48 protein-coding genes and 1 riboswitch (2 of these 49 running past the window's edge) are annotated in these 57,671 nt (G+C 41.0%); of the genes, 24 read left to right on the top strand and 24 right to left on the bottom strand.

What is annotated here, in order from left to right; all coding sequences use genetic code 11:
* Window positions 1-994, bottom strand: the 5' portion of a protein-coding gene (locus H5186_RS08410; RefSeq protein WP_182794334.1) for a D-tagatose-bisphosphate aldolase, class II, non-catalytic subunit. The gene continues 290 nt to the left of window position 1, outside the view; the window shows 994 of its 1,284 coding nt (coding positions 1-994); the start codon lies at window positions 992-994; its stop codon lies off the left edge, out of view.
* A 42-nt stretch (window positions 995-1,036) separates the two neighbouring features.
* Entirely contained in the window at window positions 1,037-1,807 is a 771-nt protein-coding gene (gene agaR / locus H5186_RS08415) for a transcriptional repressor AgaR (protein WP_145240083.1), read from the bottom strand.
* Window positions 1,808-2,070: 263 nt separating this feature from the next.
* Here agaR and H5186_RS08420 point away from each other — a divergent pair, with 263 nt between their 5' ends.
* The 3 genes from H5186_RS08420 (at window position 2,071) to H5186_RS08430 (ending at window position 7,761) form a co-directional block, all read left to right on the top strand.
* Entirely contained in the window at window positions 2,071-3,444 is a 1,374-nt protein-coding gene (locus tag H5186_RS08420) for a Gfo/Idh/MocA family protein (RefSeq protein WP_149982229.1), read from the top strand.
* Between the two features lie 96 nt (window positions 3,445-3,540).
* A complete protein-coding gene (locus H5186_RS08425; RefSeq protein ID WP_182794335.1) occupies window positions 3,541-6,363 on the top strand; it encodes a TonB-dependent receptor in 2,823 nt (940 codons plus the stop codon).
* A gap of 105 nt (window positions 6,364-6,468) precedes the next feature.
* Window positions 6,469-7,761, top strand: a complete 1,293-nt coding sequence (locus H5186_RS08430) for a DUF3472 domain-containing protein (RefSeq protein WP_182794336.1) — start codon at window positions 6,469-6,471, stop codon at window positions 7,759-7,761.
* On the opposite strand, the gene H5186_RS08435 is transcribed toward H5186_RS08430, so the two are convergent.
* The 7 genes from H5186_RS08435 to H5186_RS08465 all read right to left on the bottom strand — a co-directional run bounded on the left by H5186_RS08435 (window position 7,758) and on the right by H5186_RS08465 (window position 16,395).
* Window positions 7,758-8,480: a response regulator gene (locus H5186_RS08435; protein WP_149982231.1), complete on the bottom strand. Its 723-nt coding sequence runs from the start codon at window positions 8,478-8,480 to the stop codon at window positions 7,758-7,760. The genes H5186_RS08430 and H5186_RS08435 overlap by 4 nt on opposite strands.
* Window positions 8,481-8,572: 92 nt before the next feature.
* Window positions 8,573-10,195 (bottom strand): sensor histidine kinase, encoded by a 1,623-nt coding sequence (locus H5186_RS08440; RefSeq protein WP_182717509.1) that lies wholly within the window; start codon window positions 10,193-10,195, stop codon window positions 8,573-8,575.
* Between the two features lie 12 nt (window positions 10,196-10,207).
* On the bottom strand, window positions 10,208-11,749 hold the full coding sequence (locus H5186_RS08445; protein ID WP_145240095.1) for a tripartite tricarboxylate transporter permease: 1,542 nt from the start codon (window positions 11,747-11,749) through the stop codon (window positions 10,208-10,210).
* A 3-nt stretch (window positions 11,750-11,752) separates the two neighbouring features.
* Window positions 11,753-12,220, bottom strand: a complete 468-nt coding sequence (locus H5186_RS08450; protein ID WP_145240097.1) for a tripartite tricarboxylate transporter TctB family protein — start codon at window positions 12,218-12,220, stop codon at window positions 11,753-11,755.
* Between the two features lie 11 nt (window positions 12,221-12,231).
* Window positions 12,232-13,215, bottom strand: a complete 984-nt coding sequence (locus H5186_RS08455) for a tripartite tricarboxylate transporter substrate binding protein (RefSeq protein WP_145240099.1) — start codon at window positions 13,213-13,215, stop codon at window positions 12,232-12,234.
* Between the two features lie 12 nt (window positions 13,216-13,227).
* On the bottom strand, window positions 13,228-14,469 hold the full coding sequence (locus tag H5186_RS08460) for an OprO/OprP family phosphate-selective porin (RefSeq protein ID WP_145240101.1): 1,242 nt from the start codon (window positions 14,467-14,469) through the stop codon (window positions 13,228-13,230).
* Between the two features lie 279 nt (window positions 14,470-14,748).
* Window positions 14,749-16,395: a methyl-accepting chemotaxis protein gene (locus H5186_RS08465; protein ID WP_182717510.1), complete on the bottom strand. Its 1,647-nt coding sequence runs from the start codon at window positions 16,393-16,395 to the stop codon at window positions 14,749-14,751.
* Window positions 16,396-16,698: 303 nt separating this feature from the next.
* On the opposite strand from H5186_RS08465, the gene H5186_RS08470 reads away from it, so the two are divergent.
* Window positions 16,699-17,283, top strand: coding sequence for an ATP-binding protein (locus H5186_RS08470; protein ID WP_182783464.1), 585 nt, complete (start codon window positions 16,699-16,701; stop codon window positions 17,281-17,283).
* Between the two features lie 88 nt (window positions 17,284-17,371).
* On the top strand, window positions 17,372-20,320 hold the full coding sequence (locus H5186_RS08475) for a DUF3857 domain-containing transglutaminase family protein (RefSeq protein WP_182794337.1): 2,949 nt from the start codon (window positions 17,372-17,374) through the stop codon (window positions 20,318-20,320).
* A gap of 419 nt (window positions 20,321-20,739) precedes the next feature.
* On the opposite strand, the gene ylqF is transcribed toward H5186_RS08475, so the two are convergent.
* Window positions 20,740-21,684 carry a ribosome biogenesis GTPase YlqF gene (ylqF, locus tag H5186_RS08480; protein ID WP_182717516.1) on the bottom strand — a complete coding sequence of 315 codons (945 nt, stop codon included), beginning with the start codon at window positions 21,682-21,684 and terminating at the stop codon, window positions 20,740-20,742.
* Window positions 21,685-21,774: 90 nt separating this feature from the next.
* On the opposite strand from ylqF, the gene H5186_RS08485 reads away from it, so the two are divergent.
* Window positions 21,775-22,311: a YaeQ family protein gene (locus H5186_RS08485; protein WP_145240254.1), complete on the top strand. Its 537-nt coding sequence runs from the start codon at window positions 21,775-21,777 to the stop codon at window positions 22,309-22,311.
* A 28-nt stretch (window positions 22,312-22,339) separates the two neighbouring features.
* Window positions 22,340-22,936: an alpha/beta hydrolase gene (locus H5186_RS08490; protein ID WP_145240252.1), complete on the top strand. Its 597-nt coding sequence runs from the start codon at window positions 22,340-22,342 to the stop codon at window positions 22,934-22,936.
* On the opposite strand, the gene H5186_RS08495 is transcribed toward H5186_RS08490, so the two are convergent.
* Complete coding sequence (locus H5186_RS08495) at window positions 22,933-23,142, bottom strand: hypothetical protein (RefSeq protein ID WP_149982248.1); 210 nt, start codon at window positions 23,140-23,142, stop codon at window positions 22,933-22,935. The two genes, H5186_RS08490 and H5186_RS08495, sit on opposite strands and share 4 nt — an antisense overlap.
* Window positions 23,143-23,491: 349 nt before the next feature.
* Here H5186_RS08495 and H5186_RS08500 point away from each other — a divergent pair, with 349 nt between their 5' ends.
* Window positions 23,492-23,965 (top strand): Dps family protein, encoded by a 474-nt coding sequence (locus H5186_RS08500; RefSeq protein WP_145240248.1) that lies wholly within the window; start codon window positions 23,492-23,494, stop codon window positions 23,963-23,965.
* Here the strand turns inward: H5186_RS08500 and H5186_RS08505 are convergent, their stop codons facing one another.
* From H5186_RS08505 to H5186_RS08525, 5 genes are all read right to left on the bottom strand, one after another.
* On the bottom strand, window positions 23,966-24,364 hold the full coding sequence (locus tag H5186_RS08505) for a hypothetical protein (RefSeq protein ID WP_182761806.1): 399 nt from the start codon (window positions 24,362-24,364) through the stop codon (window positions 23,966-23,968).
* Between the two features lie 48 nt (window positions 24,365-24,412).
* The gene (locus tag H5186_RS08510; protein WP_182794338.1) at window positions 24,413-26,488 is read right to left on the bottom strand and encodes a S9 family peptidase; all 2,076 of its coding nucleotides are present in this window, start codon (window positions 26,486-26,488) and stop codon (window positions 24,413-24,415) included.
* Between the two features lie 102 nt (window positions 26,489-26,590).
* Entirely contained in the window at window positions 26,591-27,157 is a 567-nt protein-coding gene (locus tag H5186_RS08515) for a chitin-binding protein (protein ID WP_149982251.1), read from the bottom strand.
* A 119-nt stretch (window positions 27,158-27,276) separates the two neighbouring features.
* Window positions 27,277-27,369, bottom strand: a riboswitch (cyclic di-GMP riboswitch).
* 135 nt (window positions 27,370-27,504) lie between these two features.
* Window positions 27,505-30,675, bottom strand: a complete 3,171-nt coding sequence (locus H5186_RS08520; protein ID WP_149982252.1) for an efflux RND transporter permease subunit — start codon at window positions 30,673-30,675, stop codon at window positions 27,505-27,507.
* Between the two features lie 15 nt (window positions 30,676-30,690).
* A complete protein-coding gene (locus H5186_RS08525) occupies window positions 30,691-31,869 on the bottom strand; it encodes an efflux RND transporter periplasmic adaptor subunit (RefSeq protein ID WP_149982253.1) in 1,179 nt (392 codons plus the stop codon).
* A gap of 333 nt (window positions 31,870-32,202) precedes the next feature.
* Between H5186_RS08525 and H5186_RS08530 the strand changes: the two genes are divergently transcribed.
* Window positions 32,203-32,451, top strand: coding sequence for a hypothetical protein (locus H5186_RS08530; protein WP_182794339.1), 249 nt, complete (start codon window positions 32,203-32,205; stop codon window positions 32,449-32,451).
* A 59-nt stretch (window positions 32,452-32,510) separates the two neighbouring features.
* Here the strand turns inward: H5186_RS08530 and H5186_RS08535 are convergent, their stop codons facing one another.
* The 4 genes from H5186_RS08535 to H5186_RS08550 form a co-directional block, all read right to left on the bottom strand.
* Window positions 32,511-33,299: a PhzF family phenazine biosynthesis protein gene (locus tag H5186_RS08535; protein ID WP_182794340.1), complete on the bottom strand. Its 789-nt coding sequence runs from the start codon at window positions 33,297-33,299 to the stop codon at window positions 32,511-32,513.
* Between the two features lie 18 nt (window positions 33,300-33,317).
* Window positions 33,318-33,803: a pilin gene (locus tag H5186_RS08540; RefSeq protein ID WP_182717523.1), complete on the bottom strand. Its 486-nt coding sequence runs from the start codon at window positions 33,801-33,803 to the stop codon at window positions 33,318-33,320.
* Window positions 33,800-34,627 (bottom strand): hypothetical protein, encoded by an 828-nt coding sequence (locus H5186_RS08545; RefSeq protein WP_182717524.1) that lies wholly within the window; start codon window positions 34,625-34,627, stop codon window positions 33,800-33,802. Before H5186_RS08545 ends, H5186_RS08540 begins: the two co-directional genes overlap by 4 nt.
* 81 nt (window positions 34,628-34,708) lie before the next feature.
* Entirely contained in the window at window positions 34,709-35,323 is a 615-nt protein-coding gene (locus H5186_RS08550) for a PQ-loop repeat-containing protein (protein ID WP_149982258.1), read from the bottom strand.
* A 300-nt stretch (window positions 35,324-35,623) separates the two neighbouring features.
* Here H5186_RS08550 and H5186_RS08555 point away from each other — a divergent pair, with 300 nt between their 5' ends.
* Entirely contained in the window at window positions 35,624-36,763 is a 1,140-nt protein-coding gene (locus tag H5186_RS08555; protein WP_182739464.1) for a PepSY domain-containing protein, read from the top strand.
* A gap of 44 nt (window positions 36,764-36,807) precedes the next feature.
* Here the strand turns inward: H5186_RS08555 and H5186_RS08560 are convergent, their stop codons facing one another.
* From H5186_RS08560 to H5186_RS08575, 4 genes are all read right to left on the bottom strand, one after another.
* Entirely contained in the window at window positions 36,808-39,648 is a 2,841-nt protein-coding gene (locus tag H5186_RS08560) for a PD40 domain-containing protein (RefSeq protein WP_182767429.1), read from the bottom strand.
* Window positions 39,649-39,793: 145 nt separating this feature from the next.
* Window positions 39,794-41,329: a PH domain-containing protein gene (locus H5186_RS08565; protein ID WP_182794341.1), complete on the bottom strand. Its 1,536-nt coding sequence runs from the start codon at window positions 41,327-41,329 to the stop codon at window positions 39,794-39,796.
* Window positions 41,322-41,894 carry a PH domain-containing protein gene (locus H5186_RS08570; RefSeq protein ID WP_182739466.1) on the bottom strand — a complete coding sequence of 191 codons (573 nt, stop codon included), beginning with the start codon at window positions 41,892-41,894 and terminating at the stop codon, window positions 41,322-41,324. Before H5186_RS08570 ends, H5186_RS08565 begins: the two co-directional genes overlap by 8 nt.
* A 68-nt stretch (window positions 41,895-41,962) precedes the next feature.
* A complete protein-coding gene (locus H5186_RS08575; RefSeq protein WP_182739467.1) occupies window positions 41,963-42,814 on the bottom strand; it encodes a D-hexose-6-phosphate mutarotase in 852 nt (283 codons plus the stop codon).
* 335 nt (window positions 42,815-43,149) lie between these two features.
* Between H5186_RS08575 and H5186_RS08580 the strand changes: the two genes are divergently transcribed.
* The 14 genes from H5186_RS08580 to nudB form a co-directional block, all read left to right on the top strand.
* Window positions 43,150-43,644 carry a MarR family winged helix-turn-helix transcriptional regulator gene (locus H5186_RS08580; RefSeq protein ID WP_145240209.1) on the top strand — a complete coding sequence of 165 codons (495 nt, stop codon included), beginning with the start codon at window positions 43,150-43,152 and terminating at the stop codon, window positions 43,642-43,644.
* 118 nt (window positions 43,645-43,762) lie between these two features.
* Entirely contained in the window at window positions 43,763-45,061 is a 1,299-nt protein-coding gene (locus H5186_RS08585; protein ID WP_182767419.1) for a porin, read from the top strand.
* Window positions 45,062-45,359: 298 nt separating this feature from the next.
* A complete protein-coding gene (locus H5186_RS08590; RefSeq protein ID WP_182730689.1) occupies window positions 45,360-45,755 on the top strand; it encodes a YbaN family protein in 396 nt (131 codons plus the stop codon).
* A 76-nt stretch (window positions 45,756-45,831) separates the two neighbouring features.
* A complete protein-coding gene (locus H5186_RS08595) occupies window positions 45,832-46,464 on the top strand; it encodes a PepSY-associated TM helix domain-containing protein (protein ID WP_145240203.1) in 633 nt (210 codons plus the stop codon).
* Entirely contained in the window at window positions 46,464-46,967 is a 504-nt protein-coding gene (locus tag H5186_RS08600) for a DUF2271 domain-containing protein (RefSeq protein ID WP_182794342.1), read from the top strand. Before H5186_RS08595 ends, H5186_RS08600 begins: the two co-directional genes overlap by 1 nt.
* A 36-nt stretch (window positions 46,968-47,003) precedes the next feature.
* The gene (locus H5186_RS08605) at window positions 47,004-47,846 is read left to right on the top strand and encodes a DUF4198 domain-containing protein (protein ID WP_182717530.1); all 843 of its coding nucleotides are present in this window, start codon (window positions 47,004-47,006) and stop codon (window positions 47,844-47,846) included.
* Between the two features lie 329 nt (window positions 47,847-48,175).
* The gene (locus H5186_RS08610) at window positions 48,176-50,575 is read left to right on the top strand and encodes a PKD domain-containing protein (protein WP_182794343.1); all 2,400 of its coding nucleotides are present in this window, start codon (window positions 48,176-48,178) and stop codon (window positions 50,573-50,575) included.
* A 227-nt stretch (window positions 50,576-50,802) separates the two neighbouring features.
* Window positions 50,803-51,693, top strand: a complete 891-nt coding sequence (locus H5186_RS08615; RefSeq protein WP_145240195.1) for a DUF4097 family beta strand repeat-containing protein — start codon at window positions 50,803-50,805, stop codon at window positions 51,691-51,693.
* Window positions 51,694-52,139: 446 nt separating this feature from the next.
* Window positions 52,140-52,991 carry a pirin family protein gene (locus H5186_RS08620; RefSeq protein ID WP_145240193.1) on the top strand — a complete coding sequence of 284 codons (852 nt, stop codon included), beginning with the start codon at window positions 52,140-52,142 and terminating at the stop codon, window positions 52,989-52,991.
* 52 nt (window positions 52,992-53,043) lie between these two features.
* Window positions 53,044-54,897: a monovalent cation:proton antiporter-2 (CPA2) family protein gene (locus H5186_RS08625; protein WP_145240191.1), complete on the top strand. Its 1,854-nt coding sequence runs from the start codon at window positions 53,044-53,046 to the stop codon at window positions 54,895-54,897.
* Window positions 54,890-55,786 (top strand): LysR family transcriptional regulator, encoded by an 897-nt coding sequence (locus tag H5186_RS08630; protein ID WP_149982269.1) that lies wholly within the window; start codon window positions 54,890-54,892, stop codon window positions 55,784-55,786. Before H5186_RS08625 ends, H5186_RS08630 begins: the two co-directional genes overlap by 8 nt.
* A 116-nt stretch (window positions 55,787-55,902) precedes the next feature.
* Complete coding sequence (locus H5186_RS08635) at window positions 55,903-56,592, top strand: pirin family protein (protein ID WP_182767421.1); 690 nt, start codon at window positions 55,903-55,905, stop codon at window positions 56,590-56,592.
* 28 nt (window positions 56,593-56,620) lie between these two features.
* Window positions 56,621-57,349, top strand: a complete 729-nt coding sequence (locus H5186_RS08640; RefSeq protein ID WP_149982271.1) for a sulfite exporter TauE/SafE family protein — start codon at window positions 56,621-56,623, stop codon at window positions 57,347-57,349.
* A 65-nt stretch (window positions 57,350-57,414) separates the two neighbouring features.
* Window positions 57,415-57,671: the 5' portion of a dihydroneopterin triphosphate diphosphatase gene (gene nudB, locus H5186_RS08645; protein ID WP_182717536.1), read on the top strand. Its footprint extends 187 nt past the window's final position; 257 of the gene's 444 nt are visible here — the first part of the coding sequence; its start codon is at window positions 57,415-57,417; its stop codon lies off the right edge, out of view.

The raw sequence follows: 57,671 nt of genomic DNA on the forward strand, positions 1-57,671 counted from the left end.
GCCAATTTTTCGGAAACTGCTGCATATCAGCATCAATAACAGTGCGTATATGTGAACATTGCTCAGTGTCTATTAGCGCATCTTCAATATGGCTTAATGCAAATAATGCCTCACGCAAAGCAAAGGTAAGCTCTGGGCCCACTTTTAAAATCGCAAAATGATCATTTACTAATTGTTGATACGCGATGGGCGTTTGATAATCAGTTGAATGTGCTTCAAAGGCAATGCCATCAACGGCCTTTATATATTGCTTTAACTGTTGCGCTTTAGCGCTATCATAATCAAATACTTGCGTGTTATCGAATTCCACACCTGGCTGTACAACCAAGCCAACCACTCGCTGCCATGCCGATGATAACCCCTGCTGTAAAAATGCATCGTTATGCAATGCCAATGTACTAGCAACATGGTCAGTTTCTGTGACTGCAAGCGTATCTATTTGCTCATCGGCACCACCGGGCGGCGGCACCTCAGTACCAATAACATAAACTAAGTCACTGCGGCCAAAGGTATCTAATGCTGTTTGTTCAGCCACTGCACACAACTGCGCCGCACGTGTTGCAACTGTTTCATCTGCTAAAATTAATTCATCATCGGCGCAGCGCATACTGGTGTCTAAGTGAATTTTTTTGAATCCTGCACCAACATAACTGGCGATCAACTGCTCAGCTTTTTGCATCGCCGATTCAGCGCTTTCATCACACCAACACACAGGGCCTAAATGGTCACCGCCAAGGAGCAGCTTATCAATTGCAAACTCTTGCTTTGTCGCAAGCTGCTCAATAAATGCCATAAAATCAGCAGGTAACATACCCGTATAACCACCAAACTGATTGACCTGATTAGCGGTTGCTTCGATTAATAAATAACTATTATCTTGTTTGGCTTGCAATATGGCAGCTTCTAGCACCAATGGATGAGCGGAACAAACGGCATAAATACCCTGTTTTTCGCCGCGTTTATTCGCTGCGATTAATTGCTGTAATATCGTCATTGCAAGCCTCTTCGTTAGATAATCTTTGTTTAGTTATGAAAGTTAAAGATCGAGAATATGTAACCGCACACCTGCATCTTCGAGCGCGGTTTTTATCTCTGCTGGAATTCCACTGTCTGTAACCAGTACGTTTATTTCACTGGCGGCAATAATTTTATGCACGCCTTTACGATTAAATTTACTAGAATCTGTTACTACTATGATCTCTCGCGATACTTCACACATCACCCGATTTAGCAGAGCTTCAAGCTCAAAGTGCGTTGTAATACCAATATCTTTTTCAAAGCCATCAACACCCAAAATTAACTTATCAAAGTGATATTGTTGTAAGTGCTGTTCAGCTTGGCGGCCATAAAATGACAGTGATTTTTTACGTAGCGTGCCACCAGTCATTAACACTTCAACCGATGGCGCATTAAGTAGTGAGTGCGCCACATTTAAGCCATTGGTCATCACAACTACGCCGTGGTGGCTGGTTAGATTTTTAGCGACTTCTTCAGTTGTTGTCCCTGAGTCTAAAATAATCGATTCACCATCCTTAATTAGACTCGCCGCAAATTTACCTAAGCGCTCTTTAATACCGCGATTTGCATCGTGTTTTTCTTTTAATGATAATTCTTGAGTTAAGCGATTACTGGCAACTGCACCACCACGGGACCGTACCAACAATCCTTTTTCATCCAACTCATTTAAGTCGTTACGGATAGTTACCGTTGAAACACCAAACAACTGAGCCAACTCAGGAACCTGCACCCGCTCTTGTTTGTAGACCAATTGCACAATCTCATGACGCCTTTCGATAGTGTTAAGCATGTCCGCTCTCTTTCATTGTTAACTTTCATTCATTGTACGCAGCTTTCGTTTACTTTCAATTCAATTTTTTTACATTTATCTTTAAACATTAAAAAACGCAATTAAGCCACTGTAAATAAAGACTTTAAAATAAAAAATAAAAACAACACCCTTAAAAATGAAAGCAAACGAAAGATTTTTATCTTGCATTGGCATTTTGTTGTGTGTACAAATAAAAGCCTGCGAAAACAAATTTACAAATAATAAACAATAAGGGCAATGTTATGGGCGATCTCAACCGTAGACGATTTTTACAATCAATGGCCGCAATTGCAGCAACCAGCGCGGCTTTGGGTTGTGCTTCTACCACCAATTCCAAATCAATATTAAGAACCGCACAACAAGGACGTTCAACCCTTGGCTTAACTGTGCCAAAAATGGACGTAGTAAGGGTTGGTTTTATTGGCGTGGGTGAACGTGGTGTTGGTGCTGTTAAGCATTTTTGTCATCTCGATGGCGTTGAAATTAAAGCAATTTGTGATACCCATCAGGCCGTTGTAGACAGGGCCGTGAAGATTGTTGTTGATAAAGGTTTTAAAAAACCAGACACCTATGGCAAAAACGATCACGATTACCGCCGTATGCTAGAGAGACAAGATATTGATATTGTTATTATTTCAACACCATGGCAGTGGCATACGCCGATGGCTGTCGATACCATGGAAAGCGGCAAGCATGCTTTTGTTGAAGTACCAGCAGCAGTGACTGTAGAAGAGGCATGGCAACTAGTAAACACCTCTGAGCGAACTCAGAAAAACTGCATGATGTTGGAAAATGTTTGCTACGGACGCGACGAATTAATGGTTCTTAATATGGTTCGCCAAGGCGTTTTTGGTGAATTGTTGCATGGTGAAGCAGCATATATCCATGAGCTACGCTGGCAAATGAAAGAAATTGACCATAAAACAGGTTCTTGGCGTACACCATGGCATGCAGCGGTTAATGGTAATTTATACCCAACTCATGGCTTAGGCCCTGTTTCACAATACATGAATATCAATCGTGGCGATCGTTTTGACTATATAAGCTCGATGAGCTCGCCATCATTAGGCCGTGCAGCCTACGCTAAAAAAGAATTCCCCGCAGATCATAGCCGCAACAAACTTAACTATATTGCGGGTGATATGAATACCAGCATTATTAAAACGGTTAAAGGTCGCAGCATTATGGTGCAACACGATACCACCACCCCTCGCCCTTATTCTCGTCATAACTTAATTCAAGGCACTAACGGTGTGTTTGCTGGCTTTCCAAATAGGATCGCACTTGAGCAAGGTGGCAGTAAAAGCTATCACGAGTGGGATTACGACATGGCTGATTGGTATAACAAATACGATCATCCGCTCTGGCAAAAAATGGGCGCTGAGGCTGAACGCAACGGCGGCCATGGTGGCATGGACTTCTTGATGTTTTGGCGGATTATTTTTTGCCTACGCAATGGCGAACCACTTGATCAAGATGTGTATGACGCAGCCGCATGGTCAGCTGTTTTCCCGCTATCTGTTGATTCTGTAGCCGATAGAAGTAACAGCAAAGACTTCCCAGATTTCACCCGTGGTCTTTGGCAGCAAGCAAAACCACTTGGCATTATTTCGTAATTAACCTCACGCGTGTTGGAGAAAAATACACTCAACACGCGTGGCAATAACTCAATAAAAAAACAACCATCAACAAGTAAAATACAGGTAACTATTATGAAAGCACAACTAAAACTGTCCACACTGTTTTTGTCTATGAGCGCCATCTTCAGTGGCACCTCGCTGGCAGCTGATGAAGACAAAAAAAAAGAAAAAGAAGTCGAAGTAATTGAAGTTAGAGGTGTTCGCTCGAGTATTAAAGAATCCCTGTATTTAAAACAACAAGCTGTGGGGGTTATGGATGCTATCGTTGCTGAAGATATCGGTAAGTTTCCCGACCAAAACATTGCCGAGGCATTGCAACGGATGACGGGGATTGCAATTACGCGTAACGGCGGCGAGGGCCAAAATGTTACCGTGCGAGGTTTAGGTGGTGACTACAACGTTACCACCGTTAATGGCCGACGCATGGCATCAGAGCATTCTAGCCGTAACTTTAATTTTGATTTAATCGCCCCCGAAATAGTCCAATCCCTCGAAGTATACAAATCCCCACAAAGTAAAACACAAGAAGGCGGCATTGGCTCAGTTATCAATATCAAAACCCGCAAACCTTTGGATTTAGATGGTTTCACTTTATCAGGCAGTGCCAAAGGCATTTATGAAGAACGTACTGGCGACACCAATCCACAAGCTTCGTTTTTAATTAGTGATACCTTTTTTGATAATACCTTTGGAGCGCTGTTTACAGCGGTATATTCTGAACGTACACAGCGTGAAGACTCTTATGAAGGTGAAGGTTTTTATGATCCAGACGAGAATGTTGATGTACGTATCCCAATCGATAGTAACGGCAACGGCAAGCTTGAAGATAATGAGCAATCATACCCATCGATTATTCCAGGCTATGTACGTTATTCAAATTGGCAGGATACGCGTGAGCGACTGGGTGCAAGCTTAGCGCTGCAATGGCGCCCGTCAGATAGTATAGATGTTAACTTTGACAGCATGTACTCACAATACGAAACCAATGGTGAGCAATATCAAATTTCATTTGTAACCTATGATGAATCTTGGACACCGGGGATCCCCGCTATCGGTGAAGTAAAGTTCAATGAAGATGGTAATGCTAATTATGTAGAACTAGTTGATGGCGCAATGGCTGAGCTGTTAAATGTGTCTGTGCCACGTAATACAGATACTTGGCAATGGGGTTTTAATACGGTTTGGTATGCGACAGAGAGCTTAACGGTTGATTTAGATATTTCACAGTCACAAGCTAAAAATGTCAGCAATGGTAACAATCGTTTTATTGTTGCACGTGGTTTTGTTGATGGTATCACTATCGACCAAACCGGTAGTAATATGCTGCCAGATGTGACCATGACCCCAGCACTGAGTGCAGAACAACCTTTTGGTGCGCATTACAGCTACAATTCAGGCACCGATGTGAAAGACCAAATAGAAGAGGTGCGCTTAGCAGCAACCTATATTCCCTCTTTTGAACTAGTGAAAGATATTCAATTTGGCGTTCATTACGGCAAACAAACCAAAGAACGCAGTGTTTATAAATCAAAAAATGCATCAATGTTCAGTAATGGTGGCGCTTATTTTAAAAACTCAGAATACGACAGTTTTGACGACTCAAGTGTTGAAGAGCTAGGCGGCTTAAACCTATTTCGTTTACCAGCAGATGTACTCGTGCCAGCTAACTTTGATAACTTCTTAGATGGTGAGCCTGGTAAACATCCGGATCCATGGGCAAGCTTTAATTACGACAAACTGTATGCTTTTTATGAATCAATTAATCCACAAGCGGCGCAAGATAAAATTGTCGCAAAGAACAGCCCAAAGGATTCATTCGCCCTTACTGAGCAGACCTTAGCGGCTTTTGTTGAAGCAAATCTACAAGGCGATATTGCTAAACTGCCTTTTGCACTAAACATGGGCGTCCGTGTAATACAAACCGATGTCACATCAGATGGTTACATCTTTGATGTTGATAATGTTCGTTACAATATAACCGAAAAAGATGGCGCATTAAGCTATCGCGTTGAGGGTGAAATTGAAGATTATTACACCCGCTCCACCACTGAAGAAAGCTACACCGACGTACTACCGAGCTTAAACTTTAAATTGCATCTACGTGATGACTTACTCTATCGTTTTAGTGCGGCTAAAGTAATCACACGGCCAAACTTAGATTATCTATCGCCTTATAGCTACTTAGATTTTAATAATGCCGAATACCATGCCTCAAACCCGGGTATTAAGCCACTAAGAGCCAATCAAATAGATACGACGATTGAATGGTATTTCTCTGACTATGGTGCACTAACCTTTGCAGCCTACTATAAAGACATCGAATCAGTGATTGCCCGCGGCCGAGTAGGCACTGCGCAAGTGGGTAATTATTTTAAAGATGGAGTGGCTGTAGAAGGCCCAGTTTTTACAAAAATCTCACCTACATCGGAAAAAGGCGCAACAATTTTAGGCTTTGAAACAGCTTATCAGCAGTCTTTTGACGAAATACTTCCAGCACCATTCGATGGCCTGGGTGTACAAATAAACTATACTTTCACAGACAGCAGCTATGACGACGAAGAGCTAAATGATCTGCCATTTGTGGGGATGTCTGAGCACTCGTATAACGCGGTTATTTATTATGAAAAAGGTGATTATCAAACTCGTATTGCTTATAACTGGCGCGACGACTACTTAGTCTATCCTGATGCATGGGGCGGACCAGAGTGGGCGGCAGACTACGGCCAATACGATTTCAGTGCCAGTTACAATATCACTGAGAAAGTGCGAGTTGATTTAAGCGTAACCAACTTAACCAATGAAAGACAGTGGTCATACGTAAAAACAGAAGAACAAATTCGTCGCTTAGCGCGCTATGGTCGCTCGATTAGCCTTGGCTTTTCAGCATCATTTTAAGCTTATACCCAAACCACCTCAAGATGCAAAATTCACATCTTGAGGAGGCTTGGGTATACCCTCTTATATTAGCGCCGTTTGTCGGCGCTTTTTATGGAGCTCACTATGAGAGTTTTACTATTTATTGGTTCATTATTATGGACTTCATTTTCGCCATTTGCAGTGGCAAACCAAACCACGGATTACTTTATTCCCAGTTATGGCAATAGTGCTACTAGCCATAGTATCGCAGCAAATAAAAAACTGATTAGTGATGTGGGGATCACGCACTGGCAAGACTCTGCAATACCAGTTAATCACTACTTTTACCTGCCAACAAAAGCGGCTTTTAATTTAAAGTTGCGCGTAAAAGTTGCAGGCGATCGCAGCCAGCTTAAAGTCGACTTTAATCAACAGAGTCAGTTAATTATGCTCACTAATCAGCAATTTCAAGATATCGATCTTGGCGAGTTTCTGCCAGATCAAATCGGATACCAACAGTTGCAACTTACCGGTATCGCTAAAACAGCTGACACCTTTGCTGATATTCAAGGTCTTATTGTCACGCTAGATAAAGAGTCGGCGGCGCCTTTATATGTAAAAGATGATATTTATTGGGGTCGTCGCGGGCCTTCCGTGCATTTAAACTATCCCATACCTGACACGACTAAAAACTATCAATGGTTCTATTCAGAGCTGAGCGTACCACAAGGGTATGATCATCAAGGCTCGTATTTTATGGCCAATGGTTTTGCTGAGGGTTACTTTGGTATGCAAGTAAACTCTGACACTGAACGCCGAGTATTATTTTCAGTATGGAGTCCTTTTCAGACCGATGATCCAGCTGCTATTCCTGTGGAAATGCGTATTCAGCAATTAGCTAAAGGACATGATGTGTATACCGGTAAGTTTGGTAATGAAGGTTCTGGCGGGCAAAGCTATTTAGTATTCCCTTGGCAAGCAGAACAAACCTACCGCTTTTTATTGAAAGTAAATCCGACTGAAAACCTTGCTAATCATACCGACTACAGCGCATATTTTTATGACCCTATCGCCGCAAAGTGGCTGTTCATTGCTTCATTTAGACGCCCTAGTACAGATACATATGTGGCAAGGCCACACAGCTTCTTAGAAAACTTCATCCCTGATGCAGGGCAATTCGAGCGCAAAGCGTTATACAGTAATCAGTGGCTCAGAGATACTCAAGGCCAATGGCACTCGCTTGATAAAGCACAATTTACTTATGATGCAACGGCTGCCAAGCAATCGAGAATGGATTATCAAGGAGGCACTGAAAACGCAGGTTTTTACTTACGCAACACTGGCTTTTTTACAGGCCCAACTAAATTACACAGTGAATTTGAACGCCCACTTGGTCAAGCGCCTGAGGTAGACTTAAGCGCTTTGCCAGATAACTAAGCCATTTTATAACAGCGCTCTGGCCGACCTATGCTGCCATAGCTTTGGTCGGCACTGACTTGCTCTGCCTCTAGTAAATATTCTAAGTAACGGCGTGCAGTTGAGCGACTTACTCCTACAAGATCGCCCATTTGCTGTGCTGTAAAAGGCGTTTTTTTGTGCTCTTTAAATGCATCAATAATCTTTTTTAAAGTAAGCTGATCAACCCCTTTCGGCAGTCTAACCGGTGCTTTACTTTGTTCGCTTGAGCCAAATAAAGTGTCGACCATAGATTGGGTCACCTCGTTAGCATCAGACAAACACTGCTGGCGTGACTCAAATCGCGCTAACGCCTGATCAAGTCGATTAAGCATCAAAGGTTTAACCAAAAAATCACAGGCCCCTAACTGCATTGCCTTTTCAAGAGTTTCGACTTCTTTGGCGGCAGTCAGTAGCATCACTTCGCTTTTAATTGAGCGCCGACGCAAGTCGGTTAATAACTCAAGGCCATTGCCATCTGGTAGATGGATATCAAGTAAGATCAAATCGGGCTCTATCGCCTGTAATAGCGCGGTAGCAGTACTTAAGTTTGCTGCAATACCAACTACCTGATACTGACCTTGACGCAAGCTTTGTCGCGCAGTTTGGTTCCCCGCAACCCCATTCGGTAAAAGCAGGTATTGAGCAAGAAGTTGTGCAACTTCGAGCTCATCTTCGATGATAACTACTGAATATGTCATTTTTATTACTCATTTTAGCGTTGCAATGTTAGCCCATTTACTTTTATTGTTGTTTGCTTGGCCACTGCTTATTAGCCTAAATTACCTTATGGTTATTTAGGAATATAGACGCTTAATCGCGCGCCTTTTAAATCTGACTCACCAATTTCTAAACTACCACCACACGAATCTAAATTAGTTTTCACTAAATATAAACCAATGCCATGCTCTGCCCCTGCTTTTGAACTGTATTGTGGGGTAAATATCACTTCATGGTCGTTACCCAAGCCAAAACCACTGTCTTCGACATCAAACAATAATGTCTTACTCGTTTCATCAACCGTGACTCGTACATGAGGTTCTCGATCTTTACTGGCTCTGATCGCCGCATCAATGGCGTTATCAATTAAGTTGCCCAAGATTGATACTACTCGCTCTAACATTTCAGTACGTGCGATGGCACCAAGTAAACTTTCTGGGTTTAATTCCAATACTACGTTTAACTCGCGGGCTTTATGGTATTTACCCACCAGCAAACCGGCTAACACAGGATCTTGAATACGTTCTAATAAATGGTGGATCTGTGCTTGTGAACCTTGGCTTTCTTGGCCGATCAATTCGATTGCTTGCTCATTTTTACCCATTTGAATAAGCGCCCCAATTAGATTTAGCTTATTCGAATAATCATGGGTTTGCACCCTTAACAACTCGGCAAATGCTTGTACTTTAGTAAGTTGCTGGCTCAAGTATTCAAGCTCATCAGCTGGGCGCAGAGTGAGTAAAATACCATCCGCCTGCCCTTGCACTTGCAATGAAAAACGCGACAACACCAAACGTTTATCCGCAGCAAACAACTCAAAGCCAACCATTTTACGACGCTGATTTCGTAATAAAAACTCAGCATGCTCTGGCAGTAAATCTTTCAGAGTTAATGACTGATTAATACAGGCGACTGGTTTATCTAAAATTTCGCAAGCACGCTGAGTCAGTTTGCGTACTCGTCCGTCGGGATCAAGTGCAACAACACCGCTACGCATGGTATTTAAAATAGCGTCCTGCTCTGAAAACAACCTCGCTATTTCATCTGGTTGCAAACCAAAGATGGCATTTCTTACTCGCTGACCAATAAAGATAGCGGCAATAATACTCAAAGCAACTAACAACAAACCCCAAATCATAATTTCAACAATCCGCTCACGGATCAACGGCTCAACCGATTGCACTAAAAAACCGACCGAGACCAAACCAATAATATTTTGTTGCTCATCGTATACCGGCACTTTACCGCGAATAGATTCACCTAAGCTGCCCTGCGCCACTGAAATATAACGCTCGCCGTGTAACGCGTCTTGGCTATCACCGCCAACCATTTTTTTACCGAGTTTATTGCTATCTGGATGGACGATTCGATGCGCATTTTTATCACCAATAACAATAAAATCTGCGCCAGTTAGCTGGCGCAGATTTTCTATTTCTTGGTTGATTGCCACCAAGTTACTAGGGTTCTTTAAAGCTTTAACGACATCATCGCTTGATGCAATACTCGTCGCCACAGCGAGTGCTTTGTCACCAATGTGATCATGCAAACTTTGTGCGGTAATTCGATACACCAAACCGCCAAATAACACCGCTTGTAATACACACAGCCCTGTAACCCAAATTATTAACCGCGTTTCTAAACGCTTAGGCTTTTTAACTATGTTTTGCAGCGGATTTTGCGTCTTGGTGTAGCTCATTTTTTACCTCAATTATGCATGCTCTTGCTTCACTTTAAGCGCCGCTTTATCTGCCCGGCGTTGGGTTATAAAGTCTTTTAATGGAAATAACAACACTAATATTGAGATAATAAAAATGCTCAATGTTAGTGGGCGTTCCCATAAGAAGCTTAATGAACCATCCGAGATCATCATTGAACGACGGAAGTTACGCTCAATCATGTCGCCTAAAATAAAGCCTAATAGTAATGGTGCCATTGGGAAAGCCAGTAATCGTAATACCAACGCCACCACAGCAAAGCCAACCATCATAAATAAATCAAAGGTATTAAAGGAAACTAAATACACGCCAATTAAGCTGAAGAACAAAATCATTATCGTTAATACTGATTTTGGCATCGCTAATACTTTTGCAAAATATGGTATCAAAGGAAGATTTAAAATCAGCAATACGATGTTACCAAAGTACATGCTAACGATAACCGCCCAAAATACACTTGGGTTTTCTTGCATCAGCATTGGACCTGGCTGAATACCGTAAGCAATTAAGGCACCTAACATAATGGCAGTCGTACCCGAGCCTGGAATACCTAATGTAAGTAATGGTACAAATGAACCGGTACACGCAGCATTGTTCGCTGACTCCGGTGCTGCCAAGCCTCGTAATGAACCTTTACCAAACTTTTCTTTTAAGCCTTTAGGCGCTAAGTTACGTTCCGTCGCATACGCCATAAAGCTAGCGATAGTGGCACCTGCACCCGGCAATACGCCAACAATAAAACCAAGTATAGACGAGCGGCCAATAACTGGCGCAATGTCTTTGATCTCTTCTTTGGTCAATTTAGTTGAACCGATTTGCGGTGTGTCTGAATCATTAATACTTTTAGTTTCTTTTTTCTCTGGACGCACTACATTAATAAGCGCCTCAGCCAGTGCAAAAGTAGCCATTGCCACTAATAAAAAGCTAATGCCATCAAGTAAGTCAGCTTGGCCTAACGTAAAACGCTCAGTACCAGATGATGGATCAATCCCCACAGTCGCGAGCATTAAGCCAAATACTGTCATCATCATGGCTTTTAAAAATTGCCCTTTATTAGAAAACGCCGCGATCGCTGTTAAACCTAAAAACATCAGTACAACGTAATCTGGAGATTGAAAACTCAGCGATACTTTTGCCAACAAGGGGGCTGCAACCATCAATAAAATTGCGCCTATGGTTCCGCCGATAAAGGAGGAGTAAGCGGCTATCGCCAATGCTTTGCCAGCATGACCTTGTTTAGCCAGCGGATAGCCATCAAAGGAGGACGCAACTGTACCCGCCACCCCTGGGGCATTAATTAAAATAGATGATGTTGAACCGCCAAAAATTGCACCGTAATACACCCCCGCCATCAGAATCATCCCTGAATCGGCACCTATGCTATAAGTAATTGGGATCATTAACGCAATAGCAGTAATTGGCCCAAGCCCCGGAAGCATGCCGATAAAGGTACCAACAAAACAACCCACTATGACATACAATAAATTGTTCCAGTCTAGTACGGTCGACAAGCCCAGCATAATTCCATCAAACATAACTTAACTCCACAGGTTGCCAGGAACCAAATAAATACCGAGCACTTGGGTCATTAAAAACCAAAACACTACAGCAACAGGGATAGAGGCCAATAAGAGAATAGCCTTGCGGCGCTCACCCATAACAAAAAAGCCAACTAATAAAAACGCACTGGTTGAGATTAAAAAGCCAATAGGCTCAAGCGCTGCGCTATATATCACCATCAATATAAGCAACCCGATTGTTCGCAATACATGTGACTTTTCGAGCGCATTATCTTCATCAACGGCTGCAGTTGGTTTAAGTAAAGTAGCCCCGATAGAAAGCAGACAAACGATAATACCAAATGCCGCATATACTTTAGGTAAGGTGGCAGAAGTAACCGTTTCATACTCTTCAAATGGGAGTAACGGAATTTGCCATGCAACAATGGCGTAGAGGGTAAATAGCGCCAAGAATAAACTTGGCCCTAGTAGTTCGCGATTCAACATAAAAGCCTCGATTAACGTGACGTACGAATAAAGCCGAGTTCTTCCATAACAACTTTAAGCTGTGCTTCTTGCTGTTCAAGTGACTTTATAAATTGATCTTTTTCTTGGAATAGGTTTAACCAACCGTTACGTGCACGGACTACTTCCCACTCTGGAGTGGTTTGTAATTTACGTAACTTCTCGGTGTATTCTGCAAGTTTATCAGCCGGTAAATTAGGTGCCGCGAAGAAACCACGCCAATTAACAAACTCCATATCATAACCAAGTGATTTTAAGGTTGGAATTTGTGGATAATCTGGTAGTGCCTCACCAGAGGTCACAGCTAGAATGCGCGCTTGACCGCCATTAGCGACTTCTAACGCTTCGCTAAGTCCGGTAGAAAGTAAGTTAACCTCGCCAGATAACAACCCTGCTTTGGCTTTACCACCCGCGTCATAAGGGATATAACGCAAACGACGTCCGTCAAGGCCTGCCGCTTTAACTGCTTGCGCTGCAACTAAGTGATCCATGCTGCCACGTGCAGAGCCACCAGCTACTTTTACAGAGCCTGAATCTTCTTTCATTGCTGCGATCACATCCTGCCAGGTTTTAAATGGCGAATCGTTACGTACTACAAATGCACCGTAGTCGGCAATCATACTGGCAACGGGAGTTAAATCACGGTAGCTGTAAGGAATTTTACCGGTTAGTGCCCGCAACACGATAGGTGTTGAGTTAACCATTAAGATATCGCCTTTTTTAGTACCAGACTCAATCAGATAAGCGATTGCACGGCCACCGCCGCCGCCCGACATATTTTGAAAAGACGCATTATCTTCAATACCCGCTTTCACTAAACCTTCACCCACACCGCGTGCTGTGGTATCCCAGCCGCCACCAGGACCGCCCGGTACTAAAAAGTGAATGTCAGCCATAGCAAACGGACTGCTTAGTACTAACGATGCCGCAAGTACCGTAGTTTTAAATGATTTAAATGATTTTTTAAGTAAGTTCATCTCAATTTACTCCTAAAATAAATACTGCATGCGCGCACTAAAGCCCATACCTGAGTCTTCATCACCCACTAACGCAGTTGCGCCTGGGCCCTCTACATCGCTGTAGATCAAGTTGCCCATAAATTTGATATCGCTGCTGATATAATAGGATGTGCCTAGGGTATAAGTAGTTACTTCAGTACCTTGTGTGCTACTTGTTGCATCCATTTGTGATACTCGGGCGACAAGCTCCCACGCATCTTTAATGCCTTTAGGTTGTACAAATAATGCTGAACCGGCTTTGTACCTGCGTTGCTCACCACCTAAGAAGTAGCTCGCTGATACATGAAAACCATCATAACGCTCGCCATCAAGCGGGTCGGCGCCATTAACAGCATCGAGTGTGCGGCTTGCGTATTCAGCCTCTAGCGTTAATGCATCAGCTTGATACGCAAACTCAAGACCACTTTGCGACAAACTATCCAATGCCACGGCATTACCACCCACCGCATAATCAACAAGACGTACATTGGCTTCACGTATTTCGCCACGGGCAAAGCGCGCACCTAACTCGTTACCACCCATATCACGGTATGAATGCCACGCACCTAAATGAATCACATCGCCTGGGGCTGCGCTTGACCAAGTAACACGTCCCGTTGCAGCGAGTGTTAGTTGATCATCTTCGTCATGACCCGTAGCACCAAAGGCATCATTTTTATAAACACCAACGGCATAACGAAAACCACTGTCTTTAAAGTATTGAGACGCTGACGCTCCCCAACGGAAGAACGGCGAAAAAGTATTGGCTAGCGTACTACGCTCTATAGTATTGGTATGCTTAGAGCTCGTTAAGCCATTTAAGGTGATGTCTTCACGGATTTTACCCGCTTTAATTTTTAGACCATTATCGAAATTATAACGAACTCGCGCCATCACGATTTCTGCTGTGCCTTCGGCAAACTCAAGCAGTAACTTGTGATCCCAGTTACCATGCTCACTTTCAACATAAGTACGGATACGACGCGCAAAAAAATCACCGCCCGCATCACCGTCATTATTCGCGTTATATGCACCATCAAAATAGTTGTAATCAAGTTGCACTCGACCACCAAATTCCAAATTAAAGCCGCTAGACTTCTTCAGCGCAGCGACTTCTTTTTGTAGTTCGTCTAGTTGCTGCTGTAATTTTTCAGTGTCATTGGCAGCGAATGCTGAGGTACTTGCTAGTGCTGCTGCAATGGCTAAAGCCAATTGTGTGTTACTTGCTTTCATTGGTTGTTCTCTCCACACCTGTTGATGATTTTGTTGTCGTTAGATGAGCGACTACACACTGCTATCTGTCTTCGAGCATAGTGTTAACGTCAGATTAACGAAATGTTTAGAATTTAAGCTGCATTGATCTGCTTAAAATGCATTTAGCGCATAAAAATCACGCACAATATGCACAAAACTACAGTTTAATAACTCGTTGATAGTAATTGATTATTTATTGAGGTTTAGCTAAAAGAGGCATCTTAAGGGGTGATAAATAATTCACCCCCTTGATAATACTTATACTTTAAAGTTGCTTACTAGGTTGTCTAACTGTTGACACTGCTGTGCCAATGCTTGGCATGCACGCTCAGCCTGATCCACTTTGTCTAGCATATTGCCACTTGATGTCGCAATACGTTGCACATTGATATTCACATCTTCACTCACTTGGCTTTGCTGCGTGGCAGCGGTGGCAATTTGCATGTTCATATCGTTAATAATGGTAACTGCGTCATTAATACGCTGCACCGATTGCGCGGCACCGCGAGAGTGCTCAATCGTTTGTTGACCGCTTTTGGTACTGGCTTGCATTGCACCAACCGCTTGATTGGTACCTTGTTGGAGCTTTTCAATCATAGCGTTGATCTCTCCGGTACTATCTTGCGTGCGACTCGCTAATGAACGCACCTCGTCAGCAACGACCGCAAAGCCTCGCCCCTGCTCACCCGCGCGCGCGGCTTCAATGGCCGCATTTAACGCTAACAAGTTTGTTTGATCAGCAATACCACGGATAACATCAAGCACAGTGGCGATATTCATTACATCTTGCTCTAAGGTGTTTATTACGTCGCTCGATGCCGAAATGTCGGTCACCAGTTGATTAATTAACGAAATGGTTTCTTCAATTGTGGCTTTTGCTACATTGGCATCATTATTAGCAGTACTTGTGGCACTGGCCGCATCATTAGCGTTTTGGCTTACGTTATCACTGGTCGTGCTCATTTCATTTACCGCAGCTGCCACTTGCTCACTTTCTATTTGCTGATTACTGGCTTCACTTAATACACTTGCAGTAATAATGCGCAAACTTTCAGTTTCATTGCGCACCTGTTCAGCCGAGCCGACAACCGCCAATACTGTGTTATGAATTTTACTGATAAAGGTATTAAACGAACGCGCAAGCGCACCCATTTCATCGTTTGACTCACTGTTTAACCGTTGCGTGAGATCGCCTTGGCCACTAGCTATGTTTTCTAATGCTAACTGCATTTTCTTTAACGGCGCCAAAATAACGGTAGACAGCAGCCAAGTTGCAGCTATTGATAAAACAAAGCTCAATACAATACCAAACTGCAAAGCAAAGCTAGCAGACTCTTGATTAGCGGTTACTTCAATTAAAGAATTTGTAAGTTTGGCATCTATTTCATCACGCATGCTAGTAACATTTTTGCGAATACGCGCTAACACTGCTTCCATATCTTGTTTATGCTCAGCTAAGTAACTAGCCGCAAGCTGGTGATCACTAAAAAGTGCTTGGTAGTAACGAGACCAAATAGCGACATCGGCTTTGATATTCGTAACCCGCTGTGCATTGATCGCATCAATGTAGCCAGACTTCACCAGCTTTAATGGGCTAGAAAGGCGCGCGTCGATACGGACTATATTATCTCGGTACTCTGCAAGCTGTACTATATAGTTTTGTTTGTCGCCTTGTCCTAGCACCATGCTCAAACCTGCCGTTTTCACCTGAAAGAGATCACGATAGCCGTCTTCAAGATCGTCCAGCACCGTTCGCACCTCTAAACTTATAAAACTGTTAAGTCGAGCTTGCTCTTTAAACGTATACAACACGTAACCCGACAACACCGAAAAAATAACTAAGGCGACGACGACAGGAATAGCAAATTTAACTCGAAAGCTAAGGTTATTTATAAATTGGCTCATTTTTATCACTTATCAGTTTGCGGGCAATGGGAGGATGTGTTTAAAAGAAAAATAGCGCTATGTACCTGAAAAAACAAATAAACTAAATGAACAAAAAGAATTAAAAAAACTAATAGCCACGACCATTCCAAGTATATTTATTAAGCCCTATAAGCCACACTCCCACTTTTAATTTTATTTTCCCAAAGCTGGGAAACTGCTTCTAACAATAAAAAAGCAAACCAAGTAATTTCAATCACTTATAGTTTGGCATGTTATTCGCTTTAGGCTATTCAATTGCCTTAACAACAAATTACCAATGCCATGGATATAGATAGCACTTTAAAACGCAGCACCAAACCGAGTCAGCGTAAAAAACTCATATTTGGTACCTTACTTATTAGCATAGCGCTTATTATTTGGCTGATTTACTCATGGCTAGCACCTACCGCATTGGCGGCTAATCAACTGCAAATAGCCACCGTAACTCAAGCTGATTTTGTAATAAAAATACGTGGCTTTGGCCGTTTAAAATCAAAGTATCAGCGTTATTTAACCAATACCGATAGCGCCATGGTCGAAGCTCAGCACTTCAATGTAGATTTAGGCCAGTTAGAACAAGCACTGATCAACCTAATTAAAAATGCCTTTGAAGCCGGAGGTAGAAGCGCACCTACTCTTAGCTGGCAACAACATAAAGATAAAGTTGTTATTAAGCTGCTCGATAGCGGCACTGGTATTACAAATCCTGAAAACCTATTTGTGCCTTTTTATTCAACAAAAGCGCAAGGCGCAGGGATCGGTTTAGTGATCAGCCGCGAACTCATTCGTAATCAAGGTGGTCAGTTACAATTATTAGCCAATCCTGAAGGTCAAGGTACTCGTGTATTAGTTACCTTACCAAGATAATGCCCTGTATTTTATTGGCTTATAAGCCATAGCTTGGTAATCTAACAACAATAGGGACACTTAAAACCAGCCAAAAAGAAGAACAATAATGAAATGGACTCAATTAACGAGCCTCACACTCAGTGTGTGTTTTTTAGTTATAAGTTTTTATAGCACCAGCCAAGAATACCAAATCCAAGCTGCAGATGATTGGGTGAAACAACAGCCACTGATTAAAACGGAAATCCCAGTCAACCAAATCGTCGATGGTACTTATTACCGATTACTTGATACCCAAATAAAAGTATCTGCTCAACATCCTCAGCAGCGCTACACGCGTACTGTGATGCAGGCGGTGAACCAAACTGGCATCGATTACATTAGCCAACTTAATTTAGACTTTGATCCCAGTTATCAAACCCTCACACTCAATAGTCTTGGCCTTATCCGAGATGGGCAATACATAAATAAACTCGCTAGCGCACAATTTAAGGTCTTACAACGAGAAACCGAATTAGCCAATGGAATTTACAACGGCAGCCTAAGTTTAAATATTATTGTTGATGATATGCGCATTAACGACCAGCTCGATTACAGCTTTACGATTACTGGCCGCAACCCTATTTACCAACATTTTAGCGCGTCTCGCACATTAAACTGGTCGGTACCGGTGGCGCAACAATTTATGCGTGTGTTATGGCAAAAACCCACACCACTTTATATCAATACAATTAACGGCGAGGTTGACATAAAAGACACCCCGCTCGCTGTTGGTCATGACTATCAAATCAGCTTACACAATCAAGCAACAATCACATCTTCAAGCCAAACACCATATTGGTATAACCCGTATAAACAGGTTTTTTTCTCTGAATTAAAATCATGGCAGGAAGTTGCTAACTGGGCAGCCCCTTTATATCAATCCGCAATAGAAGTAACAGATCCTGTAACACTCATTGCCGATGAAATAGCCATGCATAATCCACAAGCCTCCGATCGTATCGCCGCTGCATTAAAATTCAGTCAAGACGAGGTTCGTTATTTAGGCTTGGAGATGGGTACTAACTCCCACCAACCAACGTCGGCATCTGAAACTCTGGCACTTCGTTATGGTGATTGTAAAGACAAAACCGTACTGCTAATTTCATTACTTAAAGCAATGGGGATCAAAGCCTATCCTGCATTAGTGAACACTGACGAAGGTAAACGGTTAATTGAACTACCAGCCTCAGCACAAATATTTGATCATGTCATTGTCACGCTTGAGCATGCAGGTCAACGTTATTGGCTAGATCCAACAATAAACTATCAAACCGGAACTTTAGCGCATTTAGCACAACCAAATTATGGTTATGCATTGATTGTTAAACCTTTTGAGCAACAGCTTACAAAAATGAGTCCCCCTGTCGATGGTATTACAATTAAAACGCATGATAACTACACCATAGCTCTTAAACCTGAACAGCCAACAACATTTCAAACTAGTTACATATATAGCCAGTTTGATGCTGTAAATAGACGCAGTTCATTAGCCCGCAATGGACTCGATAAAATAGCGAAAGATTACCTAGAATATTACCAAGGCTATTTTCAAGGCATAACCATTGATAAGCCGATGACGGTAACTGAGAATACAAATAACGGCGAGCTGTTAAGTGACGAGTTTTACCTTATTAATGATTTTTGGCAACCTGACGACGAAGGACTCAGAGCTGACTTTTATGCCTCAGAGATACAAAATAGCGTTTACGAACCCGATCAAATTAATCGCACAACGCCGCTGTATTTTAAGTACCCAAATAATATTGAAACAACTATTAAAATAAAATTTGAAGAACCAAATTGGCACTTTGATAATAAGCAAAGTGAAATTGATAATGCGTTCTTTAATTTCAAAAAGAATATCCACTTTACGGACAATATATTAACACTCGATTTTTCATTTAGCGCCAAACAAGATCATATTCCAGCTGATCAGATTAAACTGTACCTGAGCGAACGAGGCAAGCTAATCGACAATGCGCAGTTTGGCATTGTTAAATATGTAACTGCAGATACCACTAGCAGTTTTGATTTAAACGATAATTGGATCATTGTAGTATTACTTGCTTACCTGCTCGCACTGATATTTTTTATTGTGGCATGGCGTATCGAGTCAGCAAAGCGCCCAACATTTAGTGATGCGCAGTTTTACCCAGTTACTAATGCAAAGTTTATTCTTTATAGTATTTTTACTTTAGGACTTTTTATTAACTACTGGAGTTATCGCAACTGGAAAGCAATTAAAATACAGCAAAATAGTCATATCATGCCGATTGCTCGCGGGATTTTCGCGATATTTTTTTATTACTCTTTATATTTAGAGCTAGTTGCACACAGCCAAACGCAGCACAATAAAAATAAAATCATGCCAAACGTCTTGGCAATTATTGCGTGGTTACTGGTTATTTTGGCAAGTCTCATGACCCGTATTGACGAAGCAACTACTATAGCTATTTGTATCCTGCCATTTTTATGGCTGCCATTAGTTAATTACATTCAACACCTAAACCAATCATCTGACGCACTTGCATACAATTCTAAATGGCGAGTAAGAAATATAGTTATCGCCATAATCTGGGTACCTATTTTATTTTTAAGCTTACTGGAAGAAGTCTATTTATTACCGAGTACCGCTATCGTAAAAGGCGATAAATTGTGGTCATTTCAAATGCAATTCTTAAAACGCCATCAATTAGTACCTATTGATGAAGATGTTTTATATTTTTACAGCGATGCGTGGGTAGATTTTCGTAACGACGGCAATGGTATAAGCGACAACTACATTTTTAGCTATTGGCAAAATGAACAAGGCCAACTTGAATCAAACTTAAAACACTTTAAGGATGTTACTAGCGTCGAAGTCACTTATGGCAGAACACAACTTGATAATACAGTGATTAAAGTTATCGACAAACAAGGCGAGCACTTTTTACTTATAGTTAATAGCAAAGGAAGCAAAGATAAAGAATTGGTAGAACAAATAAATAACCGCATTGCAAGTAATAAGACGCCATAAGCATTAGCAATGCAAAATAATCTAATATCAGCAAGAAATCGGGCTGTGTAATATTAATGCCAACAAAGTGCTTTATTTGTTGTTTTTATCAGCAAATAAAATAAATGAGAATTATTTGCAAATGGGTGTTGACAGATCATAAGATCTAACTGATAATCAATATCAACAAGACGCAAAGCACAACGACTTGTACGGAATAAACTGATTTGTTTCTCGACCCTGAAACACGTGTGGCGCACGTAAACAGCTAAGGTTACCTGTTACTAACCGCAACGCCCCTTGATGTTGGTGACAGGTAACCGCCCTACTATTTTACTTGCTACATTGCTCATATCGGTGACGGTAGATATGAAACTAAAAAAGCCCTTACGGGCTTTTTTTATGTCTGTAATTTAGTGAGCTAACCAGTGGAAAAACAATTACCGGCGGTTTTTACGTGCTCGTGCTCGACGTTGTTTTTTCTCTTCTTCTTTAGCTGCTTTTTTAGCCTCAGCCGCAGCACGAAGCCCTGCAACCATCACTTCTTCTTCTTCACGCATAGCTGGAGTTTCCATAGTGATACGACCAATTATGCCATCGCGTAGTTCATTAATTAGAATTTCTGACATTTTATAAGTATCAATTTGGTTACCACCACGAATACAACCACGCTTTTTACCCGCCATTTCAACAAATTCCCAATCATTTTCAGGTAATTCATCAATTTTATAACGCGCTTTTAAAAGTTCAGGATACGCCCGCAATAGATATTCAGCGGTGTAACTAGCGACTTCTTCATATTCAAGTGCGGTATCACGTATCGCACCTGTAGCACCTAAACGGTAGCCTGAGTTTTCATTTTCAACTTTTGGCCACAACATACCCGGTGTGTCGTAAAGCATGATGCCGTCTTCTAGCTTAATACGTTGCTGCGCTTTAGTAACCGCCGGTTCGTTGCCTGTTTTCGCAACAATACGACCCGCTAACACATTAATTAACGTAGATTTACCCACGTTAGGAATACCCATGATCATGGCTTTAATTTGCTTATCAGCACCGACTTTGTGTGGTACTAATTTTTTACACAGTTCATTAATACGATGAACTTCAGCCGCTTTATCATTACCAAACGCAATCGCTTTTACGCCATTTTCTTGCTCAAAGTAATCCTTCCACGTTTGCGTCATTTTAGGATCGGCTAAATCAGCTTTATTTAGAATTTTGATGACCGGCTTACCTTCACGCAACGTCGCCACCATCGGGTTTTCACTACTGTAAGGAATGCGCGCATCAAGCACTTCAATGATCACATCCATTTGTGGCATTATTTCTTTAATTTCATTACGGGCTTTATTCATATGCCCAGGGAACCACTGGATAGCCATTTTTAACTCCTACAGATAATTTCGGGCTATTTTAACTGGCTCAGCCCTTAATTGCGCTATACTGACGCAAATTTTTTTAAATAAACTGTTATGGCTCTTAAATCGACGATTATTAAAGCGCAGTTATCGCTAAGCGATATGGACCGCAACGTATACCAAGACTTTAATTTAACCTTGGCACAACACCCTTCAGAAACCGAGCAACGCTTGATGATCCGCTTGCTTGCCTATGCACTTAATGCCTGTGATGGTTTAGAATTTACTAAGGGTTTATCGGCTGATGATGAACCAGAGCTGTGGCATAAAAGCTATAGCGATGAGATCGAGCTGTGGGTTGAGCTTGGTTTACCTGATGAAAAGCGTGTTAAAAAAGCCTGTAATAAAGCTAAAAAAGTGGTGCTATACACTTATGGTGAAAACAACCAAGCAATTTGGTGGCAAAAGCATCAACCTAAATTGTATGAGTTTAAAAATTTAAGCATTTTTAGTTTAGACTTTGCTACAACTCAAGCGCTGGCAGCGCTGGTTGATCGCAATATATCGCTGACTATTACCATTCAAGATGGTGATGTATGGGTGAGCTCTGATTCAGTTAACATTGAAATAAAACCAGTACAATTAATGTAATTGTAGGTTCAATAGATTAAGAGGGTGTATGACTGTTAAACGCGTTGTGGTATTACACGGATTGTATATGTCTGGCTTTGTAATGCGCCCTTTATGCTCGCAGCTCGAAAAGTCTGGGTTGGATATTCTCAACCTCTCTTACAATACATTGTCTCCCGATCGCGCCGCTATTTTTAAACAGATTGATAATTTTATTAATGATAAAAATACGGCCCTTGTTTGTCATTCAATGGGCGGACTAGTGGCGCGCGCATACCTTGCTGCAAATTCAGAGCAAAGCCAAAACGTAACAAAAGTTATTACTTTAGGCACACCGCATAAAGGCAGCCATATAGCCCGCAGAATGCAGCAAAAAGGCTTTGATGTATTTTTAAAAAACAGTGTGGAATTTTTACTGACCGAAAATGGTGATTGGCCATTTAATGCCAAGCTTTATAGTATTGCTGGCGATTTACCGATCGGCCTCATGCCGCTAATTGCCAAAGGTAGTCAATCAGATGGCACGGTATTAATTGATGAAACCAAACTCAAAGGCATGGCAGAACATAAAGTGTTTCATTTAAGTCACACCAGTATGATCTACTCACGCCAAGTGATGAATTATATTGTTGAGTTGCTGGTTTAATCTTCTGCACTAGCAGCCACTTTATAGGCAACAAATGCGATGATTGCTAAGATCAGTGGTGTTGGCGCTGCGATATAACCAAAGGTATCAAAGTTAGCAAAGCTTGCTCCTGCTAAATGGCCGACTAAGCCAACTACAAATGCAATCAACGCTATACCAATAACAACTAATTCCATTTTACTTTCTTTTTGTGTTTTAGCCTGCATGTTATCTCTCCATCAAATTTATCTGTGTTGATTATGCGCCGACTAAAAACGTTAATTTTGACCTAAATCAAATAACCACTCGCCATGTAATAGCTTGCTATAAAAGCTTGTTTTAGATCATCTTATTGTGCTTTTATTAAGCGATTTGCGGTTATTTTGATTTTTAGGGTGGTTTTTTAAAGATTGGAGCCCATCTCTATTGTACGAACAAGTTAATTACTACAGCAGGTTGGCTAATAGGTAAAATCTATTGAGGTTATCGATTTTAACCATTTTACAGATTACTAAAAATGGCTGATACTTGCTTCATTGTTTAGAAAACATCTTATCAGTTTATTAAGGAGAAGTTATGTCACAGGTAAACGCAATTGGTCTTAACAGCGCGAAAAGTGAAGATATCGTCAAGTCACTCAATACCCTGCTAAGTAGTTATCAAATTCAATATATGAATGCCCGCGGTTTTCATTGGAATATTAAAGGTCGCAACTTTTTTGAACTACACATCAAGTTTGAAGAAATTTATAACCTATTACTTTTAAAAGTAGATGAAGTCGCTGAGCGTATTTTAACGCTTGATGGCGCACCACTGCATGCATTTTCTGATTACTTAGAGATCAGCAAAATTAAAGAAGCAAAAAATATCAGTGATGGTGTCGCTGCAGTCGAAAACTTACTCGCTGGTTACAGCACGCTAATTAAAATGCAGCGCGATATTTTAGAGCAAGCAAGTGATGCACAAGATGAAGGTACGGCTTCATTGATGAGTGATTATATAACTGAGCAAGAGAAGCTAGTGTGGATGCTTAAAGCATATTTAAATTAATCATAACCAGGTTTTAATATATAGATGTTCCGGGTGCTTAGCTAAGTAACCTGGAATATCATCGTAAAATTGTATATCCATATCGCTACCCCGCCAAATATGTTCCAGCAAACTTTTCGCTACAGCACTTGCTTGAATATAAACAATACGTTTATAACCGCGCGCTTTAACACCATGAAAGTATTCAGTTGCAACCGCCAAGCTATCTGCGGTCGCTAATTCAAACTCGGCTAAGTTAATCACCGCATATTCAATGGATTGAGGCGGCAACTTTGCTAAATCAGCAAATACATCCTTGGTAAAAGCCTGTATACCTTCTCGATTAAAACATCCAATCACTTTGATATATATTGTTGGTGATTCAATTGAGTATTCCCAGCGCCCATGTACATTAAACATATAAGTGCCTCCAAACATAGTGAAACTCAATTGAATAGAAAATCACACTTAATCAGCCAAACTGATAAAGAAAGCCATCTCTAATGCTTTTTCTTCCAAGCTTTTAAAACGCCCTGATGCTCCGCCGTGACCGGCATCCATATCGGTTTTAAACACCAAAATATTATCGTCAGTTTTATATTCACGCATTTTAGCCACCCACTTCATCGGCTCCCAATATTGCACTTGTGAATCATGCAAACCGGTAGTCACTAAAATATGTGGGTATGCCTGTGCGGTAATATTGTCATATGGTGAATACTGAGCAATCACATCATAATAGGCAGGGTCATTTGGATTACCCCATTCATCGTATTCATTGGTAGTTAGAGGTATTGACTCATCCAGCATGGTGGTTAGCACATCTAAAAATGGCACATGGCAGCCAATTCCTAAATAAAGCGCTGGCGCTTGGTTAACAACCGCTCCCATTAGTAAGCCACCGGCACTACCGCCTGAAGCAAACACTTTATCTTGCGCACCATAACCTTGCTCAACCAATGCTTTGGTTACATCAATAAAGTCGTTAAAGCTATTTTGCTTATGTTGTTTTTTGCCTTGCTCGTACCAATCACGGCCCAACATCTCACTACCACGAACATGTGCTATGGCATACACAAAACCACGATCGAGTAAGCTTAATGAGGTACTCGAAAAACTCGGATCGATGGTTATGCCATACGCCCCATAACCATATTGAAACAGTGGATTAGTGCCATTTTTAGCAAAACTATCTTTACGATAAACCAGCGACACGGGCACTTTAATACCATCACGCGCTGTTACCATTAATCTTTCAGAGGCATAGTTTTGCGGATCAAAACTGCCTAATACTTGCTGTTGTTTTAATAAAGTTTTATCACCATTATTTAAGTCTACTTCAAATAATGAACCTGGCGTGGTGAGGCTTGAGTAATAAATACGAGCTACGTGCGTATCATGCTCAGGATTCATTGCAATGGCAGCATAATAACAAGGATCATCAAATTCTAAGGTCATACGCTGCTGTTGCTTATTAATGACCACAAAGCGTGTTTGTCCTTGCTCGCGCTCAGTAAGCACCAAGAAATCGTCAAACAGCTCTACGCCTTCTAATAAAACGCTATCACGATGAGGGGTATGCTCAAGCCACTGTGTTCTATCTGCAATGGTACTTGTATTAGCCGTCATTAAACGAAAGTTTTTAGCTTGCCAATTGGTCACGATATAAAACGTATCGCCGAGTTTATCAACATCAAACTCATGCCCTTCTTCGCGTGGCAGTAACTGAGTAAACACTCCTTGCGGCTGATCAGCATCTAGCACCCAAGTATCATTCGTTTCTGTAGTGGCTAAATCAATAATGATCAGCCCCTCATCACGGCTTTTACCAAGCCCCATAAAAAAGCTTCGATCTTGCTCTTCATATACCAATACATCGTGCGCTTGCTTAGTACCTAATACATGGCGATAAACTTGATAACCTAATAACGTTTTAAGGTCTTTCTTTACGTAAAAAACCGTTTTATTGTCGTTTGCCCAAACGATTTGCCCTTCGGTGTTTTCTAATACATCTTCAAGTAAATCATCGTTATCAATAACTTTAAACTTTACGGTATAGATACGACGACCATCGGTATCTTCAGAGTAAGCCAACAATTGTTCATTAGGACTAATTGCCACCTCGCCTAATTCATAAAATTCAAAACCTTCTGCAAGTATATTTACATCTAACAGTAGCTGCTTATCTGCGGCATCCATCTGACGACTACGGTAATGGCGAGAATATTCATCATCGCCACGTACTTCAGAGTGATACCAATACTGGCCATCTTTAACGGGAAAAGTATTATCGTCTTTAACAATACGCCCTTTTAGTTCTTCGAACAGTTGCTTCTGAAAAGACTGAATAGGCGCTAGTTGCTGTTCACAATAGTCATTTTCAGCGGCTAAATGTGCCAGCATCGCTGGATCTGTACGTTCGTCATCACGCATCCAATAATAATCATCAATGCGTATTTTTTGGTGTGTTGTTAACGTGTGCGGCTGTTTACGTGCAACAGGAGCATTAGGAAGTGAAGACAACGATAAGTTTGATAGAGCCACAGAAAAACCAATAAAAAATTTCGATGGCTGGAGTTTAACATAATTTTCAAAAGTGCATAAAAAAGCCCACTCAATGAGTGGGCCGAAAAATGCTAAATAGCATTAAGGGGAAACTTGCTGCCAGGCTAAATCCCAACTTTGTCCCACACCGGGCTCATAAAGTGGATTGTTTTCTTCTTTCACATTGCAAAACTGGCTGAAAGGCCAAGGTTTGCATTTATAAATTAAGCCTGTTTTTGGCTGTAACACTTTTACACCCGCATTATAAACACTGCATTTTTCAGGGTAGATATAGTCATATGCAGGCTTAACGGCTTGGTAATCATCACATTTAGCAATACATTGAAAAGTTAATTCCGCACGAGTAATCCCGCAGCCTTCAAGTGCATAAATCTGGTTTGAACGATAAGCTACCACTAAACCTTGCTCAGTCATTCTTCCTGCTTCAACTAGTGGTATATGGGTATTAATATATTCCGCGACAAAACGCGGCCAATTATGTGGCTCACCTTGTTCTTCAGTGATAATTTCATATTTAAATGATAAATCGACTAGCTCTCCTTGCGTGTCATAAAAAGTCACTGTCACCATATCACCAACAAATAATTGGGTATGATGATTTAGACAACCTATTGGCATCCAATTTCCACAGGCCAATGACGTATGCATAAACAAAGCAACACCTTAAGAACATCTAATAGGTACTATCCAGTATTTATTGGATAAAAGAAATACTTTTTAACTATATTGTAGGGCTGATGACACACAGTGAGGCTAAAATTACCCTGTGCAACGGCCCCGCTATCTTAGTTTTAGCACACTAAAACCTTAGACCGGAAACTTTGCGTCCTAACCTTTCGATTAGTTTGCCAAAACAGCGTGAGTATAATGTGACATAGCTCAAAGATCAAACTAAAGAATGTAACCGCCAATAAAAACCAATACTAAGGTATATAAAAATAAAAAAGCCAATACATTACGTATTGGCTTTTAAAGTCCGTAGTAACAAATTGAAACTAACGATCTAACTGCGGCCCTTGTTTACTTTTAAATAAGAGCATAATTTCATTAAATAAAGCTTTAAACACCTTACCTACATCACTCATTATGATGTACAAACACGGCACTAATATTAACGTGATTAAGGTTGCAAACATTACTGCAAATCCAAGCGCTACAGCCATAGGTATTACAAATTTAGCCTGTAAGCTGGTTTCAAACATAATCGGCAATACGCCCGCAAAGGTCGTGATTGATGTCAGCAATATTGGTCTAAAGCGGGCACAACCGGCCTCTATCACCGCATCTTTGATAGCGATACCTTCACGGCGAGCTTGGTTAACAAAGTCGGTCATAACCAGCGAATCATTAATAACTACACCCGCTGCGGCAATGATACCAAAGCCCGACATTAAGGTTAGATCTAAGCCAAACCAATAATGCCCCCATACAGCCCCCGTCAAACTAAACGGGATCACCGACATTACAATCAAAGGTTGCGCATAGCTTTTCAAAGGTACAGCCAACAAGATATATACTAAAATCATGCCACCAAAAAAGAACATTTTTTGCTGATTAGCTTGTGATTGCTGCTCTTCAATAGCACCGCCAAGCTCTGATTTAACGCTTGGGAACTCTTCTTTTAGTTGAGGTAATAGCTTGTCTTTTACTTGTGTAATTACTTCATTTGGCTCGATCACTTCTTCATCGATATTGCCATAAACATACACAGTACGATAACCACCTTCACGGCGAATATAGCTAATGCCCGGTTTTTCAGTCAGCTCGACCACATCACCAAGTAACACTTCTTTACCTTGCGGTGTGGTGATAACTGCATGCTTGAGCGATGAAAACGCTTCGCGGGTTAGTTTTGGATAACGTACCATCACCCGCACTTCTTCACCACGGCGAATAACACGTTGTGCTTCACCACCGTAAAAACTTGCGCCAACTTGGTTTGCTATTGAGGCTAAGTCTAAACCGAGGTCATAAGCCACAGGTTTTAAACTCATTTGCACTTCTTTGCTGGCAGGGTCAATAGTCGAGCTAATATCAAACAAACCGTCTTGTTGTTGCAATAATTGAATAAAACGACGCCCAGCATCATTTAAAGTGTCGATATCTGAGCCATATAACAAGTAACCAAACTCACCATCACCACCACCTTGAGCATTCACATCGTCATAAATAATAAGCGACTTAACACCAGCAATGGTTGGCATCGCTTCACGCCAACGACGAGAAAGTTCAAACGCGTTATAAGGACGTAAATCCTCTTCAACTAATGGTGCGAGTATTTGCGCTTCAGTACGACCTTGGTTAAACACGAGTACATCTCTAATTAGTTTTTGACCATATTCCCGCTCAGTCTCTTTATCAACGGCAATCACCATAGCTTCGATTTCACGAATTGCTTCAATGGTTTGTATATCAGAGACATTATCATTCATCTCTAAGTTGATCTGCGGATAGTCATGCGGGATCTTCGGCATAAAACCAGTACGCACATTGTTTGATGCAATCAAGGCAAAAGTGACGATCAGTAATGAAATAAACGAGAACAGTACCGCCCAACGCCACTCTACACAACGCACTATAAAACGTCGATATGGTCCATTTACAAAACCAAAAAAGCGTTTATTAAAACGTGCTCGCCAGCTATCTGGCTTAATTGGCGGGAAGTTAGTATGGGCAATATGTGCAGGTAGAATAAGCTTTGATTCTATTAAGCTGAATATTAAACACAACATAACCACGACTGCGATCCCAAAAAAGAATGCACTTTCAGGGCCTGTCGATAACGTAAATGGCGCAAATACCGCAACTGTGGTTAACACCCCAAAGGTTGCTGGGGTTGCGACTTTTTTAGCGCCATTAACGACATTAACAACTCCACCGCCTTTTTTCTCTATTTCGGTGTAGGCGCTTTCTCCGATGACAATGGCGTCATCCACCACAATCCCTAGCACCATAATAAAGGCAAATAATGACAAGATATTAATGGTTACACCAAACAGCGGCATCATCATCATGGCGCCTAAAAAGCATACCGGCAAGCCAATCATTACCCATAGCGCAAGCTTAAAGCGTAAGAACAAAGAAAGCATAATAGCGACTAAAATTGCACCTTGGATCAGGTTATTTACCATCATATCTAAGCGAGCATTTAAGTAATAGGTCATATCCATTAATGGCTCTAAGCGGACACCCGGCGGTAAGTCTTTATTTTTTTGATCAATAAACGCTTTAACTGAATCCGCAACAGGAATAATACTTTGCTCTTCCGTCGCTTTTACTGATAAATAAACGGCATTTTCACCATTGAACTTAAAGTAACGTTCGCCTTCGGTGAATTGGTCCTTAATAATTGCAATATCTTGCAGTAAAACTTTAGCGCCGTTATCACCAATTTTTACTGGTATTTGGCGAAACTCCTCACCTGAATACAGTTGGTTTTCAACTCGTACAGAAATAACCCCAGCATCGGTTTTTAATTGTCCTGCTGAAAAGTTGGCTGAATAACGACGCACAGCATCAGCGACTTCGCTTAAGGTTAAGTTGTAACGACGTAATGTGTCTGGTTCAATCTCAATGGCAATTTCATCCAGTGGTACATCATTGACCACCAGTGATACATTTGATAGCTGTAATAGCTCATCTTCAATGCGGTTAGCTATCGGTTTGAGCTCATTCAGTGGTAGGTCGGCAACTAATGTCATGCCTATTACATCTTGGCGAAACTCTATTTGACTTATGGTGACCGGCTCCATGCCTGCGGGGAAAGTAGCGATACCATCAACCCGCAACTTAATTTTATCCAGTACATCGGTGAGCTCTGCATCAGTATTGATTTCTAACTGGGCGCTGCCGCCGTTACGAAATGCGCGGTATACACCTTTTTTAATTTCGGTAATATCTTTTAAAGATTCTTCAATCTTAACGAGGATACTTTCTTCCATCTCTTGCGGTGACGCGCCAGGGTAATTCGCATTAATTGTAATGTAATTAATTTCAATGTTCGGGAACATTTGTCGTTGGATAGTTAAAAAACTAATGATCCCCATTACTATAATGAAAACCATCATTAAATTAGCCGCTACAGAGTTATTAGCAAAGTAGGCAATAATACCAGTCTGCTTTTCAACCGTTGAGTCTGGTGTATTTGGTAGTTCAGTGTTACTCATAACGCAGTCTACCCTTTATAGTTTTTCAGTGGTTGCACTATCGAGTGCATCAACTTTTTTAACATCCTGCACACCAGCGATTTTCACTGCCATGCCTTTTTGCGGATACTCAGGTAAGGTAATAACTAATTGATCATCAGCCTCTAAGCCATCACTAATATAAAAGAACTCGCCCTCTTCGCGGATCACTTTCACTTTACGTGGCTCAAGTTGCTGCTCATCATTAACAATCCATACCATTTGGTTATTCACCAGTTCTTGCGGTAAGCGATAGATATTATTAAGCATAGTGCCAGCAAAATTGACTTGTACATAGCTGCCATATTTAATTGCCTGCTGTTTATTAACCAACCCATACGGGTCATCTATACGAACAACTAAGCTACTCATACGAGTTGCACTATCAACAATACCTAAATCACGATCAACCACAGCTTGACGCGTAAACCCATGTAAACCGGTTTTTATTACCGTTGCAGTAATTCCTTTAACTCGCTCAGGTAAAAACACACTGTCAAAGCCAGCGATCGGAATAATCACTTCGGCTGTTTCAATATTATTTAACTCACCGATTTGTGTGCCCATATTTATATACTGGCCTACACCAATATCGCGACTTACAACCAGTGCATCATAAGGAGCTGTTACTTCGCAATTATCTAAATCACGTTGCGCACGCTTTAATCGTGCTTGCGCTGACTTAACCGATGCTTGCGCGCTAAGCACTTGTGGCTCACGTAAAAACAATGCAGTACGCTCTTTACCAGGAAAGCGCTTTACTTCATCCGCCGCAACTTGTGCTTGTGCTTGCTCTTCGATTAACTGTGATTTTGCTTGAGCAAGTTCAGCTTGGGCTTGTAATAGCGCCGCTTCATAGTTATCTTTCTCAATAGTAAATAAGGTTTCGCCACGAGCAACAATACCACCAGCAACAAAGTGAGGATGCCAACTAACAACCTCACCCGACACCTGCGCTGATAAACGCGTGCTTTCAAGTGGCTTAACTTCGCCATAGCTATTAATAATCACTTGATGATCGTTGGCAGCTACAGGCTCAACTTTTACAACCGGCCGAGTGTCGACTATTTCTTTTTTTTCTGGCTCTTGGGCAATCGCATTAATTCCCACAAAGCCAACAATTCCTAAGCCAAGCGCGACAAATGGAAGTGTCCATTTCAATATCGTTGTTCGCATAATCAGTCCCCTAAATATTTTACTAAAGCCATAATAACAGAGCTGAATGAAACATTAACGTGACATTTGTAAGGAACTGTTACAAAACCGTATCAAAAAGATTCAAAGTCCTTATTTAAATAACCTGAGCTTCGGATAATAAATCTATCTCCTGCGGCTGCTTTTATTTTCAAAACCGAACACCTGCGTGTTCAATATCGAACAGCTATCACTTTAGAATCACCATATAAATACTTAACAAACTGAAAATAAACAGTATTCATTTCTGGCATCAAACTTTCATTAACTACACTATCAACCTCGTAGATTTGTAGATTTGTAGATTTGTAGATTATGAATATTAATATTAATATTGAGAAAACCACAAAACTAAACAAAGTTAAAATAGCCCTCATTGTTGCCGCACTCATACTGCTAGCAAGCATCAGCTATTTTGCGGTGCAACCTGCTGTGCCGCAGCTAAATGCGAGTACGCTCAATGTTGTGACCGTCCAACAAGGTGACATTGATATTATGACGCCTGTGTATGGTCAATATGCATCACGCTATGAGCGCCTAATTAGTGCCCCTGCAGTTAGCTAACACAGCGCATGGCGCACAAATCACCATTAAACTACCGCAAGGTAGCAATTAAATAGTCATTATAAATATATTGTGCCCTGCATATAGCGCACAGCATGGCCAGTTACAGTAACTGTGTGCTCAGCGACTTCACAATACAGATGTCCGCCACGGCTAGAAGCCTGATAAGCACTTAGCCAGGTTTTACCTAACTCTTTAGCCCAATATGGCGCAAGGCCGGTGTGAATTGAACCGGTTACATAGTCTTCATCACCGCCATTAGCAGGCCAAAAATAACGTGAAATAAAGTCGTATTTTGCGCTTGGTGCTGTTGCTACGACATCTAGCGGGAACAATGTTTTAAGCAACGCAGAGTCTGTTTTAAGATCTAGCACATCTTGCTCACCATCATAAATAGCAAAGTAAGCTTGTTGGTTTTTCAACACCTTAACGGGTTGTATAGACAAGCCAGCAAATAGCTCAGAGGGTATTTTTATTGCAACAAAAGGAGTTTGTTTTGGAAAAGTCATGGCAAAGCTGCCATCGCTATTTTTATTAATAACTAACTCACCGACTGCTGCAGCTTGAAAACGAATTTGCGATAAATTGTGCTGTTCGCACAACACAAATGCCGCAGCGAGTGTAGCATGCCCGCAAAAGTCTATTTCCATTAATGGTGAAAACCAACGGATAGCGTAGCTGCCATCAGCTTGACGACAAGTAAACGCGGTTTCGGATACGTTATTTTCTGCGCCAATGTTTAGCATCAGCTCATTATCAAGCCAATTATCTAAATCAATAACCGCTGCATAGTTGCCTTTAAATAATTCGTTAGTAAAAGCGTCTACTTGATGGATAGTCAGTTGCATTCATTTACCTATAATATTTTAATATTTAAGTTCTTTACACGATGACGGCAAAATATCTTTGGGTACGGTGGTTTTATTTTCACCCATTGCTTGCATACCTGCGACTGGCTGATCGTAGCCACATAACCAAGCTATAGGGCTACCCGGACTACCCGTGACCACAGCTGGCCGAAATGTTAATATCGTCCCCTGCAAAGGCACTGACGCTTTATTACCAAGGCTAATATGAATAGCCCCAACATCAACGACAATACCAGTTACTCGATTGCCAATTAAAAACTTACTCGCAGGTATACCGGCTTCCTCATTGTTTGATGGAAATCGTCCTTGCTCTAAATAAAAAGTCGTTACATCTTCTCGTATAACGGCAGCCATTGCTAAGGGGTCTACAAGCTCACTGCGCTGTATATATTTACTGTATTGTGGCAATGCCACAGAAGCTAGAATGCCTATGATAGCAATCACAACCATTAGCTCAATTAGGGTAAATCCTTTATTTTTCAAATGATCTCTCCCAATGCGAAGATAGGCCGATAAGCCTCTTTCAAAAATAATGCAATCGCAATAACTAAAGTAATCGTGAAAATAGTAATGAGTTTATTCAAATACCTTGTAGCATCTTGATTAAACACCGCCAGCTTTTGCTTTATTAAAAGCACAAATTCTTTACTAATATCTAAGCCATGTAACTGACAACTTTGTAAATGCTCAACCTCAGGGAAGCTAATACTTTCACTTGCCCCGTTTACAGGAAATTCAAGTATTACAATTAGCTCGCTGTGTTGCTGGCGAATTTTTTTGGGGATAATAAAATCGATACAACTTGATGATGGTTCTGCTTTTAGTAGATTGCCTATTTGGCTTAGGCGTATAACACTGAGCAAAATTAATGAAAGAAGCATTCCTTGTAGAGATACAAATATATACCAAAATTTTGCCACATCACTAAGCGAGTTATTTAATTGAGCATGATAGTCACTCAATACAGCTGAAAAGGAAGGTATAACAAAAACCTGATAAATCAGACTAATGATAATAAAAGCAGTAAAAATAAATACCAGATAGCTTAATCTGCTCCCGTATTTAAAGCCGTTAGTACTAATTGCATTTGGTAATTGTTCATAACATAACGCAAGTCTTTGCTGCTCGTGTTCACAACGGTTATCAATAAGCTGTGCTGATAATTTTGTAGCTAATTGACTACTGTGCTGCCCAGCTTTATAAACCCGTAAATGCTCGGCACTGCTTAGTTGCTTTTTCTGTGCATGTGTAAGGTTACTTAATGGCGAAAATAATCGACATAAGTAACCTAGTTGATTCCAATTCATACCTTATCCCTTTTATCTCGATAAGGTAATTTGCCATAAAAACAGTAACTTTGGAATCGCTTGTTTTTAAAACAAACAATTCTATATTATTGCAGGGCGCATTTTATAATATTGAATACAACCAAGTTGCGCGGCATTAGTCAGTAAGATCATCACAAACGTTAAAAGATGCGAAGTACTTGGTGCTGCCATCGCTAATTCTGCAAATAAACCACACACACCAGCAATAAACTGTAAGCTAAAATAACGAGCACTTAAGTTGCTTATATCTCCGCTGCGCAGCGTTTTATAGGTTTGCGGCATGACTCGCACCGAACTCATTATTAAGCCAACAAAAGTAAGCCAAGTAAGTACGTTAGCAGTCTCTAGCTGTGGGTTTACTAACAGTAAAAAAGGTAATAGTGAAAAACCTAACATAGCGGCCAACTGAGTTCGCTCTCTAGTTTTGGCGTTATATCGAGCAAAATAATACAAGATTAAGCCACTTAAACACCCGGTCACCACAAACGGTAGTACCATGTAGTAACGTTCAAAAAAGAGATTAAATGCAATAAAATAAATACTTTGCGCCACCCCAAAGGTCATCATTAATAATGACAACCCCGATACACTGCGGTTTTTACGAATTTTATTTAGTAATGGTAAAAAGCTAAACACTAAAATAAATGATGATAAAATAGGCAGGTAATGCGCCAAAGTAGACCTCGTTCGTTAGTAATTGATTAATAAGTTAGCAACTTATAAACAAAACAATAAGTCAGTGTAAACCACTGTTTTTATATGCTTTATGTAAGGCGCGGCATTGTAAAGGTCCTATAAAAACAAGCAACCATTTGTACAAAATAAACTCACTACTCCTGCGGCAAGTTAACCTTACAGTTTCCATGTTTCGACTGACACTTTGCCGTTAGTAAGCAAACATCTCATCGCATAGAATTGAAATAACATTGATAATTGTTATCATGCAACAAATTAATTTTGACGACTCTTTGCCTTATGAGAAAAACACTTTTTAAAATACACAGTTGGATTGCGCTTTGTGCTTTGATTCCACTTATTGTGATCAGTCTAACTGGCAGCGTATTAGTGTTTAAAAGTGAAATTGATGGCTTACTCATGCCAGATAGTCACTTTGTCGTTGATAGTCACGCAGAACGCAAACCCATTGATAAATTAATAGCGGTTGCTGAGCATGAATTTCCTAGCTATGTAGTAGGTAGTTGGGAAATATTTAATGATGATACTGCTGATCGGGTTTATTTAATCGAACGCGGTACCGACACTTGGTATAAATTTCATATCAATCAATATTCTGGCGAAATACTCTCGCAGCCAGTTAGCACTAGTCACTACTTCACAGATTGGTTTTTAGAACTGCATTACACATTTTTGCTAAACGATTTAAAAACTCTACCTGGTCAAACAGGCACCGTCCTTGGGTTCTTTTTTGCAATCTTTCTATTTATCCTCGGCGTTACAGGCTTAATAATTTATCGTAAATTTTGGCAACGTTTATTTTCAGTACGCTTCAAGGCGACGCTGCAAATTGTACTAAGCGATATTCATAAAATGACAGGGGTACTTGGCTCACCCATTATTTTAATTTTGGCGATCACTGGCGGCTACTTTAATTGGGCTGTGTGGTATCACGAAGTAGTCGAACACGCAGAAGAACAGCATTTTATACTCACCAAAAACTTACATAGCGATACCATTAACTTTCAAGCCATTCTGGATGATAGCAAAAAACAAATCCCGACATTTAATGGTACTTTTTTAGTTATGCCACTGGAGCCTGACGAAAACATTACGCTATTTGGTGAAGTTGATAGCAACAATCCACTGGCAAGCGAATACGCCAACACCATTACTTATGATAAAAAAACCGGTGAACATATAGCTAACTGGGATATTCGCGAAGTCGGCATTGGTTGGAAAGTAATTGATAGCTTTAGAAAATTACACTTTGGTTATTTTGCCGGTTTACTCAGTAAAATCTTATGGTGCGTGATTGGCCTAAGCCCAGTATGGCTTGCAGGCACTGGTTTTTACTTGTGGCTTAGCCGCCGTAACCGTAAAAAACAATCACAAAGAAATCGCGAGCAAAGGCGAACAGCGACAGCATTAAATACTTAACTTAGACAAAGCGATAGAAGAGGCTCCTTGGAGCCTCCATTAATTTACAACGAATAATAAAACCCGAGCCAGCCTCTAAGCTCATCATCAAAGCTGTCGCCTTCTACTCTGACTAGGCCAAAATCAAGTTTCACATCATTGAGGCCTGCAGGGCCTAAGCCAAAACTAAAGGGGCCTTGCCATTTCACACCATAGCTTTGCCCGTATACCTGTTGGTCAATCTGATGCTGTTGATAGTACAACCATGGCATGCCTTCTGCCCAGCTAATACCTCCACCATAACCTTGATAGCGTTTGCCAATAGCGCTGTAAAAGGGCAGTTCAGGTGCAAAAACAAGGTCACTGCGAATATTTTTTGATAACAACGAAGAGCTAAAACCACCTAATCGCAACTCACTATCATCTCTATATTGCTGGCTATAATTAGCATACATCGGGATTGCCAGCGCTTTACCAAATAGCTGCGCAGAAACATCATAGCCCTGCCAACTCTGCGTGTCGCTATCGCCACTATACCAACGCGCATCAATCGCTTGGCCGATGGCATAATCTTGTCTGTCATAGCTCCAAGATTGCTTCAAGCCGACTCTAAGCCACTGTGAACTCTGCTCTTGCTTGATATTTGCATCATCTATCTCTGAGTAGTTATAAGCCAGTTCTGGCTGTACTTTAAACTCTCCAAAGCTCAGTGGCAGGCTGGCAGCAATATAGCCGCCTTGCACTGACTGATCAGCCAACAGGCTATGCTGATATTGCTTGCTAGCATTCAAATCATAAGAAAATAACTGGCTGTCAAACTTGATTGCAAGCGCACTGTAGCGTGCTTGGGCATAAATGCCTTGCAGTGCAGTGTCATGTAAATCAACACTGTAGCCCAGCTGCCAATCTAATTGCTTGAGTAAATCGCTGCCTTTAATACTCGCTGAAAATAATGCCGCGGAGGCTGAATGATATTGTTCACCTAACGCAAAAGTGGCTTTTTGCTGCCAAATATCGTAGTGCGTTTGCTCACCAATGGGTTGTTGATATATTTGAGCTTTTGGCAAGGTGTGCTCATTCACAAGCAACAAAGGCGCAATACTGTTAGTTGCAAAATCGGTGATTTCTTCTTCGTTATTATTTACCTGTAGCTGCATAATGTCAGGGCCATCACTACTGATTGAAAAATACAGTAAATCCCCGTCAGATAATGCGAGTGGATTAGCAACCGCTTGTTGGCCTTGAGTCAGCTTGAACAAACGTTGTGTAGTTAAATCATAACGGTAGATATCCGTTGCCTGAGCTAATCCTGCAACAAAATAAAGCTGCTTGCCATCCGCACTCCAACTTGGTTGTGATAAGTATTGATATCCCTTAGGCATTGGTACAGCAATTGATTTTTGTCCATCAATATCTTGTATATACAATTGCCAATTATGATTAAACTCAGTTTTAAGAAAGGCGAGTTGCTGTTGATCGGGGCTAACTACAGGATAATCGTAAACCGTTGCTAGACTTTTTTCGAATAATGGTTGAGCTTGACCGGTTTGTAAATCAACTCGCACTAACTCTGAGTAACCTCCTTTAACCTGTTCTCCATAAAGTGTTTGCCCATTATCTGCAATACTAAAGCGCCGCAGGCCAGCTAAATCAGTTAGTTTGGTAACTTCACCGGTTTGCGTATCCCAGCTAAATATATCTGATATACGCTGATTATCAATATTATCTACGTTGCTGTAGGCTGAAAAATACAACACGTCGTCATTTAGCCATTGTGGGTTTTGAATACCCGCACGGTTGATTTGATTCAAGACTTGCTTTTGCTTACGTTGAAACACCTTGGGTGGTTTATCAGCAACATCTTTAGGATCATCAGCGAGTAGCTCTTGTTGCTCTTGGTTAAACTCTTCTGCAGCTTTGAGGTTATCCTCAGTACTGTAGAGTTTTAACTGAGTCTTGCCGTCTTGATCACGCTCCACCACTGCAAGTTGCTCGCTATTTGGTGATAAAGCAGGACCACTAGCATAGTGATCTAACGCCAACCAAAGCTCACTAGTAAGTGACTGTTCACTTCTTTCTTTACTCATTGCTTGATAGGTATACTCAGCAATAAAACGTCGATACAACTTACTCGCAGAGTCACCAAAGACCCCTTCGAATGCGTCATCAAATTCGCGTTGCTTAACCCCTTGCATACGCGTCCAAACAGCATCAAGGGTTTGCTCTGAATAGTTTTTCTCTAGCCAAGCTAAAAATCGGGCGCCCATTAAATACGCCATAGAGCCAGCCATAAAGCCACCATCTGTACTATTCAACTGATCATAGCGGGGCAATGCACCTTGCTGAGCAAATTCGATTAAAATCGCCTCGCTGTAGTTATCAAATAACCGACCACGCCCCGTCATTTTCGATTCAAGTAATGTTGCGTAACCCTCTGCCACCCAGCGAGGCATCTCGCTGTGTGTTATATCGTATAAATCCCAAATATTCCTGAGCTCTTGACGCCATTTACTGCGGGTAGGTTGTGCTAAATGCACTAGATGAATATATTCGTGCAGTACCAGTAATTGCTGCCAACCACTATTATTTGAGATCACTGTATCTGACTGCGGTGGTGTAGTAAAAAGCGCCATCAATGGCTTATTTGAAACCGGTAATGCAAAACCATTAGCGGCATTGAGTGGATCAAACACCACCACATCAACCGCTTCATCTAAAGCACGGTTTTGTTGCTCAAGCACTTTGCTGCGGACGATTTCTAATTCATTGGCCGCAGAGCGTGCCCAATCTGCATTTTCTTGACTGTAATGAACATTAAAGTGTTCGGTATGAATAGTTTGCCATTGCACGGCGGCCTGTGTATGTGTGGCTAATAATAACGAAGTAGCGAGTAACGTTTTTTTCATCATGTTCCCTGATCTCTTATTTTAAACCCATTATTGTCATAACTTAGTCTAAAAAGAGAGCATAAAAATGTAAGAAAACGTGAGTTACCGCTATTACGCTTTATCGCCTAATAAAATACCATCCTAAGAACTTGAAAGCGGTGAATTACATCCAACTTCGTTGATCCGATTCGGCTTGGCAAAGAATAAAGTCGATAATTTTATCGGCTTGCTCTGCTTTGATATAAGGCATAGTCGCTGTGCCCGCAGCGAGTTGTATAGACAAGCTCTTCAAACCACTTTTTCGCATAAAATAAGTGCTTACTGCGCGCGTGCTTTGCGCTTTATATAGTTCAAACACTCGATAATGCACACTTATCATGCCACTGCGAAACACTGCGTAATATCGCCCTTGATATTGATAAAAATAATAACCGTATCGTCGATATGATAAGTACACCAAGGAACTTAGTAATACAGCACAAAGCAGGCCATATACCGGGCTGTAACCTTGTCCTGCATAGCCCATAAATGCAATTAAAGCGCTCGGTAACAAAGCATAAAAGCATAGATTTTTGATCAGTAACGCTTTTTCGACACCTTTAAAGTTGAGTGCTTTAAAATCATCACTGGTTAAATTAAGCCAAGGATGTACCCACTGACAAACTTGTTTTACTTGCTCAAGTGAAAGCACTGGCATCACTAAGCTTTGTTTGCTCTTTGCGCCCGCGCTAAAGCCGCCGCTGGTTGCTTGCAAGCACTGCACGGTATAACGTTTAAGTAGTCGTGCAATTAGGTTTTGCTTAATCAGCAGAGATTGTACTTTATCAAGACTCACCGACAACTGATGACGCTCTAATAATCCAGCAATGCGTTTAAATTTTCCGGCCTGAAAGTAAAGCTGAAAATTATAAAAGCGGATTAATGACATTAATACCGATAATAAAACGGCAACCAACACAACAAGCACAAGTATTGAAAACACAGCGAGTGCTGCAGCATCAACCAACACGCCCACTTCTTGCTGATAGAATGATTCTAGGCGATTGATCACCGCTTTTTCTAAAAACTCCAGCACAACATTCATAAAAGGTGCAAGCGCTGCTAATGCCAAAATAGCCATATTCGACATCAAGCCAAATTTTGCAACTTCTTTATTGCTCAGCAGCAAACATTGTTGTGGTTCGTTGGTATGTGTATCTTCAGGTTGCTGCTTAGCTGCAGTTTGTTGTTGGGTTTCTTTATAAGCCAATACTCGCTCGCGCATTTGCTCTGCATATAGCGATGTAACCCCGGGTAATACAGCCTCTTGGCTAGTGCTGCCAGCGGCATCAAAAATACAGTTAACCAAACCCAGAGGCTTAAAATAAAACGGTTCGGCAATATTAACATTCTGCACTCGCAAAAAGTTCAAGGTTAAACGCTCTTTTTTAAACACCCCTTTATTAAGTAATATTTCATGCTCATCAGTAATGCAAAAGCGAAAATTAATATAGTAAAAAAATGAATAAATTAACAAGCTAATAATCGCTACCGCTAATGCAACTTGCCCCCAAAACCACTTATTTTCAACTTGCGTAACAAACACAACCATAATAGGTAGTAAGTTAAATACACCGTCTTTGACAAATCGGAAAGCAAAATGCACGATAAAATAAACCAGTGACCAAGACGAAACACGCTGCCATTTCAAATTATCCATTTAACGACTCATCAGTAGCTAATACACTATCACCGGCTTGATTGCTGGTATTGTTAGATACTTGTTTTGCTTCAGTGTACTTTTGAATATACTGACGGATATTTTTACAATCATCATGACTTAAGCCACTAATGTTGAGATCGGCGCTCATTCCGCCAGCACTATACAAACGCAAGCTAGCCAAGCCCAGTTTTCGCTCCAAAGGGCCACGATGTATTTCTGTGTGCTGCACTCGTGAGAAAGGTAAAATCGTCACCTGCTGCCAAATAACGCCTTTGCGATAAGCTATATCATGCTCACGCATAGCAATTCCTTTAAGTCGCATACTGACAACGTTATAAGCTAGCGATAAAGCTAAAATAATTGGTAAACCAATCAGTAAGCTCGTTTGTGCCAGTGCTGCAAACTCCTGATTAAAAAAGCAAACAGCGCCTAATATTGCAGTTAATGGTAGATAAAACAGCAGCCAGTTAAGCTGAGCGTGCAGCAACGCTTTATCTGCCAGTGGCTTATATACTATTTGTTGATGTTGGGGTAAGACGTCCAGTTGGTGGTTTTCGAACACTTTTTTTCCTTAACAAGCCAACGATTTGATACGTTGGCTTTGATTTATAGCAAAGTTGCGGCCCTATATTACACCCAGCGAATGGTCGTCGCTAAGGTATGACTTTCGCCTGGCGCTACAATCGCACTATCATCCATTACATTTGCCGCTTCAAGGCACAACATTGTATGGTATTCATCATCAGCAAAATTAGATAAACGCTTAGACTTATCAATCCACGGGTTCCACAGCACACAAGAGCTGGAGTTTTCACGGCCGACTTCAATAATTCCATCCGGGGTAATAATACGCTGGATAACTGCGGCTTGGGTATAAACCATATCTGTTTCACGAGCAAAACCAACCAGTCCATCTTGATCAAACGGGCCTTCGCTAAACTCAATATATTTGGAACCTTGCAGCCCATCCACTTGAGTTTCTTCAATAGCAGGGGTTGGAAAATAAGTGTGCAGCGCTTGCGTGAAAGTAATAGTTTGGTTACTTAAATTAGTGGTTGTTAAACGCACTTCAAGCTGATTAGTTAGTATAAATTCAACCTTTAGCTTTGATTTGTGTGGCCAGTAGGTTTCATCAACTTGTGCCATTGGCAAGGTTAAGCTAACTCGAATTTCATCGTCTTGCTCTGCAACTTCATCTGCTCGCCATAAGCTCGTACGTGCTACACCGTGAATTGGCCACTCAGGATTTGGATTGACACCAAACCATGGCCAACAAATAGGAATGCCACCACGTATACTTTTACCTTCTTGGTAATCTTCTTCGCTTGATACCCAAATTAATGGCTTTTTGCCACTTGGCGTGAATTCAGTGAGTTGTGCACCTTGTAGAAAAATTTTAGCGCTACAAAGCTCGCTTGCAACATTGATATATTCTAAACCAGTGTCAGTTTGTTCGATGCTTACAGATGGAGATAACTTCATTATACGTCCCATAAAAATGAAAAACCTATCTCACCTTACCCAATCCCCAACCAATTAGTAAATATTATTTAGTGAGTTTTTATGTCAAATTTACAATTTTTCACTCTGTCATGACTTATAGGTAAGCTCAGCACCAAAAACGTTTAATTAAATAATATGCAAATGAACTAAATTTAATTTCAACTCAAAACAAATAAAAAACAGCCACAGATCTGTGTAAAGCCAATAATACAGTATAAATCGACCTTATCTATTTGAACTCTATTTATTAGATGTGTAATATTTATTGATTGCGCGAGCGCCTTGACCGCAAACCATCTGCGAATGAGATAAAAATGAAAAAATATGACGAATTATTGGTTTCTTTACGTAAAGTGATCCGCGCGATCGACCTCCATTCTAAGCAGTTAAATAAAATCTCCGGCCTTACCGGTCCGCAGCTATTAATTATGACTGAAGTAGCACAAACTGATGGTATTACAGCCAGTCGCATTGCCCAAAATGTAAACCTGAGTCCTGCAACTGTAACTAATATCTTGGATCGCTTAGAAAACCGCGATTTAGTGACGCGTGTTCGCAGCCAATTAGACAAACGTCGAGTGAGTCTTTACCTCACTGCAAATGGTCAAACGATTCTGCAAGCAGCACCACAACCGTTACAAGAACACTTTATTGAAAAGTTCTCAGCCTTAGACGAGTGGGAACAAAGCCAGCTACTATCATCAATGCAGCGTATTGCTACTATGATGGATGCTCAAAGTATAGATGCAGCTCCTTTATTAGAAGTTGGTGTGCTGACCCGCGCCGCTGAAGGCAAACCCACCGAATAAATAGTTTATAAAATCATATTAAACAAATGATTACCCTAGAACGCATGGTTAGTTAACTTGGGTTAAAGGTACAATTAGTCTATTCTATACAGACCTATATCAAGAATAGCGATTTATCATGCTTAAACTATCAAAGTTAGCTTTCGCGACTATGCTAGGCGCAACAAGCAGCGCCTCATATGCTTCAGACATTGATGCTATGCAAGCTCAACTTTCTCAACTCCAACAACAGATGCAGCAACTGCAACAGCAGCTTGCGGCTGAAAAAGCAAAACAAGCTAAAGTTAATCAACAGCTTGAAGAACAGACCAAGACTATCGCAAAGCAAACTCAAGATAATACCGAAACAGCCCTATCCGGAGTTAAATTTGGTGGTGCAATTCGTACTAACTACAGTCACACCTCATATGATGACGGCAATAAAAACCGTGGTGGCGATTTTGATTTTGATATTTTCCGTTTAAATGTTTCTGGCGATATTGGTGGAGTGCTGATCGGCGGAGAGATCCGCTTTTTTGATTACATGACCGCAATAAAATCAGCATGGGCAGGCTATCAATTTACTGACGACTGGCAAGTGCAAGTAGGTATCACAAAAGTGCCGTTTGGTAATGATCCTTATAACTCCCATAACTATTTCTTTAGTGCAAACTACTACGTTGGTTTAGAAGACGATCATGATTTAGGCGTGATGTTTAAACGTAAAGTAGCTGATAACTGGCAGCTCGATTTAGGTTTTTTCAAAAATGACGAACTCGGTGGTGTCGATGGTTATGTTGAAGATCGCAGCCATCGCTATTCGTACGATATTGTTGGTAGTCGCACCGTCGACGAGGGTATTTATGCCGAACCGAGCAAAGGGCTTGGTGAGTATAATACCTTTGCCGGCCGCTACGCCTATTACTTTGAACACGGCAAAGGCATGACCACAGAAGTCGGAATATCAGGCTTGGCCGGTGGCTTACATGACGGCCAAGACCGCGCAGGAAGTTACAACGCATGGGCACTGCATGTAAACAGCGTTATCAATAACTGGAATATTCAGCTACAGCATGGCGAATATGACTACAATATCGATGACACTAATCGTATCGCGGTTGGCGCATATGGGTTTTATGACTCTATTGCGACCGATGCAACCACCAGTAGCTTTAATGTCGCTTACAGCGTACCGGTTGAATGGGGTCCAGTAAGCAACCTGCAATTTTATAATGATTACAGCGCGATCTATAACAAGTCTGATGACACTGCCGATACTTGGATGAATGTTACCGGGGTATCCGTCGTGGCTGGCGGCTTGTTCACTTACTTTGATTTAGTTCATGCCCGCAATCAAGCATTTGTAGGTGGCTCTGTTGCCGGTGATAGTAATGAAACCGAGCGTCGATTTAATATTAATATTGGCTATTACTTTTAATCTTTAAAGTCAGCCTGTAATTAGGGGGGTTAGTCTTAAGAGGTTACCCCCTCATAAACTCATCCTTCATAACGCTGTAAGCAATGACTGCAAGCAATTACATTCCCATCAACTCATAATAGGATATAAAAAGAACAGCGGCATCAGGTTGAATCGCAAGCTGAGGCGCTGAACGTGGCAGAGTATAACGTCATCGAGTACAATTAACTGACAATGCTGAGTAAACTAGCAGCATATTGTTTAACGTTGCTTGCCAAGCATTTAGCCGTTTTCAACTTTATCAGGCACAAGTCTATTCATGAATTTAAAAGTAATTTTAGCCACTTATAAAAGTATTGGCTATCAACTATTAGGACTAGCCTTGGTTGGGCTGGGAATTATAGGTATTGTTTTACCTGTGATGCCCACCACTATTTTTTTCATTTTGGCATTAGCGTGCTTTACTCGCTCGTCCCCAAAACTCGCTGCTTGGTTACTCAATCATCCTCGTTATGGCGTAACCTTACGCCATTGGCAAAAGTACAAAGTAGTACCCGTAAAGGCGAAGTGGTTTGCGGGTATTGGTATGTCACTTGGCTTTATTGTATTGCTGCTTTGTGCACCGCCGTGGTGGGTTTTACTGCTGGTAGCCGGCATCGAAATAGCGGTTATGATTTATTTACTCTCTCGCCCTTCAAAATACCTACCAATGTAAATTTCGTAAATAATGTTGTGATAACTAATGCAAATCATTACCATGTAGATAATATTGCTTAACTACTAAATTATTTATGCCGTTAATAAATAAACGAACTTTATATAGTACCAGTCGTGCGTTGCATATTTATCTATCAACAGCACTGCTGTTTTTGCTTATTTTATTTTCTGTCAGTGGGATTGTACTTAATCATGTTGATTGGCTAGAAGGCGATAAAAGTGATGGGCAACTAACCACATCACTCCCAAGTGCATTACTTGAGCAGGGCCAAGAAAACCTAGCAACCTTACCCATTTTATACCCTGAAATAGAAGCTTACTTAGCCAACCAATATGGCTTAACTAAAGTAAAAAGTATCGACTGGGAAAAAGAAGATGCACTCGTGATGCTCGACTACCCACTGCCTGCAGGTTTTGCCTTCGCAGAACTTAATTTCATCAGTGGCGAACTGAATCTCGAATATCAAACTGGCGGCTTTTTAAGCTTAATTGGCGATTTACATAAAGGCCGTCATAGCGGCGAAGCATGGAGCTGGGTGATTGATATATCAGCCGTGTTAATGATTTTTTTTGCTATCACCGGGATGATTATTTTATTTCAAAATAGAAAAAAACGCTTAGTAGGAATATGGCTAACAGTGCTTGGGGTCGCAACACCAGCAGTCATTTATTTATGCTGGGTTCCGCAACTAAAAGGAGTGTCTTAATGCTAAAACTTAATACCTTAATAAGCGCTGTTGTTTTATTTACAGCAGCTTTGTTTCAACCTCATGCGAATGCCGCTGAACTTGAAATAGAACTAACCCTACCTGCTCTAGACGTACAACCTTACCATCGACCTTATGTCGCGGTTTGGCTAGAAACCCCAGAGCGTAAGCATGTAACCACGGTTGCCTTATGGGTTGAAAAAGCAGAATGGTTTAAAGACTTACGCCAGTGGTGGCGTAAAGCCGGAAAAAGTGACGCTAACTTTGATGGTGTAACAGGTGCAACAAAGCGCCCAGGTACTTACACCATTAACTGGAATGGCACAGATCTAGATGGCAAAGCCGTAGCTGCAGGCAAGTATTTACTTAATTTAGAAGTCGTTCGCGAAGAAGGTGGCCGTGATTACACCCGTGTAGAACTTGATCTAAATAAAGACGGCAAGATCACCATCGATGGCACCAATGAATTTTCACAAAGCTTCGTCACCATTAAAAGTCAGTAAATGTAGCTGCTAAAACAATTTAAATAAGGAAAGACTATGAAAATCAATTTACTTAAAAGCGCATTTATCGGCGCACTTACTTTCACTGCCCTAGCATCTAGCTATGCCAATGCACATGCTCGCTGGTTAGTGCCTTCGCACACATCTCTTTCAGGCGACAAAGCACATTATGTGATGATCGATGCCAGTATTTCGAATGAAATTTTCGCACCAGATAAAGCATATCGTCCAGCACAAAAAGGCGCGGAATATGATGATAATCTGATTATGGCAATCGGCCCTGATGGCAAACCAGTTAGCGATAAAATTCGTGCATATTATCTGCAACGTAAAAATTCAGCGGCGGTAAAACTAGCTGGGGAAGGTACTTATCATATAACGATGAGCCAAGAACCACGACTAATGACTTTTTATAAAGATGCCAAAGGCGAACGTGGCCGTGTATTTGGCCCTAAAGACAGTAAAGATATCCCAGCTGATGCAACCGATATTAAAACCACAAAATCGATTGCAACGGTAGATACATTTGTAAGCCGCAACGGCACCTCAAAACCTGCGCTACTTGGTCAAGGCTTAGAGATCAGCGGCCCGACTCATCCTAATGATTTATTTGTTGGTGAAGAGGCACGTTTTCAGTTATTAAAAGACGGTAAACCTGCTGCCAACATAGAACTTGCCATCTTAAAAGGTGATACACGTTATCGTAACGAACGTGGCGAAGTTAAAGTAACCACAGATAAAAACGGCTTTTTCACTAACACATGGCAACACCCTGGACTATACCTGATTGAAGCAAGTGTGAGCGAAGGTTCAACTGAAAAAGGTATCGATAGCGTACGTTATTCATTATTTACTACATTAGATGTAGCACCTGAATAAAACCCCTCATTAAAAATAAAGGCCAAGTAACTTAGCTTGGCCTACAACTCTAAATAAACACATAAACAACTTAGCGCCAAAATTTTTCTAAAATTTGAATTTAATTCTTTTATTTTCCCTCTTTTGGGTTCATATTATAAACAATTAAATTAACATAACTATAAAATATTTAACGGAAATAAATATTATGAAAAATGGACTTTATACCAACCTAATTCAAACCAGAAATAATCCTCATTTAAATTTAATAGCAAGCACTACAGGCTTAGCTTTACAGTACCACTAAACACAACAAAACCAACAACAAAACCAACAACAAGGAAAGTAATATGAAATGGAGTTTTTTAATCCAGCTAGCTTTGATCCTAACTCTCACAGCCTGTGGCTCAGGAGGTGGTGACTCAGAAAAAAAACCAACCAATAAAGTCACTAACAATAAACCCGTTGCCATGATCAGTGCACCAACCGGTGAAATGCGGGTAAATACCGCGCTAACATTTAGCGGTACAAAAAGTAGCGATCCCGACGGCGATTCATTAGTTTATAAATGGCGCTTAACCACTGCAGACGGACAAAATGAGCTCGCTCTTGCTGTTGATAATGAAAGTAAAGTTGAAGTATCACTTGCTGAAGCAAAGAGTTATAAACTAATTCTAGTTGTGAGCGATGGCAAACTTTCGAGCGCCCCAGTTGAAAAATTAATTGAAATTAAAGCCGAGCCAACGCAATTAATTGCTCATGCAGGACTTACTCAAACAGTTAAACAAGGTGATGTGGTTGCATTAAATGGTGCGCTAAGTAGCACATCTAACGGTGTAATAAATAAATACTTATGGCAGTTTACGGCAAAGCCTCTTACCAGCAATGCAATCATAGAAAATAATAATAGCGTTACCAGCAAATTCATTGCAGATAAAACAGGTGCTTACGCAATAAAGCTAACCATTACTAATTCACTGGGGGAAACAGCAAGCAACGAGGTAATGATAAAAAGTGAGTCTTTATACGAAAATTCAGCTCCTCAAGCGGTTATTAAAGTACAAAATAAAACCGTCGCTCCTCGCAGCATAGTCACATTAGATGGCAAGCAAAGCAGTGACCCTGATCAAGGTGATACACTAAGTTATCTGTGGACTATTACCGCACAACCTGCCGATAGCAACCCGACACTCACTGATAACTTAAGCAATACCGCAGGCTTCTCTTCTTTAGACCTCGGTGAGTACACGCTCTCACTAACAGTTAAAGATCAATATGGTGAAACTGATACCGCCACAGTTACTTTAACTGTAGAGATAGCAAATCAAGCTCCTATTGCACAACTTGTAGCTGAGAGAAACATTAACTTAGCTGAAACTATTACTCTGCAATGCGAACAATGCAACGATCCTGAAGGGCAACCCTTAAGCTACCTTTGGCAGATAAAAAGCAGACCTGAGAATAGTAAAGCGCAGCTAATCCAAGGTACGACAGCAACCCCTTCTATCAGTGCTGATATTGAAGGTGATTATGTGATCACATTAATCGTATCAGACGGACAGCTTAATTCTGAGCAAGTAATAAGCGTTCTTCACGCTCAAGCCAATGCAAAACCAACAGCGATTATTGCTGATGTAGCACCTATTTTAGTCGATGAAGAAATTCAACTTGATGGCTCACAAAGCACAGATCCTGAAGGCAAAGAGCTTACCTACCAGTGGGAAATTTTATCGCCATTAGGACGTGCTACGCTTTCTAACTCAGACGTTGCTAAACCTTACTTTAAAGCATCAAGTGCAGGAAGTTTTGTTATTTCACTTCGTACCAACGATGGTAATAAAGACTCCGATACGCAAACAATTACTATTATAGTGAATGAAAATGCGCCGCCAATAATTGTTTTTGAAGGAATGCGCACCCGCCTAGCAGTGGTAGGCAATCCCATTACCTTTGATGTTAGCCAAAGCTATGATCCTGAAGGCACCGCACTTATCTATACTTGGGAGCTTTACAAACCTGATGGTTCAACTGTAACTTTAACAAATACAGATCAAAGTACTACGCAATTTACACCTGATATTGCTGGTTATTATAGATTAAGCATCATTATTGAAGATGCTGATGGTAACTCCAACTTTACGTATTTCCTTGCCGTTGCAACAGACAAGGCAATACTCCAAGGTACTGTAAAAGGGCGAATTACTGATATTAATAATTTAGGAGTAGCTAATGCCAAATTGACACTGAACGATGTACCACTAACTACCGACGCAGAAGGCATCTTCGACACTATTTTAGTATTGTATGAAGGTGAAAGAGCAACAATTGTCACTGCAGATGACAGATTAGCTGCCGGCGAATATAGCTCAGTGGCTGTTACGCGGAATAACTTTATCTTAAATTTAAGCCAATTAAGTTTACCGATTGTGCAAGATGTTGAGATATCAACAATCGTATGCCCAGAATACACAGGCCCTGAAACTGTAAACTTACGCTTTAAAATGGTTGGTACTTATTTAGCCTCAAAAAGTTTCCAGTATCAGTTTGATGAAACGAAATCTGTAATATTGCAGAAAAATAATAGTGGGACCTACGTATTTGGTAAATTAAATATTACCCTACCCACCAGCGCCTTTTATGAAGTCACTATCGCTGAGGATACAGTCCGCAATACATCAAACACTAATACAGTAATTTATTACACTGAAGAAAAACCAAACCAAGCGTTCATAAATATTTGTAATAAATAGAAAAAACTAAGCCACTTCACGCGTGTTGAAGTGGCTTAGCGTACCTTCCAGATCCAATCTAAAGAATATTAAGAACAACCCTAAATTTGGTATTTTTGACCACTTATTCGCTATACTTATCTGATAATAAAAATAAAAACCAATAAAAACAAATCATTAAATTTTGGCTTTGTTTTTGCTATAAATTAGCAAATCGTAAAATATAATTAACAATGAGAAAATAAATAATGATCAACAAACCTCTTTCTTTGCTAGCCAAAGCCCTTCCTATTGCCACTAGCCTATTGTTTCTCAGTGGCTGTATTGTGCATGTTTCAACCTCGTCAGCCAATATACAACAACAGCAGCAACGCTCAATATCAGCGTCACAATTACAGCAACTAAGTATTAATGCTGAGGCGGGTTCACTTAAAGTGATCGGCTCAACCACAGCAACTAACATCAGCGTAGATGCCACTATTTATACAGCAAAAAGTGATGACCCTTACATACTTACTCTGGAACAAAAAGGCGATAAAGCCGTACTTATAGCAAAAAATTATAGTTCATCAGGAATAGTGGTATATCAAGGTAATTCACCCAGTATTGATTTAGTTATTACTGTGCCAAGCTCATTTAACCTTGAGATTGACGATGACTCTGGCGATATAGATATTGCTGGTGTACTAGGTAATATCATTATAGATGACGACTCAGGGAGCATTCGTATTGATCAAGGTCATCACGTCACAATTGACGATGATTCAGGGGATATCGATCTGCAAAATATTACTGGTAATGTAGAGATCAGTGATGACTCTGGCAGTATTACTGCACGTAACGTTGCTGGCAATATGACTATTGAAGATGATTCGGGTGATATAACCCTTACTAATATCACTGGCAGCGTAGATATTGACGATAACTCTGGCAGCATCAATGCCAAAACTCTAGGCAGTTACATCACCATTGAAGATGAATCGGGTGATATTTATGTTGAACATGTAAATGGCCTAGTCACCATTGAGGATGGCTCAGGCAGTATTCGTGTTAACGACAGTAAAGGTCTCACCATCATTGACGCTGGCTCTGGTGATTTGAGCATCGATAATATCAACGGCCCAGTAAAACTTAACTAACTCTTGATGTAAAACGGCCAAGTAATTGGCCGTTTTTTACTGTCTAATTTTGTGTTGTCGGTCGTGTGATCACAACAACTGCTATGTTTTGCTAATCGCAAATACCCTCAGCGTCTTATCGCAATGCTTGATGAGCGTAAATGTGTCGTCGCTAGTTTCCCTACCTGCGGTATTTTGCATTAAAAACATCAACAAGTAATAGTAAGCACTGTTTACTACGCATAAAGCTCCTTTTAGTGCCATACAACACACCATTAAAATTCTTTAAAAAAGAATGTTAATGCCTATTTTTACTAATTTTCGTTCTTTTAACCTGAGTATATTATTAATCAAGCATCAATAGTGACACTCGAAATTAAGTGATCATCTATTGTTAGGGCTATAACTTATGTATTCAATTAATCGAATCAACGTGACTCTGCTTGGTCACCTTTAAGGAGCAAAACATGGCTAAAATACTCAACCCAACTGAACATGATATTGGTGGCTTAAACGTAAAGCGCGTACTGCCTAATTTTGATAAAAAAATGGTGGGACCATTTATCTTTTTTGATCACATGGGACCAAACGATTTTCCTGTTGGCCAAGGGATCAATGTTCGCCCTCACCCGCACATAGGCTTATCAACACTCACTTATTTATTTCGCGGCAGCATTTTACATCGCGACTCGCTAGGTAATAATTTAGAAATCCACCCAGGCGATGTGAACTGGATGACGGCAGGTAAAGGCATTGTTCACTCAGAACGAGAAAGCTTTGAAGTGCGCGCTAACCCGCATCATATTGACGGCTTACAATGCTGGATTGCGCTACCAGAAAATATGACTGAGATTGAGCCTTCATTCACCCATATAAAAAAACAGCAACTACCACACATAATTCATGAAGGTATCATGATGCGCTTAATTGTTGGTGAAGCTTACGGATTAAGCTCCCCAGTTAAAACCTACTCCCCCATGTTTTATATTGATGTGGTTGGCAGCGCCAATAGTCAAATTAAGTCGCCTAACCCACAGCAAGAAACCGCGTTATATGTTATTTATGGAAGCGTTACCGTGGGTCAACAGGATTATCAAGCAGGTGATTTTATCCTACTTGATAACCTCGATACTGATATTCACTTTGCCAGTGATGCACGCTTTATTTTGCTCGGTGGCGATAAATTTGAAAAAGTCCCATACTTGCATTGGAACTTTGTTGCTTATAGCAAAGAACGCTTAGAGCAGGCAAAACAAGACTGGCAAACTCAACGTTTCCCAAAAATCCCTGGTGACGATAAAGAATTTATTCCGCTATAGTAAACAGTATTTTAAGGCATAATAAGTTAGCCAGTATTAGCAAAGGACAACTATGTTAGAGATCGCATTAATTTATTTAGCCGCAGCCATTGTTGCGGTGCCTATCGCAAAACGCCTTGGGTTAGGCTCCGTACTCGGCTATTTGCTGGCAGGTATTTTAATTGGCCCGTATTTGCTGGGGTTAGTGGGCGATCAAACGTCTGTTATGCACTTTGCTGAATTTGGTGTAGTAATGATGCTGTTTTTAGTCGGCCTTGAACTACAACCAGCAAGGCTTTGGAAGTTACGCCACTCTATTTTAGGGCTTGGGGGTTTGCAAGTAACCCTAACAGCCGCGGTAATTTTTGCAATTTGTTATTGGTTTATGGCCATGCATTGGCAAACAGCACTAGCAATTGGTTTAATGCTCGCGCTTTCTTCAACAGCAATTGTGCTACAAAGCCTGGAAGAAAAAGGTTGGCTGAAAAATGAAGCCGGCCAAAATGCGTTTTCGGTACTGCTATTTCAAGATATTGCCGTTATTCCTATTTTAGCATTACTACCATTATTGGCGTTTGAGCCAATGTTAAATGCCACCAGCACGCATAATTCGCTAACTGCTGATTGGCCAGTTTGGGGGCAAGTAACCGCCTCAGTAACAGTGATCGCGGCAATTATTTTAGCTGGTAAGTATATTTCTGCGCCGCTATTTAGGTACATTGCTGAAACCAGAATGCGGGAAATATTCACTGTATTTGCGTTATTTTTAGTGGTAGCGATTGCGCTGATTATGCAAAATGTTGGCTTATCTCCAGCGTTAGGGACTTTTTTAGCTGGTGTGGTACTGGCAGAAAGTGAATTTCGTCATGAGTTAGAGGCCGATATAGAACCCTTTAAAGGACTGTTATTAGGATTGTTTTTTGTCGCTGTCGGTGCCTCTATCGACTTTGCATTGTTATTTAATCAATTTACTTTAGTGGTTACATTGGTTGCCGCTTTAATTGTTGTAAAGGCCGCTGTTTTGTATGCCTTAGCACGAACTTTTAAAATTCATCATACCCAGCAACTGTTATTCACTTTAGCCTTAGCACAAGGTGGTGAGTTTGCTTTTGTGCTCCTGACGATGACTAATACATTGCAAATTTTAACCCCAGAACAAAGCAACTTAACCACCTTAGTCGTGGCCATCTCAATGTTAATAGCCCCTTTACTATTAATGCTTTACGACACATTACAAAAACGTAGCAACACAACAACAAAACCTGAGTTTGATAAACCAGAGCAGATAAGCCCAGCCAAACACGTAATCATTGCTGGGTACGGCCGTTTTGGACAAATTATGGGGCGCTTACTGAGCACCCAAGGGTATGATATTAGTGTCCTTGATCACAGTCCTAGCCAAATTGATCTGCTGCGCCGCTTTGGTAATACGGTGCATTATGGTGATGCAGCACGTAAAGAACTACTCGAAGCCGCTGGAGCTGATACCGCACAATTACTGGTTATTGCTATTGATAATGCCGACAAAACTCTCGAAATAGTTAAACTTGTCCGCAAACACTTTCCGCACTTAAAGATTGTGGCGCGCGCTAAAGATCGTCGCCATGCTTACCAATTACTTAATTTGCACGTTGATGCGTTTAACCGAGAAACCGTTGACTCTGCCATCAACCTTGCCGTTGAAACCCTAGAACTATTAGGAAATTCAAAAGAAGACTCGCAGCGCGCAGGACACTTATTTAGAGAGCACGATCGTGCCTCAGTACTGCAACTAGCAAAACTGTGGGGCGATGATCACAGTTATGGTGTAGCTGTACGCCAACGTACTGAAGATCTAAAACAAGTACTCAATCAAGATAAACGTGCCAGAGAATCACTCAATACCTGTGACCAAGGTGACTGCGAGGACAACCATAAAGATGCTTAAAATAACTTTAGAGCAATGGCGTATGTTTAGGGCTGTGGTTGAACATGGCGGTTTTAATCAAGCATCACTAAAAATTTATAAAAGCCAATCAAGTATTCACAATGCTGTTGGTAAAATTGAGACCGCTTTAGGTGTTAAGTTATTTACTATTGAAGGACGTAAAACCGTGATCACCGAAGCTGGTGAGATGATGATGCGCCGCGCTAATTACCTACTCGATGAAGCCGCCAAAATAGAAGCAATTGGGCAGACCCTCAGTGAGGGGATTGAAAGCAAATTACGTATTGCTGTTGATGAAGTTTTTCCGCAAGCACTGCTTTATAAAGTACTCAACAATACCTCGGCAATGTATCCATTATTACGTATTGAATTATACGAATCAGTACTGACTGGCGCGAATGAATTACTAGAGAACACCAGTGCCGATATTGCAATATCGGGATTCACTGGCAAAGCCGGGTTTAGTGAAGAGTTGTGCAATATCGAGTTTACTGCTGTTGCGCACCCAGATCATGCGTTACATAGCATCACCCGACCTATCACCCTTGAAGATTTAAAATCGCACCGACAAATTGTGGTACGCGATTCAGCCTTACACAATAAACAAGACGGTGGCTGGTTAGGTGCCGACCAGCGCTGGACAGTAAGCCATATGCGGACTTCCATTGATATGATCAGCAACGGCTTAGGCTTTGCTTGGCTACCTAGCACAGCGATTACCAATCAGTTAGCACAAAATCGGCTCAAGCCCCTTAATCTTAGCCACAATAGTAAGCGCAGTGCCATGCTACATTTACTATTTAAAGACGGTGATCGCCTTGGCCCGGCAGCGCGCACATTCATTGGCGAGTTACGATATCAAGTAATGCAGGCTGATCTTGATTGCTAATCAAGGGCTTTCATTCTATTAATTAGAACAAATAGTCCTTTTAAAAGCGATTTTAATCTTCCTTATAAAACTTATACTGCTGCTATTCAAATTAGCGTTTAATCAGGAGTTAAGTTATGCACTACATACGCAAAGCCAGCGAGCGCGGCCAAGTTGATCTTGGTTGGTTACAAAGTCAGCATAGTTTTTCATTTGGCCATTACCATGATCTAAAACACATGGGGGTGTCAGTACTTAGAGTGATCAACGAAGATAAAGTACTTGCAGGCCAAGGCTTTGGCACTCACGGACACCGAGATATGGAAATAATTTCCTATGTCATTTCAGGCGCATTAAAACACCAAGACAGCACTGGTAATGAATACATTGTTCCTGCTGGTGACGTGCAACGGATGAGTGCCGGTAGTGGCATTATGCACAGCGAATATAATGCTTCAAATTCTGCAACAGCGCACTTTTTACAAATTTGGATACAACCCAAATTGCGTGGTATAGCCCCTAGCTATGAGCAAAAAAGTATTCCGCAAACAACTCAGCTTACACCACTTGTTACACCAAATGGCGAACACGGCAGCGTGAGCATCAACCAAGATGCTAGTATCTATCGTTTAAAACTTGATGCGGGTCAATCGCATACATTGCAAACAGCGGATAGAAAAGGTTATTTGCATATTATCTGCGGGCATATAGACGCAAACAAGCAAAATTTTAGTAACGGCGATGCCTTTGCACTAAATCGCAATGAACGGGTAACATTAACAGCCACCAGCAGCTTAGAAGCGCTGTGGTTTGATCTACCAGCATAAAGTAAATAATCAGTAAGTAGAAAAACTAATGACAGTAACAACCCTCTCTATCATCGCATTTGTCGTATTGCTCACCGGCGTGTCAAAATCAGGCTTTGCAGGAGCGCTTGGAGTGTTTAGTGTCCCTTTACTAATGCTAGTGATGCCCCCTGTTGCCGCAATCGGTTTGATGCTACCGGTACTTATTGTTGCCGATGTCTTTAGTTTAAAAAGTTACTGGCAACAATGGGATATACAGCAACTTAAACGCTTACTACCGGGTTTATTGGTAGGCGTAGTTATTGCACATGCGTTAATTGGCTGGTTAGACGCGGCGTTTATAAAAACAGCGATTGCTATTTTATGTATAGTGTTTGCTATTCGCAGTTTAGCCTTTAGCAAGTTTACTTTGAGTGCCTTAAATAGCCGTTTAGGTGCCTTCTCTATGGGCGGTTTAGCCGGTATTGCAAGTACCTTAGTACATGCTGGCGGCCCACCTTTAATAATGTATTTCAGTACCATTAAGTTACCACCGAAACGATTTGTCGCAACTGTGGCGATTATTTTTGCGATGATGAATGCCGTCAAGCTTATTGGCTTTATTAGTCTGGGTTTAATCGAAATAAAGTGGGCATTAATTGCACTTGCCAGCTTGCCGATTGCTTTTTGTGGTAATCGTTTAGGGATCTGGTTGCAGGGCAAACTCAATACTTCGCAGTTTCTGAAAATAATGAATGTACTACTCTTGTTGCTGGGTATTTGGTTGTTAGTGATGTGATCTGGCTAGTTAAACATTTCGTAGTTAGGTAAACTGATTCAACAAACGCTATTTAAGGCTCTATTTTGTTAAATAACCAACCACTTCGTAAACCCTTCTCTGTACTGGTTGTTATTTATAAAAAAAATAAAGACTGTTTACTGATCCAACGTACCGATGATGCTAACTTTTGGCAATCAGTCACCGGCGGGATTGATGAAGGCGAAACGCCTATTGTGACAGCTTACCGTGAGCTATTAGAAGAAACAGGGATAGATGCCCGCGCACTGGGTTTAACAATACGTGATCACCAAAAAACCAATCAATATACCATTAGAGAGTC

The sequence above is a fragment of the Pseudoalteromonas sp. SG41-2 genome (assembly GCF_014164535.1).
GTDB lineage: Bacteria > Pseudomonadota > Gammaproteobacteria > Enterobacterales > Alteromonadaceae > Pseudoalteromonas > Pseudoalteromonas rhizosphaerae.

Bases quoted from the DNA above. Each gene is read 5' to 3' on its own strand.
- agaR (WP_145240083.1), bottom strand. From the start codon at position 1,807: ATGCTTAACACTATCGAAAGGCGTCATGAGATTGTGCAATTGGTCTAC.
- H5186_RS08420 (WP_149982229.1), top strand. From the start codon at position 2,071: ATGGGCGATCTCAACCGTAGACGATTTTTACAATCAATGGCCGCAATT.
- H5186_RS08425 (WP_182794335.1), top strand. From the start codon at position 3,541: ATGAAAGCACAACTAAAACTGTCCACACTGTTTTTGTCTATGAGCGCC.
- H5186_RS08430 (WP_182794336.1), top strand. From the start codon at position 6,469: ATGAGAGTTTTACTATTTATTGGTTCATTATTATGGACTTCATTTTCG.
- H5186_RS08435 (WP_149982231.1), bottom strand. From the start codon at position 8,480: ATGACATATTCAGTAGTTATCATCGAAGATGAGCTCGAAGTTGCACAA.
- H5186_RS08440 (WP_182717509.1), bottom strand. From the start codon at position 10,195: ATGAGCTACACCAAGACGCAAAATCCGCTGCAAAACATAGTTAAAAAG.
- H5186_RS08445 (WP_145240095.1), bottom strand. From the start codon at position 11,749: ATGTTTGATGGAATTATGCTGGGCTTGTCGACCGTACTAGACTGGAAC.
- H5186_RS08450 (WP_145240097.1), bottom strand. From the start codon at position 12,220: ATGTTGAATCGCGAACTACTAGGGCCAAGTTTATTCTTGGCGCTATTT.
- H5186_RS08455 (WP_145240099.1), bottom strand. From the start codon at position 13,215: ATGAACTTACTTAAAAAATCATTTAAATCATTTAAAACTACGGTACTT.
- H5186_RS08460 (WP_145240101.1), bottom strand. From the start codon at position 14,469: ATGAAAGCAAGTAACACACAATTGGCTTTAGCCATTGCAGCAGCACTA.
- H5186_RS08465 (WP_182717510.1), bottom strand. From the start codon at position 16,395: ATGAGCCAATTTATAAATAACCTTAGCTTTCGAGTTAAATTTGCTATT.
- H5186_RS08470 (WP_182783464.1), top strand. From the start codon at position 16,699: ATGGATATAGATAGCACTTTAAAACGCAGCACCAAACCGAGTCAGCGT.
- H5186_RS08475 (WP_182794337.1), top strand. From the start codon at position 17,372: ATGAAATGGACTCAATTAACGAGCCTCACACTCAGTGTGTGTTTTTTA.
- ylqF (WP_182717516.1), bottom strand. From the start codon at position 21,684: ATGGCTATCCAGTGGTTCCCTGGGCATATGAATAAAGCCCGTAATGAA.
- H5186_RS08485 (WP_145240254.1), top strand. From the start codon at position 21,775: ATGGCTCTTAAATCGACGATTATTAAAGCGCAGTTATCGCTAAGCGAT.
- H5186_RS08490 (WP_145240252.1), top strand. From the start codon at position 22,340: ATGACTGTTAAACGCGTTGTGGTATTACACGGATTGTATATGTCTGGC.
- H5186_RS08495 (WP_149982248.1), bottom strand. From the start codon at position 23,142: ATGCAGGCTAAAACACAAAAAGAAAGTAAAATGGAATTAGTTGTTATT.
- H5186_RS08500 (WP_145240248.1), top strand. From the start codon at position 23,492: ATGTCACAGGTAAACGCAATTGGTCTTAACAGCGCGAAAAGTGAAGAT.
- H5186_RS08505 (WP_182761806.1), bottom strand. From the start codon at position 24,364: ATGTTTAATGTACATGGGCGCTGGGAATACTCAATTGAATCACCAACA.
- H5186_RS08515 (WP_149982251.1), bottom strand. From the start codon at position 27,157: ATGCATACGTCATTGGCCTGTGGAAATTGGATGCCAATAGGTTGTCTA.
- H5186_RS08520 (WP_149982252.1), bottom strand. From the start codon at position 30,675: ATGAGTAACACTGAACTACCAAATACACCAGACTCAACGGTTGAAAAG.
- H5186_RS08525 (WP_149982253.1), bottom strand. From the start codon at position 31,869: ATGCGAACAACGATATTGAAATGGACACTTCCATTTGTCGCGCTTGGC.
- H5186_RS08530 (WP_182794339.1), top strand. From the start codon at position 32,203: ATGAATATTAATATTAATATTGAGAAAACCACAAAACTAAACAAAGTT.
- H5186_RS08535 (WP_182794340.1), bottom strand. From the start codon at position 33,299: ATGCAACTGACTATCCATCAAGTAGACGCTTTTACTAACGAATTATTT.
- H5186_RS08545 (WP_182717524.1), bottom strand. From the start codon at position 34,627: ATGAATTGGAATCAACTAGGTTACTTATGTCGATTATTTTCGCCATTA.
- H5186_RS08555 (WP_182739464.1), top strand. From the start codon at position 35,624: ATGAGAAAAACACTTTTTAAAATACACAGTTGGATTGCGCTTTGTGCT.
- H5186_RS08560 (WP_182767429.1), bottom strand. From the start codon at position 39,648: ATGAAAAAAACGTTACTCGCTACTTCGTTATTATTAGCCACACATACA.
- H5186_RS08565 (WP_182794341.1), bottom strand. From the start codon at position 41,329: ATGGATAATTTGAAATGGCAGCGTGTTTCGTCTTGGTCACTGGTTTAT.
- H5186_RS08575 (WP_182739467.1), bottom strand. From the start codon at position 42,814: ATGAAGTTATCTCCATCTGTAAGCATCGAACAAACTGACACTGGTTTA.
- H5186_RS08580 (WP_145240209.1), top strand. From the start codon at position 43,150: ATGAAAAAATATGACGAATTATTGGTTTCTTTACGTAAAGTGATCCGC.
- H5186_RS08585 (WP_182767419.1), top strand. From the start codon at position 43,763: ATGCTTAAACTATCAAAGTTAGCTTTCGCGACTATGCTAGGCGCAACA.
- H5186_RS08590 (WP_182730689.1), top strand. From the start codon at position 45,360: ATGAATTTAAAAGTAATTTTAGCCACTTATAAAAGTATTGGCTATCAA.
- H5186_RS08595 (WP_145240203.1), top strand. From the start codon at position 45,832: ATGCCGTTAATAAATAAACGAACTTTATATAGTACCAGTCGTGCGTTG.
- H5186_RS08600 (WP_182794342.1), top strand. From the start codon at position 46,464: ATGCTAAAACTTAATACCTTAATAAGCGCTGTTGTTTTATTTACAGCA.
- H5186_RS08605 (WP_182717530.1), top strand. From the start codon at position 47,004: ATGAAAATCAATTTACTTAAAAGCGCATTTATCGGCGCACTTACTTTC.
- H5186_RS08610 (WP_182794343.1), top strand. From the start codon at position 48,176: ATGAAATGGAGTTTTTTAATCCAGCTAGCTTTGATCCTAACTCTCACA.
- H5186_RS08615 (WP_145240195.1), top strand. From the start codon at position 50,803: ATGATCAACAAACCTCTTTCTTTGCTAGCCAAAGCCCTTCCTATTGCC.
- H5186_RS08620 (WP_145240193.1), top strand. From the start codon at position 52,140: ATGGCTAAAATACTCAACCCAACTGAACATGATATTGGTGGCTTAAAC.
- H5186_RS08625 (WP_145240191.1), top strand. From the start codon at position 53,044: ATGTTAGAGATCGCATTAATTTATTTAGCCGCAGCCATTGTTGCGGTG.
- H5186_RS08630 (WP_149982269.1), top strand. From the start codon at position 54,890: ATGCTTAAAATAACTTTAGAGCAATGGCGTATGTTTAGGGCTGTGGTT.
- H5186_RS08635 (WP_182767421.1), top strand. From the start codon at position 55,903: ATGCACTACATACGCAAAGCCAGCGAGCGCGGCCAAGTTGATCTTGGT.
- H5186_RS08640 (WP_149982271.1), top strand. From the start codon at position 56,621: ATGACAGTAACAACCCTCTCTATCATCGCATTTGTCGTATTGCTCACC.